General features: G+C 73.0%; 53 protein-coding genes and 1 tRNA gene (1 of these 54 running past the window's edge). 33 read left to right on the forward strand and 21 right to left on the reverse strand.

Annotation, left to right across the window (positions count from 1 at the left end; genetic code table 11):
• Positions 1-225: 225 nt before the first annotated feature.
• Positions 226-480 (reverse strand): GntR family transcriptional regulator, encoded by a 255-nt coding sequence (locus FZ103_RS01690; protein WP_155998206.1) that lies wholly within the window; start codon positions 478-480, stop codon positions 226-228.
• Positions 481-908: 428 nt separating this feature from the next.
• Here FZ103_RS01690 and FZ103_RS01695 point away from each other — a divergent pair, with 428 nt between their 5' ends.
• Positions 909-1,151 (forward strand): hypothetical protein, encoded by a 243-nt coding sequence (locus tag FZ103_RS01695; protein WP_155998207.1) that lies wholly within the window; start codon positions 909-911, stop codon positions 1,149-1,151.
• A 34-nt stretch (positions 1,152-1,185) separates the two neighbouring features.
• Here the strand turns inward: FZ103_RS01695 and FZ103_RS01700 are convergent, their stop codons facing one another.
• From FZ103_RS01700 to FZ103_RS01720, 5 genes are all read right to left on the reverse strand, one after another.
• The gene (locus tag FZ103_RS01700) at positions 1,186-1,542 is read right to left on the reverse strand and encodes a GatB/YqeY domain-containing protein (protein ID WP_155998208.1); all 357 of its coding nucleotides are present in this window, start codon (positions 1,540-1,542) and stop codon (positions 1,186-1,188) included.
• A 56-nt stretch (positions 1,543-1,598) separates the two neighbouring features.
• On the reverse strand, positions 1,599-2,096 hold the full coding sequence (locus tag FZ103_RS01705) for a GNAT family N-acetyltransferase (protein WP_186355655.1): 498 nt from the start codon (positions 2,094-2,096) through the stop codon (positions 1,599-1,601).
• Positions 2,097-2,157: 61 nt separating this feature from the next.
• The gene (locus FZ103_RS01710; protein WP_155998627.1) at positions 2,158-2,910 is read right to left on the reverse strand and encodes an amino acid ABC transporter ATP-binding protein; all 753 of its coding nucleotides are present in this window, start codon (positions 2,908-2,910) and stop codon (positions 2,158-2,160) included.
• Positions 2,911-2,973: 63 nt separating this feature from the next.
• Positions 2,974-3,960 carry an amino acid ABC transporter permease gene (locus FZ103_RS01715; protein WP_343233328.1) on the reverse strand — a complete coding sequence of 329 codons (987 nt, stop codon included), beginning with the start codon at positions 3,958-3,960 and terminating at the stop codon, positions 2,974-2,976.
• Between the two features lie 17 nt (positions 3,961-3,977).
• A complete protein-coding gene (locus FZ103_RS01720; protein ID WP_343233329.1) occupies positions 3,978-4,937 on the reverse strand; it encodes an ABC transporter substrate-binding protein in 960 nt (319 codons plus the stop codon).
• Between the two features lie 394 nt (positions 4,938-5,331).
• Between FZ103_RS01720 and FZ103_RS01725 the strand changes: the two genes are divergently transcribed.
• On the forward strand, positions 5,332-6,513 hold the full coding sequence (locus FZ103_RS01725) for an NADP-dependent malic enzyme (protein WP_155998210.1): 1,182 nt from the start codon (positions 5,332-5,334) through the stop codon (positions 6,511-6,513).
• Positions 6,514-6,584: 71 nt separating this feature from the next.
• On the opposite strand, the gene FZ103_RS01730 is transcribed toward FZ103_RS01725, so the two are convergent.
• Together FZ103_RS01730 and FZ103_RS01735 are read right to left on the reverse strand one after the other, a co-directional pair.
• A complete protein-coding gene (locus FZ103_RS01730; protein ID WP_155998211.1) occupies positions 6,585-6,785 on the reverse strand; it encodes a DUF397 domain-containing protein in 201 nt (66 codons plus the stop codon).
• A gap of 12 nt (positions 6,786-6,797) precedes the next feature.
• Positions 6,798-7,976, reverse strand: coding sequence for a helix-turn-helix transcriptional regulator (locus FZ103_RS01735; RefSeq protein WP_343233330.1), 1,179 nt, complete (start codon positions 7,974-7,976; stop codon positions 6,798-6,800).
• Between the two features lie 105 nt (positions 7,977-8,081).
• Between FZ103_RS01735 and FZ103_RS01740 the strand changes: the two genes are divergently transcribed.
• Positions 8,082-9,050 (forward strand): zinc-binding dehydrogenase, encoded by a 969-nt coding sequence (locus FZ103_RS01740; protein WP_155998213.1) that lies wholly within the window; start codon positions 8,082-8,084, stop codon positions 9,048-9,050.
• A gap of 606 nt (positions 9,051-9,656) precedes the next feature.
• Here the strand turns inward: FZ103_RS01740 and FZ103_RS01745 are convergent.
• The 4 genes from FZ103_RS01745 to FZ103_RS01760 all read right to left on the reverse strand — a co-directional run bounded on the left by FZ103_RS01745 (position 9,657) and on the right by FZ103_RS01760 (position 15,717).
• The gene (locus FZ103_RS01745; protein WP_155998214.1) at positions 9,657-10,739 is read right to left on the reverse strand and encodes a PadR family transcriptional regulator; all 1,083 of its coding nucleotides are present in this window, start codon (positions 10,737-10,739) and stop codon (positions 9,657-9,659) included.
• Entirely contained in the window at positions 10,736-11,593 is an 858-nt protein-coding gene (locus tag FZ103_RS01750) for a DUF4097 family beta strand repeat-containing protein (protein ID WP_155998215.1), read from the reverse strand. Before FZ103_RS01750 ends, FZ103_RS01745 begins: the two co-directional genes overlap by 4 nt.
• A gap of 232 nt (positions 11,594-11,825) precedes the next feature.
• Positions 11,826-12,002 carry a DUF6104 family protein gene (locus tag FZ103_RS01755; RefSeq protein ID WP_155998216.1) on the reverse strand — a complete coding sequence of 59 codons (177 nt, stop codon included), beginning with the start codon at positions 12,000-12,002 and terminating at the stop codon, positions 11,826-11,828.
• 19 nt (positions 12,003-12,021) lie between these two features.
• Positions 12,022-15,717, reverse strand: a complete 3,696-nt coding sequence (locus FZ103_RS01760; RefSeq protein ID WP_186355656.1) for a multifunctional oxoglutarate decarboxylase/oxoglutarate dehydrogenase thiamine pyrophosphate-binding subunit/dihydrolipoyllysine-residue succinyltransferase subunit — start codon at positions 15,715-15,717, stop codon at positions 12,022-12,024.
• Between the two features lie 1,203 nt (positions 15,718-16,920).
• On the opposite strand from FZ103_RS01760, the gene FZ103_RS01765 reads away from it, so the two are divergent.
• The 9 genes from FZ103_RS01765 (at position 16,921) to FZ103_RS01805 (ending at position 26,986) form a co-directional block, all read left to right on the forward strand.
• Entirely contained in the window at positions 16,921-17,826 is a 906-nt protein-coding gene (locus FZ103_RS01765; RefSeq protein WP_155998218.1) for an SDR family NAD(P)-dependent oxidoreductase, read from the forward strand.
• A gap of 180 nt (positions 17,827-18,006) precedes the next feature.
• Positions 18,007-18,381, forward strand: a complete 375-nt coding sequence (locus tag FZ103_RS01770) for a BlaI/MecI/CopY family transcriptional regulator (protein WP_155998219.1) — start codon at positions 18,007-18,009, stop codon at positions 18,379-18,381.
• 69 nt (positions 18,382-18,450) lie between these two features.
• Positions 18,451-19,629 carry a pyridoxal phosphate-dependent aminotransferase gene (locus FZ103_RS01775; protein WP_343233331.1) on the forward strand — a complete coding sequence of 393 codons (1,179 nt, stop codon included), beginning with the start codon at positions 18,451-18,453 and terminating at the stop codon, positions 19,627-19,629.
• An 89-nt stretch (positions 19,630-19,718) separates the two neighbouring features.
• Positions 19,719-20,339, forward strand: a complete 621-nt coding sequence (locus FZ103_RS01780; protein ID WP_155998631.1) for a class I SAM-dependent methyltransferase — start codon at positions 19,719-19,721, stop codon at positions 20,337-20,339.
• 188 nt (positions 20,340-20,527) lie between these two features.
• A complete protein-coding gene (locus FZ103_RS01785) occupies positions 20,528-21,856 on the forward strand; it encodes a pitrilysin family protein (protein ID WP_186355657.1) in 1,329 nt (442 codons plus the stop codon).
• A gap of 106 nt (positions 21,857-21,962) precedes the next feature.
• Positions 21,963-23,309: a pitrilysin family protein gene (locus FZ103_RS01790; protein ID WP_155998221.1), complete on the forward strand. Its 1,347-nt coding sequence runs from the start codon at positions 21,963-21,965 to the stop codon at positions 23,307-23,309.
• Between the two features lie 275 nt (positions 23,310-23,584).
• Positions 23,585-25,036 carry a serine/threonine-protein kinase gene (locus FZ103_RS25250; RefSeq protein ID WP_394350066.1) on the forward strand — a complete coding sequence of 484 codons (1,452 nt, stop codon included), beginning with the start codon at positions 23,585-23,587 and terminating at the stop codon, positions 25,034-25,036.
• A gap of 171 nt (positions 25,037-25,207) precedes the next feature.
• On the forward strand, positions 25,208-26,647 hold the full coding sequence (locus tag FZ103_RS01800; protein WP_155998222.1) for an MFS transporter: 1,440 nt from the start codon (positions 25,208-25,210) through the stop codon (positions 26,645-26,647).
• A 171-nt stretch (positions 26,648-26,818) separates the two neighbouring features.
• A complete protein-coding gene (locus FZ103_RS01805) occupies positions 26,819-26,986 on the forward strand; it encodes a hypothetical protein (RefSeq protein ID WP_155998223.1) in 168 nt (55 codons plus the stop codon).
• Between the two features lie 47 nt (positions 26,987-27,033).
• Here the strand turns inward: FZ103_RS01805 and FZ103_RS01810 are convergent.
• Positions 27,034-27,110, reverse strand: a tRNA-Leu gene (locus tag FZ103_RS01810).
• Positions 27,111-27,271: 161 nt separating this feature from the next.
• The gene (bcp, locus tag FZ103_RS01815; protein ID WP_186355658.1) at positions 27,272-27,769 is read right to left on the reverse strand and encodes a thioredoxin-dependent thiol peroxidase; all 498 of its coding nucleotides are present in this window, start codon (positions 27,767-27,769) and stop codon (positions 27,272-27,274) included.
• Between the two features lie 313 nt (positions 27,770-28,082).
• Between bcp and FZ103_RS01820 the strand changes: the two genes are divergently transcribed.
• Together FZ103_RS01820 and FZ103_RS01825 are read left to right on the forward strand one after the other, a co-directional pair.
• The gene (locus FZ103_RS01820; protein ID WP_155998224.1) at positions 28,083-29,195 is read left to right on the forward strand and encodes a CDP-alcohol phosphatidyltransferase family protein; all 1,113 of its coding nucleotides are present in this window, start codon (positions 28,083-28,085) and stop codon (positions 29,193-29,195) included.
• Positions 29,196-29,211: 16 nt separating this feature from the next.
• Positions 29,212-29,613, forward strand: coding sequence for a DUF3618 domain-containing protein (locus tag FZ103_RS01825; RefSeq protein ID WP_155998225.1), 402 nt, complete (start codon positions 29,212-29,214; stop codon positions 29,611-29,613).
• 96 nt (positions 29,614-29,709) lie between these two features.
• Here the strand turns inward: FZ103_RS01825 and FZ103_RS01830 are convergent, their stop codons facing one another.
• Positions 29,710-30,915, reverse strand: a complete 1,206-nt coding sequence (locus FZ103_RS01830; RefSeq protein WP_155998226.1) for an alanine racemase — start codon at positions 30,913-30,915, stop codon at positions 29,710-29,712.
• Positions 30,916-31,130: 215 nt separating this feature from the next.
• Between FZ103_RS01830 and purU the strand changes: the two genes are divergently transcribed.
• From purU to FZ103_RS01860, 7 genes are all read left to right on the forward strand, one after another.
• Positions 31,131-32,009: a formyltetrahydrofolate deformylase gene (purU, locus tag FZ103_RS01835; protein WP_155998227.1), complete on the forward strand. Its 879-nt coding sequence runs from the start codon at positions 31,131-31,133 to the stop codon at positions 32,007-32,009.
• A 410-nt stretch (positions 32,010-32,419) separates the two neighbouring features.
• Complete coding sequence (locus FZ103_RS01840) at positions 32,420-32,905, forward strand: Asp23/Gls24 family envelope stress response protein (protein ID WP_186355659.1); 486 nt, start codon at positions 32,420-32,422, stop codon at positions 32,903-32,905.
• A gap of 3 nt (positions 32,906-32,908) precedes the next feature.
• Positions 32,909-33,307 (forward strand): hypothetical protein, encoded by a 399-nt coding sequence (locus FZ103_RS01845; RefSeq protein ID WP_155998228.1) that lies wholly within the window; start codon positions 32,909-32,911, stop codon positions 33,305-33,307.
• 261 nt (positions 33,308-33,568) lie between these two features.
• The gene (locus FZ103_RS24790) at positions 33,569-33,739 is read left to right on the forward strand and encodes a hypothetical protein (protein ID WP_186355660.1); all 171 of its coding nucleotides are present in this window, start codon (positions 33,569-33,571) and stop codon (positions 33,737-33,739) included.
• A gap of 37 nt (positions 33,740-33,776) precedes the next feature.
• A complete protein-coding gene (locus FZ103_RS01850; protein ID WP_155998229.1) occupies positions 33,777-34,166 on the forward strand; it encodes an Asp23/Gls24 family envelope stress response protein in 390 nt (129 codons plus the stop codon).
• Between the two features lie 52 nt (positions 34,167-34,218).
• The gene (locus FZ103_RS01855) at positions 34,219-34,824 is read left to right on the forward strand and encodes a DUF6286 domain-containing protein (protein WP_155998230.1); all 606 of its coding nucleotides are present in this window, start codon (positions 34,219-34,221) and stop codon (positions 34,822-34,824) included.
• Positions 34,825-34,832: 8 nt separating this feature from the next.
• The gene (locus FZ103_RS01860) at positions 34,833-35,426 is read left to right on the forward strand and encodes an alkaline shock response membrane anchor protein AmaP (protein WP_155998231.1); all 594 of its coding nucleotides are present in this window, start codon (positions 34,833-34,835) and stop codon (positions 35,424-35,426) included.
• A 69-nt stretch (positions 35,427-35,495) separates the two neighbouring features.
• On the opposite strand, the gene FZ103_RS01865 is transcribed toward FZ103_RS01860, so the two are convergent.
• Positions 35,496-36,188, reverse strand: a complete 693-nt coding sequence (locus FZ103_RS01865; RefSeq protein WP_155998232.1) for an HAD family hydrolase — start codon at positions 36,186-36,188, stop codon at positions 35,496-35,498.
• A 221-nt stretch (positions 36,189-36,409) separates the two neighbouring features.
• Between FZ103_RS01865 and FZ103_RS01870 the strand changes: the two genes are divergently transcribed.
• Positions 36,410-37,270 carry a hypothetical protein gene (locus FZ103_RS01870; protein ID WP_155998233.1) on the forward strand — a complete coding sequence of 287 codons (861 nt, stop codon included), beginning with the start codon at positions 36,410-36,412 and terminating at the stop codon, positions 37,268-37,270.
• Positions 37,271-37,522: 252 nt separating this feature from the next.
• Here FZ103_RS01870 and FZ103_RS01875 read toward each other — a convergent pair whose 3' ends face one another.
• From FZ103_RS01875 to cofD, 3 genes are all read right to left on the reverse strand, one after another.
• Complete coding sequence (locus FZ103_RS01875) at positions 37,523-38,188, reverse strand: lytic polysaccharide monooxygenase (RefSeq protein ID WP_155998234.1); 666 nt, start codon at positions 38,186-38,188, stop codon at positions 37,523-37,525.
• 197 nt (positions 38,189-38,385) lie between these two features.
• A complete protein-coding gene (locus tag FZ103_RS01880) occupies positions 38,386-39,681 on the reverse strand; it encodes a coenzyme F420-0:L-glutamate ligase (protein ID WP_155998235.1) in 1,296 nt (431 codons plus the stop codon).
• On the reverse strand, positions 39,678-40,652 hold the full coding sequence (gene cofD, locus FZ103_RS01885) for a 2-phospho-L-lactate transferase (RefSeq protein ID WP_155998236.1): 975 nt from the start codon (positions 40,650-40,652) through the stop codon (positions 39,678-39,680). The genes FZ103_RS01880 and cofD overlap by 4 nt, the downstream gene beginning before the upstream one ends.
• 533 nt (positions 40,653-41,185) lie before the next feature.
• Here cofD and FZ103_RS01890 point away from each other — a divergent pair.
• From FZ103_RS01890 to FZ103_RS01910, 5 genes are all read left to right on the forward strand, one after another.
• A complete protein-coding gene (locus tag FZ103_RS01890; RefSeq protein ID WP_155998237.1) occupies positions 41,186-42,709 on the forward strand; it encodes a hypothetical protein in 1,524 nt (507 codons plus the stop codon).
• A gap of 230 nt (positions 42,710-42,939) precedes the next feature.
• Positions 42,940-43,227, forward strand: coding sequence for a WhiB family transcriptional regulator (locus FZ103_RS01895; RefSeq protein WP_040272150.1), 288 nt, complete (start codon positions 42,940-42,942; stop codon positions 43,225-43,227).
• 622 nt (positions 43,228-43,849) lie between these two features.
• Positions 43,850-47,113 carry a glycosyltransferase family 2 protein gene (locus FZ103_RS01900; protein WP_343233332.1) on the forward strand — a complete coding sequence of 1,088 codons (3,264 nt, stop codon included), beginning with the start codon at positions 43,850-43,852 and terminating at the stop codon, positions 47,111-47,113.
• The gene (locus tag FZ103_RS01905) at positions 47,110-48,543 is read left to right on the forward strand and encodes a DUF5719 family protein (RefSeq protein WP_186355661.1); all 1,434 of its coding nucleotides are present in this window, start codon (positions 47,110-47,112) and stop codon (positions 48,541-48,543) included. The genes FZ103_RS01900 and FZ103_RS01905 overlap by 4 nt, the downstream gene beginning before the upstream one ends.
• 196 nt (positions 48,544-48,739) lie before the next feature.
• Positions 48,740-49,000, forward strand: a complete 261-nt coding sequence (locus tag FZ103_RS01910; RefSeq protein WP_155998239.1) for a hypothetical protein — start codon at positions 48,740-48,742, stop codon at positions 48,998-49,000.
• A 22-nt stretch (positions 49,001-49,022) separates the two neighbouring features.
• Here FZ103_RS01910 and FZ103_RS01915 read toward each other — a convergent pair whose 3' ends face one another.
• Positions 49,023-49,448 (reverse strand): metallopeptidase family protein, encoded by a 426-nt coding sequence (locus FZ103_RS01915; RefSeq protein WP_186355726.1) that lies wholly within the window; start codon positions 49,446-49,448, stop codon positions 49,023-49,025.
• Between the two features lie 161 nt (positions 49,449-49,609).
• On the opposite strand from FZ103_RS01915, the gene FZ103_RS01920 reads away from it, so the two are divergent.
• From FZ103_RS01920 to FZ103_RS01940, 5 genes are all read left to right on the forward strand, one after another.
• The gene (locus tag FZ103_RS01920; RefSeq protein WP_186355662.1) at positions 49,610-50,017 is read left to right on the forward strand and encodes a DUF3499 domain-containing protein; all 408 of its coding nucleotides are present in this window, start codon (positions 49,610-49,612) and stop codon (positions 50,015-50,017) included.
• A 154-nt stretch (positions 50,018-50,171) separates the two neighbouring features.
• Entirely contained in the window at positions 50,172-51,530 is a 1,359-nt protein-coding gene (locus tag FZ103_RS01925) for a phosphomannomutase/phosphoglucomutase (RefSeq protein WP_186355663.1), read from the forward strand.
• Between the two features lie 45 nt (positions 51,531-51,575).
• Positions 51,576-51,752, forward strand: a complete 177-nt coding sequence (locus FZ103_RS01930) for a Trm112 family protein (RefSeq protein ID WP_155998242.1) — start codon at positions 51,576-51,578, stop codon at positions 51,750-51,752.
• 63 nt (positions 51,753-51,815) lie between these two features.
• Complete coding sequence (locus FZ103_RS01935) at positions 51,816-52,919, forward strand: SIS domain-containing protein (RefSeq protein ID WP_155998243.1); 1,104 nt, start codon at positions 51,816-51,818, stop codon at positions 52,917-52,919.
• Between the two features lie 31 nt (positions 52,920-52,950).
• Positions 52,951-54,279 carry a serine/threonine-protein kinase gene (locus FZ103_RS01940; protein ID WP_155998244.1) on the forward strand — a complete coding sequence of 443 codons (1,329 nt, stop codon included), beginning with the start codon at positions 52,951-52,953 and terminating at the stop codon, positions 54,277-54,279.
• A 31-nt stretch (positions 54,280-54,310) separates the two neighbouring features.
• Here the strand turns inward: FZ103_RS01940 and FZ103_RS01945 are convergent, their stop codons facing one another.
• Positions 54,311-55,717, reverse strand: coding sequence for a hypothetical protein (locus FZ103_RS01945; RefSeq protein WP_155998245.1), 1,407 nt, complete (start codon positions 55,715-55,717; stop codon positions 54,311-54,313).
• Between the two features lie 462 nt (positions 55,718-56,179).
• Between FZ103_RS01945 and FZ103_RS01950 the strand changes: the two genes are divergently transcribed.
• Positions 56,180-56,558 carry the start of an SGNH hydrolase domain-containing protein gene (locus tag FZ103_RS01950; protein WP_186355664.1) on the forward strand. The gene runs 1,724 nt beyond the window's last position, so the window shows 379 of its 2,103 coding nt (coding positions 1-379); its start codon is at positions 56,180-56,182; the stop codon falls past the right edge of the window.

Genomic DNA, 56,558 nt, shown 5'->3' on the forward strand with positions numbered 1-56,558 from the left:
ACAGACCGCCGCCCGTGTCCCGTACCGGCCCCACGCCCCCTTGTCTCGGACACGTCCGAAAGTGCGCACACCGGCGGGATGCAGCGCATGCCACTCCGATGCGCGGCCGGATTCGATCCGGTATCCACGGATTCGGCGGGGGAGGGGTGTGTTGCGCCCCCGCGTCGCGGTGAAGGTGCCCTCAGTCGCACTCTGGGCGTCGAGAGTGGCGCCGGGCTTGGCGGATCATGAACCGCCTGTCCGGCCGGGACGATCGGCGACGAAGGTGCCCCGCTGCGGCAGCGTGACCACCCAGCCCTCCTCGCGCAGCAGCGCGACGGCGCGACGCGCCGTCTCCCGGGCCACACCGTGGTCGGCCACCAGTTCCGATTCCGAGGGGATGGGGTCGCGCGGCTTCAGAGAGCCGGACTGGATCTGTTCACGAATAGCACGCGCCACCTGCTGATACAGGGGTGTGGGGTCGAAGCGGTCAACCTGCATATTCGGACGTTAGCCACGACCCGTCGGTCCCTCATATGGCAGACGTCCTAGACAAGGCAGACGTGGCATATGTATGGTCGAGTCTTGGTCCGTGAAAATGCGGAACCCCCGCGACGCGTGACCGCGCGCCCGGGGGCCATGGCCTACCTGAGAAAGCAGGCAGACATGCGAATCCTAGTAGCCGTGCTGGCGGCTCTTGCGAACCTCGTCCGGCCCGGCCGCGGAGTCCGGTCGGCGGTGGGGACGGACGCCCGTCCACGGCCGGTGCGCCCCCTACGCGTCATGCGGGCCGCGCGCGTCCGCCCCTACGTCTTCGACCGATCCTTCCCCGCCCACGACGACGTCCTCTCGCCGGTCCCGCCGTACGTGCTGCTTTGGGAGCGCGGCAGTGGGGCGGAGCGACTCGCGGCGGCTATCGGCGGTGTCCGATGATCTACTTCTCCGACTGCTGGGAGCGGCCCGACGAGGCGCATGCCGACGCGCTCTACGACACCCTCAGCGACGCACTCAAAGAGCGCGGTCACACCCCCGCCCAGCGTGCCCGTGCCCAGGACAACGCCGATGCGGCGTTCGGCGTGCTGGACATGTGGCTGCGGTCAGGGGGAGTGCTGCCGTCACCGTGGCGGCGCTGCCCGCGGTCCGGCGGCGGCGGTGAGGCGCAGGCGGGCTGAGGCCGGCTCCCTGCCCCACGCACGGCCGGGGGCGCTACTCCGCCGAGTCCAGGTAGCGGCCCAGGACCTCGGCTTCGGCGCGGAGGCGGGCGGCGGCATCGTTCCGGCCGAGCTGCTCGTACTCCCGCGCCGAGGCCGTGCGCTCCTCCGTCTCGCGGGCGACGATCGCGCGAACCTCGGCCGCGGACAGCACGCGGCGGTCGGCCTCGGCCGCGCCGACCCCCGCGGCCGCGCCCGCCACGTGCTCACTGCCGGCGGCGGTGTCCACCGCGCCGGCCTCGATCGCCTCGGCGTTCTCGAGGGCGGCCAGCGCGGAGCGGAGTGCGGCGGCGGTCGTCTTGTCGCGGTTCTTCAAGGCGGCCGTCAGGTCCCGGCGCATAGCTCTACGCATGCGCCGGAACCTAGCCCACCCGATTCCTCCGGTCGAACCGTTTTCGGCCGCTCGGCTCAGCCCTGGCCCGCGGCGCCCAGCTCGCGCAGCGCCTCGCCGTCGAGGCGGAAGACGGTCCACTCGTCCATCGGCCGGGCGCCCAGGGACTTGTAGAACTCGATCGACGGCGTGTTCCAGTCCAAAACCCACCACTGCAGGCGGTCGTAGCCGCGCTCCACGCACAGTTCGGCCAGCGTCTTCAGCAGGGCCTTGCCGTAGCCGCGGCCGCGGTGCTCCGGGCGGACGTAGAGGTCCTCCAGGTAGATGCCGGGGTTCCCGGTCCAGGTGGAGAAGTTGCGGAACCACAGGGCGAACCCGGCGACGATGGCCGGGCCGCCGCCCTGGGGCTCGTGTTCGGCGATGTGGGCCCCGGCGACGGCGTCGCCGCCGAACAGGGCCTCGTGGAACTGGGCCTCGGTGGCCACCGCCGCCTCGGGCTCCTTCTCGTACTCGGCGAGCTCGCGGACCAGGCGGAGGATGACGGGAACGTCGTCGGGGCGGGCGGGGCGGATCACGGTTCTCCTCGAAGTTTCTCGGCGAAGGCCGCCGACCGGCCGTCCGCGCGGCCCCGGCGGCTCACAGGACCTTGGACAAAAACGCGCGGGTGCGCTCGTGCCGGGGGTCGGAGAGCACGCCGCGCGGCTCGCCCGACTCCACGACGACACCGCCGTCCATGAAGACCAGCTTGTCGCCGACCTCGCGGGCGAAGCCCATCTCGTGCGTCACCACGATCATGGTCATGCCCTCCTCGGCCAGCCCCTTCATCACGTCGAGCACGTCGCCCACCAGTTCGGGGTCGAGCGCGCTGGTGGGCTCGTCGAACAGCATCAGCTCCGGGTGCATGGCCAGCGCCCGGGCGATGGCCGCGCGCTGCTGCTGGCCGCCGGAGAGCTGGCGCGGGTACTCCGGCGCCTTGTCGGCCAGCCCCACCCGGTCCAGCAGCTCCAGTGCGCGCTCGCGGGCCGCCGAGCGCGGTTCGCCCTTGACCCGGACGGGCGCCTCCATCACGTTGCCCAGCACCGTCATGTGCGGGAACAGGTTGAAGTTCTGGAAGACCATGCCGATGCCGCGCCGCTGGCGTGCGACCTGGCTGTCGTGCAGCTCGTAGAGCTTGCCCGCGCGCTGCCGGTAGCCCATCAGCTGGCCGTCGACCCACAGCTTGCCCGCGCTGATCTTCTCCAGGTGGTTGATGCAGCGCAGGAACGTGGACTTGCCCGAGCCGGAGGGGCCCACGACGCAGGCGACCTCGCCGCGGCGCACCTCCAGGTCGATGCCGCGCAGCACCTCCAGGCGGCCGAAGGACTTGTGCACGTTCTCGGCCACGACCATGCGGTCGTCTCCGGGGCCGGTCACCACACCGGCCTCAGCGGTGTTCTGGGTCAACTCGCCGTCCTACTCGCTCTGAACACTCGGTGCGGCGCCCCGCCCGGCTCCGCCCGCGCCGCGCGCGCTCCGGTCGGAGCGGCTGAACGCCTGCTCCAGGTAGTACTGGCCCGCCATCATCACGCTGGTGATCGCCAGGTACCACAGGCAGGCCGCCACCAGCATGGGGAACAGGTTGAAGGTGCGGGCGCCGATCTGCTGCAGCTGGAAGAACAGCTCGGTGGTCAGCGGGATGGCCGACACCAGGGAGGTGTCCTTCATGATCGCCGTGGCCTCGTTGCCGGTCGGCGGGATGATCACCCGCAGCGCCTGGGGCAGGGTGATGCGCCGCAGCACCAGCCCCTGGTTCATGCCCAGCGCCTGCGCGGCCTCGGTCTGGCCCTTGTCGACCGAGAGCAGGCCGGCCCGCACGATCTCGGCCATGTAGGCGCCCTGGGACAGCGACAGCGCGATGACGGCCGCGACGAACGGGCTGAGCAGGGTCTCCATCGGCACGGAGTAGAAGCGGGCGCCGTCCTCGAAGCCCAGAAGCGGCAGCCAGTAGTTGTCGAAGGGGATCCCGAGCTCAAGCGTCTGGTACAGGATGGCCACGTTGCCGAACAGCACGCACAGCACGATGCGCGGGACGGCGCGGAAGAACCAGGTGTAGAGCCAGGCCACGGAGACCAGCACCGGGTTGTCCGACAGCCGCATGACGGCCACGACGATGCCGATCGCGATGCCCAGCGCCAGCGACACCGCCGCCAGGATGATCGTCGTGCGCACACCGATGAGTACCGGTGCGGAGAACATCTGCTCGAACAGGAACGGCCAGTCGAACGCCGGGTTCGTGACGAGCATGTGCACGAACATCGCGGCGAACAGCAGCAGGAAGCCCGCTGCGACCCAGCGCCCGGGGTGGCGGACGGGGATGGCCTTGACGGGTTCGGGCGGGGACTGCCCGGCCGGCGCCGCGGGTCCGTGCGCCGGCCGGGGGTCGTCGGGAGTCGTACTCACGTGCCTTCTGGTGCCTTCTAGCCCTCGACGGACGGATTGACCTCGGAGGTGTCCAGGGTGCCCTGCTTGTCCAGCTCCCACTTGGCCAGGATCTCGGTGTAGGTCCCGTCGTCCATGATGCTCTGGTACCCGGCGGAGACGGCCTCGGCGAGCTCGGTGTCGTCCTTGGCGGTGATGGCGCCGTAGGGTGCGGCCTCGTACTGCTCGCCGAGCGTCTCCAGCTTGCCCTCGGTCTGCTCGACGGCGTAGACGGCGACCGGCATGTCGGCGAGGCCGGCGTCGTTGCGCCCGGAGATGATCGACTCGGTGGCCTGGTTCTGCCCCTTGTACTTGCTGATGTTGATCTTCTTCTCGCCGTTGTCGACGCACTCCTGGCTGCGGGCCTCGATGTCCTCGACCTGGATCGTGTTGGCCTGGACCGCGATGTTCTTGCCGCATGCGTTGTCGGGGTCGACGCCGGCCGGGTTGCCCTTGGCGGTGAACCACTGGGTGCCCACGGTGTAGTAGCTCACCATGTTCACCTGCTGCATGCGCTCCTCGTTGATGGTGAACGAGGAGACCCCCACGTCGTACTTGCCGGTGTCGACGCCCTCGACGATGGTGCCGAACGTGGAGCTCTGCCAGCGGGTCTCAAGGTCCAGCTTGGCGGCCACGGCGTTGAACAGCTCCACGTCGAAGCCGACCACGGTCTCGCCGTCGGGGGCCAGGAACTCGGCGGGGGGATAGGTGGAGTCGGTCCCGATCTTGACGAAGCCCTGGTCGCGGATGTCCTGGGGGACCATCTCGGCGAGCTGGGGATCGGCCTGGACCGACGGCGTGGACGTGGTGTCGACGCCGCCGTTGGCGGAACCGCCTTCGCCGCCGCCACCACCGCCGCCGCAGGCCGACAGCGCGAGCGCTGCGGCGAGGGCGCCGGCATAGCAGGGGAGGCGGCCGATACGGGCAGCCGGCGCGGTCAGGTGCTTCAGCACGGCCACGTGTCTCTCCTTCTCCGGGGCGAACGGCGTCTGGTGGTCGGCGTTCGCGTCGTCACGCTGTTGGCGGATAGCCCGAACGTGCAGCATAAACGTTCGTGCGAACGTGAATGTTTCATGGTCGGCGGCGGGGCATGTTCTTGGGGTCACCGTTATGAGATGATTGGGTAACGGGTGAACCCCGAACCACTGCGGCGCCGGGCTCGCACCGAGCCGCGGAGACCGATTCCCCATCCCGTCGGCACAGCCGGCGATGTGGCCGAGGGAGTCCGCCTAGCATCCCGAGCACCCCTGCCTCTCCGCGCGCCGCTCCGCCCATCGCAGGCGACAACGAAGCCGCGCCCGGACCCTGCCCACGCGGGCGCGTTCGCATTCAATTGAGGGGTTTTGCACAGACATGTCGACCACTGATTCCCATTCCCGGCTCGACGACGATCCGGCGTTCGAACTTCACCGCGGCGGCAAGCTGAGTGTCGAGGGCACCGTCGAGGTCGCCGACCACGAGGGGCTGGCCCTGGCCTACACACCCGGTGTCGCGCGCGTGTGCACCGCGATCGCCGACTCCCCGGAGCTCGTCGACACCTACACCTGGAAGAGCTCGGTCGTCGCCGTGGTCACCGACGGCTCGGCGGTGCTCGGGCTCGGCGACATCGGCCCGCAGGCGTCGCTGCCGGTCATGGAGGGCAAGGCGCTGCTCTTCCGCAAGTTCGCCGGGGTCGACGCGGTGCCGCTCGCCCTGTCCTGCGACGGCGTCGACGACATCGTCGAGACCGTCGAGCGCCTGGCGCCGTCGTTCGGCGGGGTCAACCTGGAGGACATCTCGGCTCCGCGCTGCTTCGACATCGAGCGCCGGCTGCGCGAGCGGCTGGACATCCCCGTCTTCCACGACGACCAGCACGGAACGGCGATCGTGACCGTCGCGGCCCTGCGCAACGCGGCCCGGCTGACCGGCCGCTCGCTGGGCGATCTGCGGGTGGTGGTCTCCGGCGCCGGCGCGGCCGGGGTCGCGGTGACCAAGATGCTGGTCGAGGGCGGGATCGGCGACATCGCCGTGGCCGACAGCAAGGGCATGATCTACGCCGGCCGCGAGGGGCTGACCCCGATCAAGGCCGAGGTCGCCGAGATCAGCAACCGTGCGGGGATCCAGGGCTCGATCGAGGGCGCGCTCAAGGACGCGGACGTGTTCATCGGGCTGTCGGCGGGTGAGATCCCCGAGTCGGTCGTGGCCTCCATGGCGCCCGAGGCGATCATCTTCGCCATGGCCAACCCCACCCCCGAGGTCCACCCCGACGTGGCCCGCGCCCATGCCGCCGTCGTCGCGACCGGGCGCAGCGACTTCCCCAACCAGATCAACAACGTGCTGGCGTTCCCCGGGGTGTTCCGCGGTGCGCTCGACGCGCGCGCCCGCGACATCACCGAGGGGATGAAGCTGGCCGCCGCGGACGCGATCGCCGACCTGGTCGGCAACGACCTCAGCGCCGACTACATCATCCCCAGCACCTTCGACTCGCGTGTGGTTCCCGCCGTCGCCGAAGCCGTGGCCGCGCAGGCCCGCCGCGACGGCGTCGCCCGAGCGTAGTCGGATCGTCATTCTGCGTAGTCGATCCGGGGCGCAGGTCACCCTCGCCCCGGATCGACCGCCCCCCTGTCTCAGAGGCAGCGCCCCACGGCGGCGACGACGAACGCCGCCCACGCGCCCGCGGGAAACCGCAGGACCGTGCCCTCAGGCACCGTGGAGTCGCGGACCCGTACGGCCCTGGCCCACCGCATCACCTGGACGCACTGGCCTCCCCCTGTTCCGCTGTAGGTGCTCGTGCGCCATCGCACGCCCAGCGGATCCTTCGCGGCCATGCCGCGCTCCCTTCATGACTCATCGGTTTCCCCCTCCTCCTCGCTCCGCAGGCGCTGCTCCGCCTCGCTGAGGACCTCCCGCGTCCTTTCGGGGTGCAGGGCCGCGGTGCGCAGGTGTTCGAAAGCGACCGTGTAGAAGGCCACTTCCTTGGCTTTCTCGATGTACAGGCTGCTGGTCAGATTCTCCACGTGCACGAGGCGGGGCGCGTGGATGTCGGATTCGGGAAACTCGAGGATGTCGAAGGATCCGTTGAGCCCCGAATGGGCGCCGGCCGCGAACGGCAGAACCTGCAAAGTCACATGCGATTTCTCATGTATGTCGAGCAACCGGCGCATTTGGCCGGCCATGACCGCCGGCCCGCCTACCGGGCGGTACAGGATTGATTCGTCCAGCAGTGCCCAGATATGTGGCGGGGAGTCGTTGAATACGACCTCTTGGCGGCGTATGCGCAGTTCGGTGCGGCGCTCGATCTCGTCCTCGGTCACCGGCGAGGGATGCGCCCGCATCAGCGCCCGCGCGTACTCCGCCGTCTGGAACAGCCCCGGCACGATCTCGGCCTGGAAGAAGCGCAGCGTGCTCGCCTCGGGTTCCAGTCCGAGGTAGACGTCGAAGCGCTCGGGCATCACGTCGCCGTAGACGTGCCACCACCCGCGGCGCCGCGACTCGCGGGCGAGCATGATCAGCGACTGGCGCAGGTCGGGGTCGGTGACCTCGTACAGCTCCAGCAGGTCGCGCACGTCGTCGGAGTTGGTGGCGACCTGTCCGCGCTCGATGCGGGAGAGTTTGCTCCCCGACCACGACATGCGGTCGGCGGCCTCCTCACCGGTCATTCCGGCGATTTCCCGCAATCGGCGCAATTCGACACCGAGGCGGCGCCGGCGGGCCGTCGGGTTGTTGGCAGCGGCCACGGGCTGTGCCTCCTGTTCGGGGGAAGGCCGGAGTGCGGCCGGGGGCGCGTGGTTTTCACAGACGGCGAGGCGGGGCCATTCCGCGCGGCACGGGAAGGTTACTCGATGCCGGAGCACCGGAAATACGCCGGTATCGGCACCGGATTCGCGCGCTCCTTTACCCGCGGCGGCGCGGCGCCGGAGCACGCCCATTGCCGGTACCGCGCGTCCGCGTTCACGGCAGTGCTCTCCGTTCTCCCCGGCTTTCCGCGAGAATGTCCCCGCACACAATTCTAGGGCCATCCTGAACCCGTCGGCGGCCCGGCTGATCGAAGACTTCCCGCCGCGCCCCGGCCGCCCGCGGGCCCGCGCCCGCACAGCGGGGCGCCCGGTGGTTAGGGTCGGGACATGTTCGCTATCACCGCAGCGCGTATCGACAAGAAGAACCCCCTTTCCGGGCTGGAGGCGGGCGAGCGGCCCGACCCCGCGCCGCCCGAGGGATGGACGACCGTCCAGGTCAAAGCCGCCGCGCTCAACCACCACGACCTGTGGAGCCTGCGGGGCGTGGGCCTGCCCGAGGAGCGGCTGCCGATGGTGCTCGGCTGCGACGCCGCGGGCCTTGACGAGGAGGGCAACGAGGTCATCGTGCACGCCGTCATCGGCGACCCCGACGCCGGCGGCGGCGACGAGACCCGCGACCCCCGCCGCTCCCTCCTCTCGGAGGTCCACCCCGGAACGCTGGCCGAGAAGGTCGCGGTGCCCCGGCGCAACCTCGTCTCCAAGCCGGCCGAGCTGTCCTTCGAGGAGGCCGCCTGCCTGCCCACCGCGTGGCTGACCGCCTATCGGATGCTCTTCGCCCGCGCCGGGCTGGAGCCGGGCTCGGCCGTTCTCGTCCAGGGCGCCGGCGGCGGGGTGAGCAGCGCGATCATCCGCATGGCCGCGGCCGTGGGCCACCGCGTCTACGCCACCAGCCGCGACGCGGGCAAGCGGGAGCGGGCGATGCGGCTGGGAGCCTACGGCGCCGTCGAACCGGGAGACCGGCTGCCGGAGAAGGTCGACGCCGTCTTCGACTCGGTGGGCGAGGCCACCTGGGGCCACTCGCTGCGCTCCCTGCGCCCCGGCGGCCGGATCATCACCTGCGGGGCGACCAGCGGCGACGCGCCTGCGGCCGAGCTGAACCGGGTGTTCTTCCTGCAGCTGTCGGTCGTGGGTTCCACCATGGGCAGCAGGGACGAGCTGCGGCGCCTGGCCGAGTTCTGCGCCCGCACCGGGGTGCGCCCCGAGATCGACCGCGTCCTGCCCCTGGCCCGCGCCGAGGAGGGCTTCGCGGCCATGGCCGAGGGCGAGCAGTTCGGCAAGATCGTCTTCCAGGTCTGAGCAGCGGGTTTCGGGGCCCGCTTGCGGTTCCTGCGCGTACCGGACGCGCAGGAACCGGCGAGGAACCCTCCGGGAACCGCCCGGGGCGGTCACCGCGGGGTTGCGGCAATGGGTGCGGACCGCGAAGCGCGGTCCGCCCGCCCGTCAGCCCATCACCACCCCAGCGGAGACGCTTCGCGTCACGGTTTTCTTGCCGCCGAGCGCACCGTGTACCTTCCAAGTCGGAGCCCGGCCACGGTGGCGGGCCCCACCGAAGGGGTGCGGCGTGCGCTCGGCGGCAAGCTGGCATCGGCGCTTCGCGCACCACGGCCCCATTGCCGCAGCCTCGGTGGTGGCGGGTTGTTCGTGGTCTCCGGGGGTTCCTCCTGGCACGTCGCCTTCGACGTTGGCGGTCTGGTGGCGGGGCCGCTCCGCTTCTCGTTGGACTCCTCTTCGGTGGTGGCGGGTTGTTCGTGGTCTCCGGGGGTTCCTTCTCGCACGTCGCCTTCGACGTTGGCGGTCTGGTGGCGGGGCCGCTCCGCTTCTCGTTGGACTCCTCTTCGGTGGTGGCGGGTTGTTCGTGGTCTCCGGGGGTTCCTCCTGGCACGTCGCCTTCCGCGCCGGCGGTCAGGTGGCGGGGCCGCCCCTCCTCCCGTCGGACTCCTCGTCGTCGTTGACCGCGGTACTCCACGGGTCGCCGGAGCCGGCGGTGTCCTCCGGCCGGTCAGGCTGGTCCGGTCGGCCGCCGGGGCCGCGGGTCGGGTCGTCGACCGCGTGGCTCCACGAGTCGCCGGACCCTTCGCCCGACCCCTCCGGGCCGCTCGCCTGCGAACCTGCACCGGCCCCGGTCCCCGTGCCGGTGCCGCCCGCGGTGCCGCCAGGGGAGTCCCCGGCGGCGCCCGGACGATCGCCGCGGTCGCCCTCGGCGCCGGCGCCCCGGTCGCGGCGGTCCTCCTCCGGCTCCTCCTCCGTGTCGCGGGGGCCCCACCCGCTCATGTCCCGGCGGATGGTCTCGAAGGTGTCGTCGAGGATCCGGCGCAGGTCGTGCGCCGCCGACTCGCCGACGTGCCCGGCCTCGCGCACCACGCCGCGAACCCGCTCGGTGAAGTCGCGCAGCGCCTGGTCGAACTCCGACTTGTCGCCGCCCGCGTGCTTGCCCCAGGCGCCGAACCCCTGGGTGAACCGTTCCCAGTCGCGCGCCCACCGCGGCCCGCCCCGGGAGGCCCCTTCGCCACGAGGGCGCTCCCGCGCGCCGCCGTCGCGCTCGGCACCGGATGCGTCCCCGCCCTCGCGGGCGCCCGCTCCGGCCTCATCGCCGCGGGTCCTGCGGCCGGCGCCGCCGAACTTCAGCTCCTCGCGCAGCGAGCTGATCGTGTGGCGCACGTCCTCGCGGACCGCCTCGGCGACGTCGCGCACGGACTCGGTGATCTCGCGCTCCAGATCGTCGAGGTCGGAGCTGCGGTTGCGCAGCTCCTCGCGCCCCCGATCGGTGAGGCGGTAGACCTTGCGGCCGTCGACCTCCTCATGGGTGACCAGGCCCTCCTCCTCCAGGCGGGCCAGGCGCGGGTAGATGGTGCCGGGCGAGGGGGAGTACACGCCCAGGAAGCGGTCGCGCAGCAGGCTGATGATCTCGTAGCCGTGGCGCGGGCTCTCGTCCAGCAGCTTCAGCAGGTACAGCCGCAGGCGTCCGTGGCCGAATATGGTGCTCATGCTTGGGTCCCCCTCGGGATCGCGGCGGGGGCGTCGGGCTCGCGGCGCAGCAGCGAGACGGCGCCCGAAACGGTGGTCGCGGTGATTCCGGCCGGGTCGACGCCGCTGCCGATCTTGCCGGTCAGGCTGCCGCGTGCGCGCTGGTCGCGGCGTTCCAGGCCGAAGTCGGAATCGAGTCGGCCGGTCGCCGAGCGCAGCTCGACGGAGGCCGAGGTCTCGGCGGGCACCCGCAGCGCGATCTCGCCGGAGACGGACCCCATGCGGATCCGCCCGGAAGGTGCGACGTCCAGGTCGCCGAGGAACTGGCCCGAGGCGCTCTTGCCGGTGAGGTCGTGGAGCCGGCCCCCGGCGATCGCGACCTGGCCGCTGACGGTGTTGAACCGCAGGCTGCCCTGCAGATCACGGGCCGAGACGTTGCCCGAGACGGTGTTGACGTCGCATTCGCCGGTCAGGCCGTCCAGTGTGATGTCGCCCGAGGCGGTGCGCAGCTGCGTCTTGGCGCTCAGCCCGGCGACGACCACCGGCGCCGAGAGCACCGTGACCTCGACGGGGCAGTCGCGCGGTACCCGCAGGCTGACGGTGGCCGAGCGCCGGCCCATGCTGCGGTAGCCGGACAGCTGCACCGGGCGCAGCCGGTCGAGCAGCCCGCTTCCGGTGAGGTCTTCGTAGGTGATGGTCAGGATGCCGGCCTCCTGGGTGACCAGCACGGGCTCACCGGAGACGTCGGAGACCTCGAAGGTCACCGGGTCGTCGGTGGGCAGGATGTTGACGTGACCGCCGATGATCCGGACGCGCAGTGCCACGATCCCGTCCAGAGTGCGTGTCGTCGGCTGGTCGATGGTCCAACGCGCCATCGCGAAACCCTTCGGCTCGAACTGCTGATGCGATTCACGATATGTCGCGTCGATCGGCACTTCAAGATATGTCGCGAGATACCCGGGAGAAGGCCGGGGACGGCTCGGGGAAGCGTCCGGGACGGCTCCGGACGCGTGTCAGGGCCGTCGCGGCGCGAAACAGCGGGGCACCGGGCCGCTCGGCCCGATGCCCCGCTCGCGCATCGCCGCTACCGGTCGGATCGCCGGCCGCTCACTCGTCCTCGTCGTCGAGCCGAGCCAGCCACGTCGCCAGGCGTTCGACCGGCGTCTCGAACTCCGGGTGGAGGTCGGTGAACGTGCGGAGCTGCTCGGCCACCCACGCCAAGGAGACCTCCTCCTCGCCGCGGCGCTGCTCCAGCTCCTCGATGCCGCGATCGGTGAAGTACACCGCGCTCTCCTCGTAGAACCTAGTCGGCCGGCGGGAACACCGTGTTGATGAGCGCCTGCTGCTCGACCTCGTGCCGCTTGCCCGAGCCCGCCGCGGGGGCGGAGCTCGCCGGGCGCGAGACCCGGGTGAAGGGGCGGTCGAGCTGCTCGGAGAACACCAGTGCCACGAACGGCCACGGCCCCATGTTCGCCGGCTCCTCCTGCACCCACAGCACCTCGCCGGCGTTGGGGTAGCCCGAAAGCAGTTGGCGGATCTCCTCGATCGGCAGCGGGTAGAGCCGCTCGACCCGCACCAGCGCCGTGCTGGTGTCGCCGGTGCGCTGCCGCGCGGCGTCCAGCTCGTAGTAGACCTTGCCCGAGCACAGCACCACGCGCCGCACGTTCTTCGGGTCGAGCCCCGAGGTGTCGGGGATGATCGGCTGGAACGCGCCCGAGGTGAAGTCGGCCGCGGGCGAGGTGGCCGCCTTCATCCGCAGCATCACCTTGGTCGTGAACACCACCAGCGGACGGCGGTACTGCGACTTCACCTGCCAGCGCAGCAGGTGGAAGTAGTTGGCCGGCGTGGTGGGCAGCGCCACGGTCATGTTCTCCTGAGCGCACAGCTGCAGGAACCGCTCGATGCGCGCCGAGGAGTGGTCGGGCCCCTGGCCCTCGTAGCCGTGCGGCAGCAGCAGCACCACGCTGGAGCGCTGGCCCCACTTCTGCTCACTGGCGCTGATGTACTCGTCGATGATCGTCTGGGCGCCGTTGACGAAGTCGCCGAACTGGGCCTCCCAGGCCACCAGCGCCTCGGGGCGCACCACCGAGTAGCCGTACTCGAAGCCCAGCGCCGCGTACTCGCTGAGCAGCGAGTCGTGCACGTAGAACTTCGAGGTGCCCTTGTCGAACTTCTTCAGCGGCGTGTGCACCTGGCCGGTGTAGCGGTCGACCAGGGCCGAGTGCCGCTGGCCGAAGGTGCCGCGCCGGGTGTCCTGGCCGACGAGGCGCACCGGGTGCTCCTCCATCAGCAGCGAGCCGAACGCCAGCATCTCGCCGGTGGCCCAGTCCAGCGCGTCGTCCTCGACCATCTGGGCGCGGCGCTGCAGCTGCGGCTTGAGCCGCGGGTGCGGCGTGAAACCCTCCGGCAGGTTCACCTGGGTGTCGACGACCTCCTTGACGACCTCCCCGGTGATCGCGGTGTTCACCGAGGCGTGGTCGATGCGGCCCTCGTCGAAGACCTCGGGCTTGATCACCGCCCCCGGCTCGATCGGCTTGCGACCGGCCTCGCGGGTCTCGGTGAAGGCCCGTTCCAGCTGCTCCTGGTAATCGCGCAGCGCCTGCTCGGCCTCTTCGATCGTGATGTCGCCGCGCCCGATCAGCGCCTCGGTGTAGAGCTTGCGCGTGGAACGCTTGGCGTCGATCACGTCGTACATCAGCGGCTGGGTGAAGGCCGGGTTGTCGGTCTCGTTGTGGCCGCGGCGCCGGTAGCAGACGAGGTCGATGACGACGTCCTTGTTGAACTGCTGGCGGTACTCGAAGGCCAGCTGCGCCACGCGCACGACCGCCTCGGGGTCGTCGCCGTTGACGTGGAAGATCGGCGCCTGCACCATGCGCGCCACATCGGTGGCGTAGACGCTGGAGCGGCTGTCGGCGGGCGAAGTGGTGAACCCGACCTGGTTGTTGACGATGACGTGCACGGTGCCGCCGGTGCGGTAGCCGCGCAGCTGCGACAGGTTCAGGGTCTCGGCCACCACGCCCTGCCCGGCGAAGGCGGCGTCGCCGTGCACCAGCAGCGGCAGCACGGTGAACCCGTGGGGGCCCTTGTCCAGCTTGTCCTGCTTGGCGCGGACGATGCCCTCGGCGACCGGGTTCACGGTCTCCAGGTGGCTCGGGTTGGCCGCCAGCGAGATCGCGATCTTGTCGCCCTCAGGCGTCTCGAAGGTGCCCTCGGTGCCCAGGTGGTACTTGACATCACCGGAGCCGTGGGCGCTGCGCGGGTCGAGATTGCCCTCGAACTCGCCGAAGATCTGGCCGTAGGACTTGCCGCAGATGTTGGCCAGCACGTTGAGCCGGCCGCGGTGGGCCATGCCGATGACGACCTCGTCCAGCTCGGCCTTGGCCGCGCGCGAGATCACCCCGTCCATCAGCGGGATCAGCGACTCGCCGCCCTCCAGCGAGAACCGCTTCTGGCCGACGTACTTGGTCTGCAGGAAGGTCTCGAAGGCCTCGGCGTTGTTCAGCCGGCGCAGGATGTGCAACTGCTCGTCGCGGCTGACCTTCTCGTGCTCGCGCTCGACGTGCGCCTGGATCCACTCGCGTTCCTCGGGATCCTGGATGTGCATGTACTCGATGCCGACCGTGCGGCAGTAGGTGTCGCGCAGCACACCCAGCACGTCGCGCAGCTTCATGACCTGCTTGCCGCCGAACCCGCCGGTGGGGAACTCGCGCTCCAGGTCCCACAGCGTCAGCCCGTGCTGCAGGATGTCCAGGTCGGGGTGGCGGCGCTGGTGGTACTCCAGCGGGTCGGTGTCGGCCATCAGGTGGCCGCGGACCCGGTAGGCGTGGATCAGCTCCTGCACTCGGCTGGTCTTGTCGAGCTGGTTCTCGCCGGCCGAGATGTCCTGGGTCCAGCGCACCGGCTCATAGGGCAGCCGCAGCGAGCGGAAGATCTCGTCGTAGAAGCCGTCCTCGCCCAGCAGCAGCTGGTGGATGCGGCGCAGGAACTCGCCGGACTGGGCGCCCTGGATGATGCGGTGGTCGTAGGTCGACGTCAGCGTCATGACCTTGCTGACCGCCAGGTTGTTCAGCGTCTCGGGCGCCGCCCCCTGGAACTCCGCGGGGTACTCCATGGCCCCCACGCCCAGGATGGTGCCCTGGCCGGGCATGAGGCGGGGCACCGAGTGCACGGTGCCGATGCCGCCGGGGTTGGTGAGGCTGATCGTGGTGCCCTGGAAGTCGGGCACGCCCAGCTTGTTGTTGCGGGCCTTGCGGATCAGGTCCTCGTAGGCGTTCCAGAACTCCTTGAAGTCCATGGTCTCGGCGGCCTTGATGCTGGGCACCACCAGCTGCCGCGTGCCGTCGGACTTCTGCAGGTCGATGGCGAGCCCGAAGTTGACGTGCTCGGGCTTGACCACGCCGGGCTTGCCGTCGACCTCGGTGTAGGAGTGGTTCATCTCCGGCATGGACTCCAGGGCCTTCACCATGGCGTAGCCGATGATGTGGGTGAAGGACACCTTGCCGCCGCGTCCGCGCCGCAGGTGGTTGTTGATCACGATGCGGTTGTCGAACAGCAGCTTGACCGGAACCGCCCGCACGCTCGTGGCCGTGGGCAGCGTCAGGCTGGACTCCATGTTGGCGGCCGTGCGCGCGGCTCCGCCGCGCAGCCGCTCCTCGTTGACCTTGAGTGACTCGTCGACGGGCTTCTCGCCCTCGGCGTCCGGCTTGGACTCGGCCTTGCTCTTCCCGTTGCCACCGGGGGCGGACGCGGCGCGCTCGGGCTCGGCGGACGTGCCGCTCTTCGTGGTTTCCGCGGCTTCGGCGGCGGGCTTGGAGCCCGTGGCCGCGGCACCCTTGCCCGCGCCGTTGGCCTGGGGGACGCCGGACTTGTAGTCGGCGAAGAAGTTCCACCATGCCTTGTCAACCGAGTTCGGGTCGTTGAGGTACTTCTGGTAGAGCTCCTCGACCAGCCACTCGTTCGGGCCGAAATCTGTCAGGGGTTGAGACGCCTCAGACGACACGGCGGAGATCGCCCTCTTCCGCAGCTCGCTTGTGAATGAATGTTTGGCGAGATGGCCGCTCCTCGGGGCGGGCTCGAAGCGAGGCGGCCCGGGGGCCGCCAGGGCGCACGCCCGGTCAGCAATCTCGGGTAACAGGCTACTTGGCCAGGCACGCCGATGGGGACCCGAGTCCGGTAACGGACTGGGAGATTGCTAACAAGTATTCACAACGCCGTGGGATCCGCTTGACCCGACCTGGGGTTTCGCGCTCTTGCCGCGCCGCGTAAGCGCCGGGGCGACGGCGGGGGAGCGGCGGGTGTGCGCAGCGAACGGGCCGAGCGGACTGCGGACCGGGGTGGTGGTCCGCGCGCTGCTCACCATGCCCGCCGGCGGGCGGCCCCAATCCCGGCGCGCCCGTGGAATTGCCCGGAACCGGAATCCAGGGCCCGGCGTCTCACGTAGTGTGCGCGGTCCGGACAGGACGGCTGGTTCCGAACCCGGCGAAACACGGGGGTTTCGCCGGGCGAGGGAGCAGGTCCGGGCCGCGCACGGTACTGTGCGCCCGGCCGTGCCGCGGGGTCCGGCCCTGTTTAAGAAGTCGGTCACCACAGGAGGTTGCGGCAATGGGGCTGGGTTGCGCGAATCCCACCCGTCACCCGCCACCGCCCCTAACGGAGGCGCTGCGCGCCACGAGCCCATCGTGCCCGTCACCCGCCACCGCCCCTAACGGAGGCGCTTCGCGCCACGTACTTGTTCTGGGCCGGCTTGCCGCCGAGCGCACGGCGCACTTTTGCGCCGGAGGTCCGCCACCGGTGGCGCGGCTCCATCTGGGAAGAACCGCGTGCGCTCGGCGGCAAGCTGTGACCGCGCTTCGCGAGGCGCACCCATTGCCGCAGCCCCGGTGGCGGCCGCCCCGGGTGGTGCCCGGTGGGTTCCTGGAAAGCCGCGCCCCGCCGTTCTTCAGCACGGCCTAACCAGGCGAGGAGGGAAGGCGGTGCCTCAAAGCGCCCCTCTTTCCCGTGGGAAGCACACCTGCCCGGCGGGTAGGAATCGGTGGGCGGCCGCGATGGGACCAGCGCCGCCGACCGGACCGACGAGCCCGCGGAGCGAGGCCCTGAGCGGGTGTGCGGGGCGCGGCGCCGTCTGGACTGACGAGCGACCGAGCCAGGAGGGAAGACGGCGCGTCGAAGCGCCCCGTGCACCCGCGGGAAGAGTGGAGGAGACATGGCCGAGTTGCGGTTCGACGGGCGCGTCGCGATCGTCACCGGTGCCGGGCACGGCCTGGGCCGGGCCCACGCCCTCGAACTCGCGGCACGCGGCGCCAAGGTCGTCGTCAGTGAGCACGTCCAGGGCACCGGCCAGGACGGCGCCGACCCGCTGAACGCCGCCGAGGAGGTGGCCGAGCGCATCCGCGAGGCGGGCGGCGTCGCGGCCGTCAGCGTCGACGACATCTCCGCCGAGGAGGGCGCCCGCTCCCTGGTCGAGGCGGCGGTCGAGGCCTACGGGCGTGTCGACGTCGTGGTCAACAGCGCGGGGATACTGCGCGACAGGGCGTTCCGCAACATCGGCACCGCCGAGTGGGACGCCGTGGTCGGCGTGCACCTGCGCGGCACCTTCCTGGTCACCCGCGCCGCCTTCGGCTACATGCGCGGCAACGGCTACGGCCGCATCGTCAACACGGCGTCGCCGCCCGGGCTGTTCGGCAACTTCGGGCAGAGCAACTTCGCGGCGGCCAAAATGGGCGTCCTCGGCCTCACCCGGACCCTGGCCATCGAGGGAGCCAAGTACGACATCACCGCCAACGCCGTGGCCCCGCTGGTGCGCACTCCCGAGACCGAGCGGATGTTTCCCGGCGACTCGGAGGTGCTGGTGCCGCCCGAGCGGGTCAGCCAGGCCGTGGTGTGGCTGGCCCACGAGGACTGCGAGACCACCGGCGAGGTCTATTCCGTCGTCGGCGGGCGCGTGGCGCGGATCTTCCTCGCCGAGGGGCCCGGCGCGGAGCTGGGCGGGGGCTCGGCCGAGGACCTCCGCGACATCTGGCCCGACGTCAACGCCGAACAGCCCTACGTGATCCCGCGCGACTTCGCCGAGCAGGCGCGCACCCACCGGCGCCGCACCGGCCGCGGCTGACCCGCCCTCGCGGCCAAGCGGCGCCCGGCCCGGCGAAACAGCGGCGGGCGGGCGGCTGCGGCCGCCGATCGCCGCGTCAACGCAGGCGGCGGCCCCGTATCAGCGCGCTCCCGGCCGTTTCGCCCCCCAGCCACCCTCGGCGCTCCTACGATGACCGAACGAAGCCGGGGAGGGTGACGAATGAGGGAGTTCGGCGAACTGGAGGCCGCCATCATGGACGCGCTGTGGCGGTCCGACCGACCGCTGGCGGTCCGCGAGGTCCGCGAGTCCATGGACTACGACCGCGACGTCGCCTACACGACCGTGATGACGGTCGCCAACATCCTTTTCCACAAGGGCCTGCTGGAGCGGAAGAAGGCCGGTCGGGCGTGGCTGTACTGGCCGCGGGAGTCGCGTGAGGAGCACACCGCGCGGGTGATGAGCGAGGTCTTCAGCGCCTGCGGCGACCCGGGGACCACCATGCTGCGCTTCGTCGAGAGCTTCAGCGACGAGGACATGGCACGAATGTGCGACGTGCTGAGCGAGGTCCGCGCCCAGCGCGCGCAGGTGTCGTAGGCCGCATCGCCCGCGCACCGCGCCCCCGGGGCTCGGGCGCGCGGCGGCCGGGCGTTTATGCTGCCCGGTGTGGATGAGCCCCTTGTCACGCGCATGCGCCCCTTCGGCGAGACCATCTTCGCCGAGATGAGCCGCCTGGCCACCGAGACCGGATCCGTCAACCTCGGGCAGGGATTCCCCGACACCGACGGCCCCGCTTCGCTGCTGGAGGCCGCCGCGCAACACATCCGCGACGGCGTCAACCAGTACCCGCCCGGCCCCGGGCGCCCGGAGCTGCGCCGGGCCGTGGCCGAGGACCGCAAGCGCCGCTACGGGATCGAACTCGACCCCGACAGCGAGGTCTACATCACCGTCGGCGCCACGGCCGGCATCGCATCGGGCGTGCTGGGCCTGGTCGAACCCGGCGACGAGGTCGTCGTCTTCGAGCCCATGTACGACTCCTACGCCGCGGTGATCGCGCTGGCCGGCGGCGTGCGCCGCCCCGTCACCCTGCGGCCCGACCCCGCGGCCGGCGGGCGCTTCACGTTCGACCCCGACGAGCTGCGCGCGGCCGTGGGCCCGCGCACCCGGATGATCGTCGTCAACAGCCCGCACAACCCCACCGGCACCGTGTTGACCCGCGGCGAGCTGGCCGAGATCGCGCGGGTATGCCGCGACAACGACCTGATCGCCCTCACCGACGAGGTCTACGAGCACCTGGTGTTCGACGATGCCGAGCACCACCCGCTGTCGGCGCTGCCCGGCATGGCCGAGCGCACCCTGGCCGTGTCCTCGGTCGGCAAGACGTTCTCGGTCACCGCGTGGAAGACCGGCTGGGTGATGGGCCCCGAACCGCTGGTGCGCGCGGCCCGCACCGTCAACCAGTTCCTCACCTTCACCGCCAACGGCGCCCTCCAGCTGGCCGTGGCCGACGCGCTGCGCGACGAGGGCGCCTGGGTGCGGCGCCAGCGCGAGGCGCTGCAGGGCAAGCGCGACCGGCTCTGCGCCGGGTTGCGCGCCGCCGGGCTGGAGGTGCTGCGGCCCCAGGGGACCTACTTCGTCATCACCGACATCCGCCCGCTGGGCTATGCCGACGGCATCGAGCTGGCGCGGTCGCTGCCGCACACGGCCGGGGTCGCCGCCGTGCCCGCGCAGGTCCTCTACGACAACACCGACGAGGGGCGCCACCTGGTGCGGTTCGCGTTCTGCAAGCGCGACGAGGTGCTCGACACGGCCGTGGAGCGCCTGGTCGCCGCGTTCGGCCGCTGAGCCGGCCCGGCACGCGACCCGCGCCCGCAGCACACCTCCGCCCGAATCCGCCCGACACCCACGACCCGGGGACGCACGTGACCACGACCATGCCCGCCGACCTGCTCCGTGCCGCCGAGGCCGCGAAGGGGTTCATGCCCACCGACGAGGGTCTGGCCCTGCACGATGCCGCACTGGCCCATGCGCGCCTGGGCCCGGTGCTGGAGATCGGCACCTACTGCGGAAAGTCGACCGTGTTCCTCGGCGCCGCGGCGCGCCGGGCGGGCGGCACGGTGGTCACCGTCGACCATCACCACGGCTCCGAGGAGCACCAGCCGGGGTGGGAGTACCACGACCCCGGCCTGGTCGACCCCGCCACCGGGAGGATCGACACGCTGGCCGAGTTCCGGCGCACCATGGCGGCGGCCGGGCTGGAGGACCACGTCGTCGCCGTGGTGGGGCGCTCGGCCGACGTCGCCCGGCTGTGGTCGGCGCCGCTGGGCATGCTGTTCATCGACGGCGGCCACACCGAAGAGGCGGCACGGGCCGACTACGAGTGCTGGACGCCGCACCTGGCGCCGGGCGGGGCGCTGGCCATCCACGACGTCTTCCCCGACCCCGCCGACGGCGGCCGCCCGCCCTACGAGATCTACCGCCGGGCCCTGGACAGCGGCGCCTTCACCGAGACGGGCGTGCAGGGGTCGCTGCGCCTGCTCAAGCGCACCGGCTGACGGCGGGGCGCGCCGCCCGATCCGCCGCCGCGGGCGGTCCCCGGCGCGGCCGCCCGAGGGGCCGCGGCGGCCCGGGCAACACCGGCGGAAGCGCTGATGCGTGTATCTACGAACGTGCCCGAGGACATAGGCTCTGGCACAGTGAGACGGCAGTTCAACCGACGTGCGGGCAAGGGGTGCAGGAACACGTGACCACCAACGGTGCGGCGCGACGGGTCGACCAATTCACGCTGGACAACGGACTACGCCTGGTGACCGCGCCTGCCTCGACTCCGCAGGTCGCCGCCGTGAACCTGTGGTACGGAGTCGGCTCCCGCTTCGAGGTGCCCGGGCGCACCGGCTTCGCCCACCTCTTCGAGCACCTGATGTTCCAGGGCAGCGGCAACGTGGCCAAGGGCGAGCACTTCGACGCCGTCGAGCGCCTGGGCGGCGAGATCAACGCCTCCACCTCCACCGACCGCACCAACTACTACGAGACCGTGCCCGAGCACGCTCTGGACCTGGTGCTGTGGCTGGAGGCCGACCGGCTGGCCACCCTGCGCGAGGGGATGAGCCAGGAGGTGCTGGACAACCAGCGCGACGTCGTCAAGAACGAGCGCCGCCAGCGCTACGACAACCAGCCCTACGGGACCGCTCTGGAGCGCATCCTGCGCCTGGCCTACCCCGAGGGCCACCCCTACCACCACGCCACCATCGGCTCCATGGCCGATCTGGACGCCGCCGACCTGGACTACGTGCTCGACTTCCACCGGCGCCACTACGGCCCCGACAACGCCGTGCTCACGGTGGTCAGCAACCTGGACCCGCAGGATGTGCGCGACCGGGTGGAGCGCTACTTCGGCGCCATCCCGGCGCGCCCGCGGACGGCCGAGGCCCCCGACGCCGGCCTCACCGGCCTGCTCGGCGGCCCCGTCGCCGACCGCGTCGTCGAGACCGTCCCGGCGCCCGGCGTGTTCCTCGGCTACCGGGTCGCCCCCTACGGCGAGGGCGACTTCGACGTCATGCACCTGGCCTCGGCCGTCCTCGGGCAGGGCCAGGGCAGCCGCCTCTACCGCCGCCTGGTGCTGGAGCGCGGCCTGGCCGCCGACGACGGCGGGGCCGCCGCCGACCTGCTGCCGTTCCGCTACACGCCCAGCCTGATGCTGGTCAACATGATCGCCCGCGAGGGCGTTAGCGGCGACACGCTGGAAGAGGCCATGATCGAGGAGATCGGCACGCTGGCCGAGGGCGTCTCGGACGAGGAGCTGGAACGCGCCCGCGCCATCCTGGAGCGCGACCACCTGCAGACCCTGTCCCACCCCGCCGGCCTGGCCGACAGCATTGGCTCCTGCACCCAGCTGTTCGGCGACCCCGAGCTCGCGTTCACCTGGCCGCAGCGCTGGAGCTCGGTCACCACCGAGGACGTCGTGGACCTGGCCAAGCGCCTGCTGGTGGCAGAGAACCGGCTGTCGGTGCGCTTCGACCCGGAGTCCGCGGGCGAGCCCGCCGCTGCCCCCGCGGGCGGCTCCGCCGGCTGACCGGCCGCGGGACCCGCGGCGCGGAGCGCGGGCAGCCCGCCTTCGGCCGCCCGCGGCCCGCTCCGCCCGGTGCCTTCGTCCGCCACACAAGAGAGTCGTCACTCCCATGCTGCAGACCCGACCGGATCTCGGTGCCCCCGAGCCCTACACCTTCCCCAAGCCGCGGCGGCTGGCCGTGGGCGGCGGCACCGTCGTCGCCATCGACGTCCCCGGCCAGACCTTCGCCGCGGTCCGCCTCGTCCACCAGGCCGGCGGCGCCTCAGAGCCGCCGGAGAACATGGGCGTCGCCGCGCTCGCCAACGAGGCGCTGGAGGACGGCGTCCACGGCAACAGCTCGCTGGCCCCCGCGCTGGAGCGGCACGGCGCCGAGTGGGTGTCGCGCGTCACCTGGGACAGTTTCGTGACCGGCGTCGACGCGCCCGTCACCCGCCTGCGGGACGCCACCGCGCTGCTGGCCGAGGCCGTACGCGCCCCGGCGCTGCGCGACGAGGACGTGCTGCGCCGCCGCGACCAGATCCTGGAGCGGTTCTGGCTGGACGCCTCGGTGCCCTCCACCCTGGCCACGCGCGCCATCGGCGGACAGCTGTTCACCGGCCGCTACGCCACTCCGCTCGGCGGCGCGCCCGAGCGCCTCAAGGGCGTCACTCCGCAGGACGTGCGGGACTTCCACACCTCCTCCATCGCGGCGGTGGCGGGCACGCTGGTGATCGTGGGCGACCTGGCCGGCGTGGACCTCGAAGAGCTGGGCGCGACGGTGTTCGGCGGCGCCCGTGCCGCGCAGGCGCCCGCATCGACACCGCCCGGTCCCGCCCCGGGCGACCTGCCGCGCGTGCTGATCCTGGACCGCCCCGACTCGGTCCAGTCGGCCCTGCTGATGGCCCAGCGCGCGCCGGCGCGCACGCAGGTCGACCTGCCCCGGGCCGACGGCGTCAGCGACGTGCTGGGCGGCATGTTCACCTCGCGCCTGAACATGGAGCTGCGCGAGCGCCTGGGCTACACCTACGGTGTGGGCTGCCGGTTCGACCTGCGCCGCGACAGCGGGGTCTTCCTGATCAGCACCCAGGTCGACACCGAGACCACGGCGCACTCGCTGACCGCCTCGCTGGCCGAGATCGACCGGCTGCAGCGCGAGGGGGTGACCGACGGGGAGCTCTCGGCGGTGCGCGAGTCCAACACGGTGGGGCTGCCGGTGACCTACTCCACGCCGCGCAGCCTGGCCGGTGCGCTGGTCGAGATGGTCGTCCACGACCTGCCCGAGGACCACATCGACCGGCTGCGGGCCGGCTTCGAGCGGCTCACCGCCGCGGACCTGGCCGAGGCCGCCGGCGAGTACCTGCGCCCGCGCGAGATGGTCACCGTCATCGCCGGCGACGCCAAGCGCCTGGAAGGCCCGCTGAGCGAGGCCGGCGCGGGGCCGGTCACGGTGCGCGACCCCGAGACGCTGTGGAGCTGAGCCGCAATCGGCCCGTCCTTCCCGGGGGACCCGTGTGTACCGTCGGTGACGATAGGTAAAGACCGGTAGGAAAGGTGCATGGAGTCCCTTGGGAAGGACATAACAAAACCGAACCTAAACGACGGTGATCCGGCAACCACCTGCTTGGACGTCGGCAATGCCTGGTATAAACGAGGATCCGTGCACGTTCAGCATGGGGACCGCCGTGCCGTTCGATGCGACTGTAAGAGCCCGCAGGAGGCCACCGTGGCCGTGATGAGACTCGCTGACTGACCGTGTCCTCCATCGAGAACCCTGAAGCGGAGCGGCCCGACGCCCACCGGCCCGAGCGTGCTGACCAGCCCTCGGTTCCTGCGGCCGTGGACGACGGCAGGTCGCGCCGCGTGCTCAAGGGGCGCTACGAACTCCTCGACGAGATCGCCCGCGGGGGCGTGGGCACCGTCTGGCGCGCGACCGACCTGGTGCTGGCCCGCCAGGTCGCGGTCAAGGAGCTGCGGCTGCCCGACGACCTCAGCGCCGCCGAGCGCGAGAGCCTGCTGCAGCGGACCACGCGCGAGGCTCGCGTGGCGGCCCGGCTGGCCCACCCCGGCGTGGTCACGGTGCTCGACGTGGTCGACGAGGACGAGCGGCCGTGGATCGTCATGGAGTACATCGACGCCCGCACCCTCGCCGACATCGTGGATGTCGCCGGGCCGCTGCCCTACCAGCGCGTGGCCGAAATCGGTCTGCAGCTGATCGACGCGCTCAAGGTCGCCCACGACGACGGCATCGTGCACCGCGACGTCAAGCCCGACAACGTGATGATCAGCGAGGGCGGCCGGGTCGTGCTGACCGACTTCGGGCTGGCCGCCTGGACCGGCGAATCCGCGCTGACCAGCTCCGGGCGCATCATCGGCTCGCCCTCCTACATCCCGCCCGAGCGGGCCAAGGCCGGGCCGGTGGGGCCCGAGTCCGACCTGTGGTCGCTGGGCGCCACGCTCTACGCCGCCGTCGAGGGCCACCCGCCCTACGACCGCAAGGGCTACATCCGCATCCTCAAGGGCGTCGACCTGGAGGACCCGCCCGTGGCCCAGAACGCCGGCCCGCTCGCCCCGGTGCTGGCCGGGCTGCTGCACGTCCAGCCGGGCGACCGCCTCACCGCTGACAACGCGACCAAGATGCTGCGCATCGCCGCGCTCGCGCCGTGGGCACCCGAGACCGGCCCCGAGTCCGCGGCCAAGGCGACGGCGAGCGGCGCGCAGCCGACCGTGCCGCGCCCGGCCCGCGAGGACGGCCACGGGGCCGCCGGCACCGGCCGCGGCGATCGGAGCGGCGGCGCGCACCCGGCGGGCGGCGACGGCGAAGGGGCCGAGGAAGCCGACGAGGAGGGCGAACCGGCCGAGCCCGGTGGCGATGCGGCAAGCGGCGACGACTCCGGCTCCGAGACCGAGCGCGACTGGTTCCGGCCGAGCGCCCAGCCGCTGCGCAGCTCCCTGCAGGAGTCGGTGTCCGAACTGCAGGAGCAGGTCTCCGACTCGGTGAGCCACCTGCACGAGCGGCTCCAGCGCCACCGCCCGGAGGCGGTCGGCCACCTGCTGACCTCCATCCGCGACTCCACCGACACCCTCGGGCTGACCAGCTCGGGCAAGCACCGCGAGGGCAGCTCGCTGCCGGTCGTGCTGGGGGTGGCCGCAGGAGTGCTGCTGCTGCTCGGCGTGGTGCTGTGGGCGCTGCTCTTCCGCACCTGAGCCCGGCCGCGGCCCTGCCCGGCCGACCCGGCACGCCGCCGGAGCCGTCCTCGGCGGCGCTCCGGGCGCCGGCAGCGGCCAAGACGACACCGCGGCGACTCGCGCCGCACCGCAGGACGCCCCGCTGAACCGGTGCGGTTACACTCCAGCGGGCACGGTCAGCGGAGCGGTATGAGCGTCACGACAGACATCCCCGCCCGCCTCGACCGCCTCCCATGGCAGCGCTGGCACTGGCTGATCCTTCTCGGCCTGGGCAGCGTGTGGATCCTCGACGGTCTCGAGGTGACCATCGTCGGCGCCATCGGCTCGCGCATCACCGAGCCGGGCAGCGGGCTGAACATCACCGAGGGCCAGGTGGGCCTGGCCGCCTCGATCTACATCGTGGGCGCCTGCCTGGGCGCCCTCTACTTCGGCCACCTCACCGAGAAGTACGGGCGGCGCAAGATCTTCCTGGTGACGCTCGGGGTCTACCTGGTCGCGACCGTGCTGACGGCCTTCTCCGGCACGGCGCTGTGGTTCTACGCCTGCCGCTTCTTCACCGGGTTCGGCATCGGCGGCGAGTACGCGGCCATCAACTCCGCGATCGACGAGATGGTGCCCGCCCGGCTGCGCGGGCGCATCGCGCTGATGGTCAACGGGTCCTACTGGCTGGGTGCGGCAGCGGGCGCGGCGATGGCCTACCCGCTGCTCCAGCCCGACATCGTCTCGGAGTTCCTCGGCTGGCGGCTGCTCTTCGCCGTCGGCGGCGTGCTCGGCCTGATCATCATCGTCGTGCGGCGCATCGTGCCGGAGAGCCCGCGCTGGCTGATCATCCACGGCCGCGACCAGGAGGCCGAGAAGATCGTGCGCGGAATCGAGGAGGAGGTGGAGCGCGAAGCCGGCCGCGACGACCTGCCCGAGCCGCAGGACACGCTGGAGCTGGAGCAGCGCACCAGGACCACCTTCCGCGAGATCGCGCGGACGATCGCGGCCACCTATCCGCGGCGCACCGTCGTGGGCCTGGCCCTGTTCGGGGGGCAGGCGTTCCTGTACAACGCCGTCTTCTTCACCCAGGCCCTGGTGCTGACGACCTTCTTCGGCGTCTCCTCGGGGGTCGCGCCGCTGTACATCATCCCGCTGGCGCTGGGCAACTTCCTGGGGCCGGTGCTGCTGGGGCACCTGTTCGACCGGCTCGGCCGCAAACCGATGATCGCCGGCACCTACATCGGCTCGGGTCTGCTGCTGGTGGGCACCGGTCTGCTGCTCCAGGCCGGGGTGCTCAGCGCGCTGACGGTGACGCTGTGCTGGTGCGTGGTGTTCTTCTTCGCCTCCGCCGGGGCCAGCTCGGCCTACCTGACCGTCAGCGAGGTCTTCCCGATGGAGATCCGGCCCCAGGCCATCGCCCTGTTCTACTCCGTGGGCACCGCCCTGGGCGGCATCGTCGGGCCCGCGCTGTTCGGCCGACTGGTGGGAAGCGGCGAGGTCTCCCAGGTGGCCTTGGGCTACTTCCTGGGTGCGGGGCTGATGATCGGGGCCGGCGTCGTGCACTGGATCATCGGCCTGGAGGTGGCCCGGCAGTCCCTGGAGAACATCGCCTCGCCGCTGAGCAAGAAGGCCATCACCTCGTCCTAGTCCGGACGGGAAGGCCGGCGGGGCGCGGAGGCCCCCCGCCCGCCACCCGACCCGGCCGAGCAACGGAAGGCGCACCGCCACCGAGGGGCCAACGGTGGGAGTCCCAAATTTGGGAGTTCCATTTTTGGGACTCCCAAATCTGGTACCTTCCACGATCACCGGCCGACTGTCGTGGTCATCGACGAGCTTCCCTACCTGATCGAGCAGGTCGCGGCCTTCGAGGGAATCCTGCAGAAGGCGTGGCACCGCGAACTCAGCCGCAAACCGCGCAAGCCGCGGGCCGGATGCCGGAGTCGTCCCTCACACGCGCGCTCGAACTGCTGCGCGAAAAGGGCGTGATCAAGGCCGGGATCGGCGGCCTGCCGCGGGGTGCGGCGGTGCCGGTGTGGTGGGGCCGGCGGGATTCGAACCCGCACTGTACAGGTCCTAAACCTGCTGCCTCCTGCCGTTGGGCTACGGCCCCGTAAGCGGCGACTGCGCGGGTGCGGCGCCCGGTGGGCGGCGGTCGGAGTCGTCCGTCTGAGTGAGGGTGGCACCGGCGGGGCGCAAGCGCAAGTGGCGACCCGGCCGCCCCGCGCACCGGCGGGCGGCACGCGGGGGGAGGGGCGCGGCGGTCGCGCGTCCTCAGGCCAGGCCCAGCTCGCGCTTGATGCGGTCGACGTGGCCGGTGGCCTTCACGTTGTAGAAGGCCTTGGCCACGGTGCCGTCGGGGTCGATGACGAAGGTCGAGCGGATCACGCCCTGCACCACCCGGCCGTAGTTCTTCTTCTCGCCGAACGCGCCGTAGGCCTGCAGAACCTCCTTCTCGGGGTCGCTGAGCAGGGGGAAGGTCAGCCCCTCCTTGGCGCGGAACTCGGCGAGCTTCTCGGGGGAGTCGGGCGAGACCCCCAGCACCGTGGCGCCGGCGTCCTCGAACTCGCGCAGGTTGTCGCGGAAGTCGCAGGCCTCGGTGGTGCAGCCGGGCGTCATGGCGGCCGGGTAGAAGTACAGCACCACCCGCTTGCCGCCGGAGGCGAGCACCTCGCCGAGGCTGACGGCCGAGCCGTCGTCGGCGGTGAGGGTGAACTCGGGCGCGGGATCGCCGGCGCGCAGCCGGGCGGCCGACTCGCTGGACTCGCTCACGGGTCTCCTTGCCTGGTGGGAAATCCTGGTGGGAAGCCGCCGCAGGGCCGGCAGGCCGCTGCGCAGCACCTCCAGCCTATGAGCTCGCGGCGCGGACCGGCGCCGCGGTGCACACGGTCCCCGGGACCCCGACGGGGCCGAGGCACCCGGACCATCCCCTATGGTGGTCGGCACCTGCGCAATCGGTGACTTCCCCCGAGGACTGCCTCCGCTGCGTAGACTCGTGCGGCACACGCCGGGCCACCGCTAGCGCTCGGCCGGCGTCCGCTGGGTAGGAGCACATCCGCTTCGCGTGTGGGAGTTCGAACCGACGATGACTGGATTCACGCTGGAGGAGGTCAGGGAGCGTACGCTGCGGGCGCGCGACTCCTGGTGGACGGTTTGGCTGGTCGACCCCATCGCGGTCCGGGCGGTGCGCGCCATCGCCAACCGCACCGCGATCACGCCCAACCAGCTCACCGTCACCGCCCTGTTCCTCGGCCTGGGCGCGGCGGCGGCGTTCTCCGTGGGGCAGTGGCAGTTCCTCCTCCTGGGCGCGGTGCTGTACTACCTGTGCTTCCTGGTCGACTGCATGGACGGCAAGCTCGCCCGCCTCGCCGACCGCGAGAGCCTGTTCGGCTCGTGGATGGACTACGTCTTCGACCGCTTCCGGGTGCTGGTGTGCGCCATCGCGCTGATGGGCGGGCAGTACGTGGTGACCGGTTGGGTCGGCTTCATCTGGCTGGCGCTGGCCGTGGTCTTCGTCGACATGCTGCGCTATCTCAACGCGCTGCAGGTCTACAAGGTGCGCCGGGAGATGCGCTCCCGCCTGGCCGCCGCGCTGGAGCGCGCACGGGCGACCCTGTCGATGCTGGAGCCCGAGGAGGACTCGGTCGAGCCGGCCGCCGGCGCCGGCGGCACCGAGGCCGGGCCGGGCGCGCGGCCGATGAGCGACCAGGGCGAGCAGGCGGTGCTGCGGCACGGGATCTCGGTGCTGGAGCACATCCTGCAGACCCAGACCGAAAAGGAGAGCCGCTACGACCGCGACGCCGGCAAGCACCCCGACATGCGGCTGCCGCGGGTCGACCTGCACCAGGAGTTCCGCACCCGGTTCCCCTGGTACCAGCGGTTCTGGGACTTCCTGCGGGAGCGGCGCATCCGCACCCACCTGGTGAGCGGTATCGAGTTCCAGGTGGCGGTGTTCGTCGCGGCCCCCGTGATCGCGGTGTCCTCGCCGGCCGGAATGGCCGGATTCGTCGTCTCCGCCGGTGTTTTGCTGCTCGCCTTCGAGGCGGCCCTGGTCTATAAACTGTGGTTGTCCACGCGGGACTTCTTCCGCGTAGTGGACGGTATCGAAGGCGCCTTGGGCTTCCCGCCCTCCCAAGGCGATCCGGGCGGCGCCCAGCGGGAACCCGCCGCCGGCCCGTCCCAGGCGACGCTGCGATAGCGGAAGGAAGCGCGATATGGAGGAACGCGACCCTGCGGCCGTGCCGAGGGATCCCGCGAGCGTGCAGGCCGAGATCGAGCGGACGCAGCGGCGCGTGGCGATGGCCCTCGACGGGATCGTCGAGCGCACCAAGCCGGCCAACGTGGCCCGCCGCGGCTGGGGCCGCGTCCGCGAGCGGGGTTCGCACCTGGCCGAGGAGGCCCGCGCGCTCGTGGCCGGCGGCAAGGCCGTGCGGCTGGACAGCCACGTGGTCGAGCCCCCCGAAGGCAGCGTCCGGCTGCGCGGGGACGACGAGGTCGTCTCCACCTACCGGTCGGGCGGCCGCGTCGCGCCCGAGCTGCTGCTCCTGGGCGCCGGAGTGGGCGTGGTCGTGGCGGTGGGCGTGGTCGCGATGGCACGCCGGCGCCGCCGCGGATAGGCCGCCCCGCCGGCGCCGATCCTGTACCCGCCGTCATCGTGTGCGATTGCGAGCACACGTGGCCGCGGGTACAGGATCTTTTTTCGCGACGGGGCCTCAGAGGAACGCCTTGCCCTCTCCCCGGTAGGTCGGCACCGCGGTGACGCCGCCGGCTTCTGCTTCCTCGACGAGGTGGAGCACGCCGAACCGCTCGCACAGCTCGCCCGCCTTGGCGTGGCGCATCCACACCAGATCGCCGACGGCCAGCCGGTCGGCGGCCGCGCCCAGGAGCGGGGTCTGCACCTCTCCGGCGCCCTCGGTCGGGCTGAACGACAGCCCCTCCGGCAGGTAGGGCTGAGGCAGCCGTCCGGCGTCGGGCGGGCCGGAGGCGAGGTAGCCGCCGCCCAGCACGGTGGCCGCGCCCGGCCCGGGCCGGCGCACCACGGGCAGCGCGAACAGCGCCGCCGGCCGCCCGGAGAATCCGGTGTAGTGGTCGAACAGGCGCGGCTGGTAGAACCCCGAACCCGCGGCGACCTCGGTCACGGCGCGTTCGCGCCGGGTCGTGTGCACGCTGCCGGTGCCGCCGCCGTTGACGAAGCGTACGTCGGCGACGGCGCGCACGGCCCGCACGATGGCGGCGCGGCGGCGCGCCAGCTCCAGCCGCGAGCGGTCCTGCACCCAGCGCAGGGTGCGCCCGTAGAGCGGGCGGTCGGGCGGGGCGTCGCCCACGCCCGCGATCTGCGCCTCATAGGCCATGATGCCGTCGAGCCGCAGCCCGGGGCGGGCCGTGATGGCGCGGGCGAGCGCCGCGGCCTGGGCGGGTGTGCGCACGGGGGAGCGGTAGGCGCCGATCCGCAGCCGGGGCCCGAGCGGCTGCCAGCTGGTGTCGACGTCGATGCAGACCTTGATCGGATGCCGGGGATCGGCCGCGGCGGCGATCAGGTCCAGGTGGGCGGTGCTGTCCACCATCAGCGTGATCCGCTCCCGCCCGCGGGGATCGGCGGCCAACTCGCCGAGGGCGCGCGTGTCGGCGGTGGGGTAGGCGACCAGGATGTCGTCGCTGACCGGCCCGGCGGGATCGCCGGCGAGCCAGAGCGCCTCGGGCAGGGTGAAGGCCATGACGCCGGCGAACCCGGGCAGCGACAGCGCCTCCCGCAGCAGGTGCCGGCAGCGGAGGGACTTGCTGACGACGCGGACGGGCGTGCCCGCGGCCCGGCGCGCGATGTCCGCGGCATTGGCGCGGAACGCGGCCATGTCGACGATCGCGAAGGGGGCGCTCAGCTCGCGCGTCGCCGATTCGTAGTGCTCGCGAAGGCTCGTCATGGGCGGAGCATGCCACAGGAAGGTGAAGAACATTCATGTCCGGTCGGACGAAAGGCCGTCCGGTTCCGGCCGCTCCGGCCGGGGCCGCCCGCCGGAACAGGTTCTTCCCGCGGCTCCGGGCGTGCGGCCGAGGCGCGCCCGCCTGCCGCGCGGCGCCGCTACTCTGGAAGCCCCGGCTCGACAGCCGCGCCCCAACCCCGGGAGACCCTGAGCCCATGAGCGCCGGTTCCAGCGAACGCGAGTACGTCCTGACCCTGTCCTGCCCCGACGCCCGGGGCATCGTGGCGGGCGTGGCCAACCTCCTGGCCGGCCACGGGTGCAACATCACCGAGAGCCAGCAGTACGGCGACTCCTACTCCGGACGCTTCTTCCTGCGCACCCAGTTCACCGCCCCCGCAGCCGAACCGGGCGCGGGCGGCGAGGACGCCCTGCGCGGATCCTTCGCCACGCTGGCCGCCGGATTCGACATGGAGTGGGACCTGCGGCCGCGCGACGTGCGGCCGCGGATCCTGGTGATGGTCTCCAAATTCGGGCACTGCCTCAACGATCTGCTCTACCGGCAGCGCAGCGGCCTGCTGGAGGCCGACATCGCCGCGGTGGTCTCCAACCACCCCGACCTGGAGTTCCTCGCGCGCTCCTACGGGCTGGACTTCCACCACCTGCCGGTCAGCGCCGAGACCAAGGCCGAGCAGGAGGCCCGGCTGCTGGAGCTCGTCGACGCCTACGACGTCGACCTGGTGGTGCTGGCGCGCTACATGCAGATCCTCTCCGAAGGGCTGTGCGCGAAGATGTCCGGGCGGATCATCAACATCCACCACTCGTTCCTGCCCAGCTTCAAGGGGGCGCGGCCCTACCACCAGGCGCACGCGCGCGGCGTGAAGCTGATCGGCGCCACCGCCCACTACGTCACCGCCGACCTCGACGAAGGGCCGATCATCGAGCAGGAGGTCTCGCGGGTCGACCACACCCACAGCCCCGACCAGCTCGCCGCGATCGGGCGCGACCTGGAGTCGCTCGCGCTGGCGCGCGCCGTCAACTGGCACGCCCAGCGCCGGGTGCTGCTGAACGGCGAGCGCACCGTCGTCTTCCGCTGATCCCGGTACATCCCTTTCCGCGGGTGTGGGGGCGCTTCGACGCGCCCCGCACACCCGCTCAATGCCTCGCTCCCTCGTTCGTCGGTCCGGACTGTGTCGCGCCCCTCCGTCCGTCCTCGCCTCGCTGGGGGCCGGTTGCTCCCTCGTCGACCCCCTCACCTCGGATTTCTCTGCGCGTCGTCACGTTTCGTCCATTGTTGACGACTGTGTGTAGCGCTACAGTGAAAGTCGTTCAGTCGTCGCGGGGGACGGCTCCGCCCGCATTCGCATGTGCGCCGGCGGCGCACCGCATCCAGGCCGGCGATGGCCGGCGAGCGCGCCGGTGCGCCGGAGGAGGAGCCGATGGCGGAGTGCGGCGGCCGGAACGGGCGCGCAACGCGGCCGGTCGATCCGAGCAGGGGGAATGCACAGTGTCGGAAACCACCTCAGAGCCCAAGGTGCCGGGCGCCCGAGATGCGGGCAGAGCGGAGTCCGCACGCGGCACCCGCGACCTGGTCACCAGCAGCGGTCGCACCTCCATCGCCGATAACGTCGTCGCCAAGATCGCGGGCATGGCCGCACGCGAGGTCGGCGGCGTATACCGCATGGGCAGCGGAAGCGCTCGTGCCCTGGGCGCCGTCCGCGACCGCGTCACCGGCGGGTCGAGCACGAGCGGCGCCGCGCGCGGTGTCACCGTCGAGGTCGGTGAGCGCCAGGCGGCCGTCGACATCGACCTGGTCGTCGAGTACGGCGTGGCCATTCCGGATCTGGCGGGCGCGGTGCGGCGCAACGTGATCACCGGCGTGGAGCGCATGACGGGCCTGGAGGTCACCGAGGTCAACATCACCATCGACGACATCCACCTGCCCGACGACGAAAGCGATCAGGACGAGGACTCCGAACCGCGGGTGCGCTAGGCGATGCCCGACCACGAGCCGAACACGCCGCCCGGCCCCGGCGGCGCCGCAGCGCAGGCCGGTGCGCGCCCGAGCCCGACCGCGCAGGCCCGCGAGATCGCCGCGCGGGTGCGGGCGGTGCCGGGCGTCGTCGGGCTCTCGGCCGGGTCTTTCGGCGCCACGGCCACGCCCGTTCCGGGCGGGCGCATCGCCGGGGTCGCGGTGCGCGGCGGCGAGGTCGAGGTCGGCGTGGTCGTACTGCTGGACCGGCCGATCCCCGATACCGCCGCCGACATCCGCGAGGCCGCACTCGCGGCCGCCGGCGCGTCCGGCGACCGCAGTGTGCACGTCCGCATCGAAGACGTGGCGGGCGACGACGGCGAGGGCACCCCGTCGGGGGAGGACGGCGATGGCGCACCGTAGCGGCGCGACCGTCGACCGGCGCGCCTCGGGCTCCGGGGCCGGCGAGGACCCTCCGGCCGCGGTGGCGATCCCGGAGCCGTCGCCGAATGCATCCGGCTGCGGCGCGGCGCCTGCGACCCCGCCCGGGCGGCGCCGCCGCCCGGGTCCACCGCACACCGCACCCGGCCGCACGACCGCAGCATCGGCCGGATTCGGCGCCGCGTGCGCGGCCGCGTACGGAGGCGGAGGACGCGGTGACGGCTGAACAGGAAAGGAAGGCACATGTGGCCCGTCGTGGGATTGGCCTTCGGGGTGGTGCTGGGACTCGCCGGCGCCTTCGGCGGCTTCGGGGCGTTCGCCCTGGTGTTCGTCCTGGGCGCGATCGGCTTCCTCGCCGGGAGGGCGTTCGAGGGGGAGATCGACCTCGCCGAGCTCTTCACGCGCCGCGAGTGAGCCGACCGGCCGCAGCCGAGGCAGGGGAGGTGCGGCGATGAGCGCGCCGACCGCTGCTCCGGCGCGCATCCCGCCGCAGCGCGGCGAACCCGAGCCCGCCGAGAGCCGGGGCCGGACCGTCGTCGGCGAGGACGTCGTCGCCCGGATCGCGACCCGGGCGGCCGCGGAGGTCTCCGGCGTCGTCCGTCCCACCGGGAGGACGGGGCTGGGCCGCGGACGGGTGCGGGCGCGCGCCCGGGTCACCGGCAACGGCGACACCGCGACTCTGCGGTTGCGCATCGCCGTCGCCTACCCGCGATCGGTGCGCGAGGTGTCGCGCCGCGTCCGCGAGCACACCGCGCGGCGCGTGGCGGACATGACGGGGATGGCCGTGCGCCGAGTCGACATCGAGATAGCCGAACTGGTACGGGGCAGCCGCGCGGAATGACCCCGGGCGGCCGGGACGCACAAGCACGCCGACGGCAAGGGAGGAGGACTGTATGACAACCGTGGAGGACGCACTCAGCGGGCCGGACCGGTCCGCGGCCCGGCGCGCGAGCCGCGTGGCCGTGCACACCTTCCGTCCGCGGCGCTCCTGGCCCGCGCTGATCGTCGGCGCGCTGGTCCTGGGGATCGCCGCCCTGGCCGCGGTCGAGGTCGCCGCGGCGCTGGCGGGCGCGCCGATGAGCCCCGCTGTCACCTCCGCCGCCGGCGCGTACACGGCCGAGGCGCGCTGGAGCGACCCCGTCGTCCGCATCGCCTCGGCGGTGGCGGCCGGGATCGGCCTGGTGCTCATCGCGCTGGCGCTGGTGCCCGGCCGCGGCCGGTTCACAGCGCTGCGCACCGGAGATCCCGAACTGGTCGTGGGGCTGTCGCGGTCGGGACTGAAGCGGACCCTCGCCGCCGCGGCGCACGACGTCGGGGGAGTGCGCGGCGCCCACGTCTCGGTGGGGCGGCGCCGGATCCGCGTGCGCGTCCGCACCGACCTGCGCGAGGCGCCGGAACTGCGCGGCGAGGTCGCGGCCGCGGTTCGGCAGCGGCTGACCGAGCTGGAGCCCGTCTACGGGTTCACGGTGACCACCCGCGTTCGGTATACGAAGGCGTGAGAGGACGCATGACTCCGGCTATCACGGCGCGCAGGACGGCGCGCGGCAACAGGTGGGGACTCGCCCTGGTCGGCGGGGTGCTGGTGGCGGCCGGAGCCGTCGCACTGGCCGTCGGCGCCGGCCTGCTCGGGCCCGAGCCCGCGGCGACCGAGCTGGGCGCCTGGCCCTCCGGCACCGAGGTCGTCCGGATCTGGCTGGGCTACGCGGTCGTCGCCGCCGCCGTGCTGGTCGGGCTGCCCGCGCTGCGCTGGATGCTCGTCCAGGGCCGCACCGACAGCGTGCGGCGGGTGGTCGTCGATCCCGACGGCAGCGGCCTGACCGAGATGCCCTCCGGCGCGGCGCGCGGCGCCTTCGAGGGCGCGGTCGGGGAGTATGCCGGGGTGCGCCGGGCGCGGGCGCGGCTGACCGACTCCGTGCACACCCCCCACGTCCGGCTGGACCTCACCGTCGACGAGGACGCCGACGTGCCCGCGCTGTGGCGGCGGGTGCACGCCGAGGCGCTGGAGGACCTGCGCACCGCGCTGGAGCTGGAGCGCCTGCCGGCGGTGATCCGCCTGTCGATGTCGGCGCCGCCGAAGAACCCCCGGCGCAATCCCGCCTGAGCCCGCGCCCCCGGCAGGGAGCCGGCCGCCGGAGCGCACACCTGCCGCCGCCGTCCCCGCGGGAGGCGGTCAGGACATCAGGGCCTCCAGCACGGCGTCGGTGTCGGAGAGGTCGTCGAGCACCACCTCCGCGCCCGCCGCGCGCAGATCGGCCGCCGAAGCCCAGCCGGTGGCCACGGCGACGATGCGGGCGCCTCCGTGCAGCGCGGCCAGCACGTCGTTGGGGGTGTCGCCGACCAGCACCGTGGTGTCGGCGGTGAATTCGGTGCCGGTGGCGCGGCGCACCCGCTCGCGGGCGACGCGTACGAGCTCGGGGCGGTCCATGTGGTCGTCGCCGTAGCCGCCGAGCGAGCAGTCGACGAACCCGTCCAGGCCCAGGGCGGCGAGTTTGCGCTCGGCGTTGCGCCGGGAGTTGCCGGTCAGCAGCGACGAGACGACGCCGGGCTCGTCCGCGCAGCGCCGCAGGATCTCGGGCGCCCCCGGCAGCACGCGGCCGCGCCGGGCGACCTCCGCGCCGCGTTCGGCGAACATCTCCTCGTGGATGGCCAGGAATCGGGGATAGCACTGCTCGGTGGGCACCAGGCCGTTGGCCAGCTGAGTCTCGTGGAAGCACTGCCAGTCGGTGCGTCCAGGGCCGTGGGTGCGGGTGTGCGCCTCCAGCCCGCTGAACCGCGCGAACGCGGCCGCGAAGATCTCCGCGCCGAGACTGTCGAGATCGACCAGCGTCTTGTCGACGTCCCACAGCACCAGCCGCTTGCCCATGCGCGTCCTCCTCGTTCGTCCGCCTGCGCGCCGCCCGCGGGCGGTCCGTCCCGGCCGGGCGCCGGTGCGGCCCCCGGGCCACGCTAGCCGACGCGGTTCGGCGCCCCCCGCGCTCGCGGGCCCACTGGACAGCGTAGGCGACCCTGAGGATAGGCTTACCTATCAGCGCCGTCCTTGCCGCTGCGATCGGCGGCGGCGCTTCTCGCCGCGAAGGGGGTCTGATGCCGGACAGTCATCCGCTCGCCGGGGTCGTCGACTGGGTCAACGAACGCGACCTCTACTTCAAGACCGACCTGCTGTCCGCGCGCGACCCCGAACCCCGCGAGCCGGAGTGGCTGCGGCTGGACCGCGTCCCCGCGCGCGTCCCCGAACTGCTGGAGCGGATGACCGAGGGATCCTGCCAGGGCCACCGCATCGCCGCCTCCGCCTTCCTGGCCGCCGACCTGGGCCGCCACGTGCTGACGCTGGCCGCCATGTCGGCCTACCTCACCGGCCGGGCGCCGCGCCTGGACGCCGGCCTGCTGTGGGTGCGGCGCACCGAGTCCGGCCGACTGGACCGGCTCGCGCTGCGCCAGGCCGAGACCGCGGTGCTGGCCGGCGACCCCATGGCCGAGCGCGCCGACGTGGTGGAACTGGACTCCGACCGCGAGCTGGACCGGTGGTTCGTCGGCGCCGCCGCGGCGGCGCTGCAGCCCGCAGTCGAGGCGGTGCGCGCCACCACCCGCTTCGGGCTGCGCCCGCAGTGGAGCATGGCCGCCGACGCTTTGCACTCGGCGCTGCTGATGGCCTCGCACGAGGTCGGCGCCGACCAGGAGGCCGCCTGGCGGCGGGCCCGCCAGATGGTGGAGTGCCTCAACCTCGACCGCCCGCGGGTGGCGCCGCGCCAGCGCCCGTTCCCCCTCGCGCTGGCGGGTCGCCCGGCGCATCGGCCCGAGCGGATGTTCATGGTCGCCGGCGGCTGCTGCTTCTATTTCCGCTTCTCCGGCCAGAAGTGCGCCACCTGCCCGCTGACCGGCGACGAGGAGCGCGAGCGCCTGCTCCGCGGCCACTACGAGGCCCCGGCGGGCAGCGTCGGCGGCTAGGTCGCGCTGAAGAACGGCGGGCGCCGCTTTCGAGTAACCCACCGGGTGGTGCCACCTGAGGCGGCCGCCATCGGGGTTGCGGCAACGGGTGCGCCTCGCACAGCGCTTCGCGCCATCCAGCCCATCGCCGCAGCCGCTGCGGTGTCCGGCTTCTTGATCAGGGCGTAGCCAGGCGCAGCACCCCGCAGGACGCGCGGACCCCGCCGGGCGCGGGCCCGGCGGGGTCGCGGTGTCACGCGGCGCGTACTCCGATCAGCTGAAGTTCACGTCGCTGCAGAAGTAGTAGTTCTGGTCCATGTGCGAGGCCTTCCAGATCGTGAAGACCACGTGGCGGCCGTCGTAGCCCGACGTGCTGACCGGGATGCTGATGTTCTGGGTCGGCGCGTAGCTACCGGTCGTCTTGACCAGGTTCAGGTCGTCCCAGCCCAGCCGCTGGGTGGTGGGGTCGTAGCTGTCCTTGCTGACGTAGATGCGGAAGTAGTCGGCGCCGTGCGAAGCCTGGTCGTAGAACTGGAGAGTGAAGTTGTCGCTGATGTTGGTCATCTTCCACTCGCCAGGCGTGTCCATGGAGGAGTAGCGCCCGTTCTGGGTGTTGCCGCCGCTGCACAGCGTGCCGCTGGGCACGTGGGCCTGGTGGTCGCCGTAGACGTTGTTCTTGTACAGGCCGTTCCAGTTCCACATGGCGTTGGGGTTGTCCTGCCACGCCTGCCAGCACATGGGGTCCTGCTGCTGCATGTCCGGGTTCATGTGGTCATCGCCCCAGCGCTCGTAGCAGCCGTAGTTGCGGGTGGCCGGGTCGAGGATCGAACCGTGGGCCGCGGCGCTGTTGGCCAGCGGCAGCATGCACGCCAGGGCTCCGGCGAGAGCGGCGAGGATGGTGAGGACACGCCGCGGAGCGGCGAGAGGGGATGCTTGCATTGCGCGATCTCCGTAGTTCCGGTAGGGGGACGTCCGGGTGTTCGGGAGCGCTCCCATGTAACAGTCAAGCTACCCGGTGGAACCAGAGTGAAACACAGTGTTTCCGAATCTGTCGAGACATTGCCGGAAAGTTGCGGCGGTTCCGGACACGGGGCGGCAGTCGCGCCCGGAACCGCCGCCGAACGAGGCGTCCCCGGTCAGCGCACCGTCACGAACGCGTCGGGATCGCGCGGCGGCCGGTCCTTCGGGGGCTCAGCGGCGTGCCCGACGGCCACCGCGCCCATCGGCTGCCAGTCCGCGGGCAGCTCCAGCACCGAGCGCACGACATCGGGGCAGAACATCGTCGAGGAGACCCACGCCGAACCCAGGCCCTCCATGGCCAGCCCCACCAGCAGGTTCTGCACGCCGGCCCCCATGGCGACCAGGAACATCGACCGCTCCGCCGAGGCCCGCCGCTCGTCGGGGTAGGGGTGGGCGCCGTCGGCGACCAGGCAGGGCACCACCAGGTAGGGAGCGCGGCGCAGCACGTCGCCGCGGCGGGTGCGGCGCATGATCTGCTGCTCGCTGAAGCCGTCGCGCACCAGGTCGGCTACCCAGGCGGCGAGCATGTCGTCCAGCAGCCGGGTGCGCACCGCCTCCGACTCCACCAGCACGAACCGCCACGGCGTCGTGTGGTGCGGCGCAGGCGCCGTGGCCGCGGCGGCCACCGCCCGGCGCACCGCCTCGGGATCGACGGGGTCGCCGGTGAACTCGCGGATCGTGCGGCGCGCCGGAACCACGTCGCGCGAACCGTAGCGGAACAGGTCCTCGTCGGCAGGCCGGACCAGCTCGGCCGCGCCGGGGCCGTCCGCGTCGGCGACCAGGTGTCCCAGCCCGCGCACCACCGCCACGGGTACCCCATCGGCCTTGCCCTTGACCAGCTCGCCCGCACCGGCGATCTCGTCGGCGACCGCGATCAGGGTCGACTCCAGCACGTTGCCGTAGGAGTCGGTGCCGCCGCGCAGGTCCCGCAGCGCGCCGATACCCGCGGCGCCGATGGCGACGTCGGTCTGGCCCACCCGCCACGGGCGCCCGAAGGTGTCGCTGACCAGCACCGCGGTGCGCACCCCGAGCCGCTCGCGCAGCCCCGCCCGCAGCGCGCGCGCCGAGGCGTCGGGGTCCTCGGGCAGCAGCAGCACGCGCCCCGGCTCGACGTTGGAGGCGTCCACTCCGGCGGCCGCCATCACCAGGCCCCCGCGGGTCTGCACGATCCGGGTGGCGCCGCGCCGCGCCACCACCCGCTCGGTCTCGGCGTCGATGGCGGACTCGCGGTCCGTCTCGGCGATGCGCCCCTCGGCCTTGCTGACGATCTTGGAGGTCACCACCAGCACGTCGCCGTCGCGCAGGTCGGGCGCCGCGGCGGCGACCAGCCCGGCGAGGTCATCACCGGGGCGGACCTGCGGCAGGCCCTTCACCGCAAGGACCGCAAGCCCCTCTACCGGCGCATCCGTCATCGCGTCCGCCCCTTCAACTCCATCGCGAGATCCAGCGCCGCCCGGGCGATCGCGGCGGTCGACTCGGGATCGCTCATGTACAGCGGCATCGAACGGACCTCCACCCCCTCGACGGCGGCGCCCTCGTCGGCCTTGTCGACCAGCCACCCGTCCAGCAGACGGGGACCGTAGTGCTCGGCGACGGCCTGCGCACCGGTCTCGACCCCGATCGCCTTCAGGCAGGCGTCGGCCATGCCGCGCACCGGAGCGTCGCCGATGATCGGTGACACCCCTACCACGGTGGACCGCTCCAGGGCCTCGCGGATGCCGGGCACGCCCAGCACCGACCCGATGCTCACGACCGGGTTGGACGGGGGCAGCAGCACCACATCGGCCTCGGCGATCGCCTCCAGCACGCCGGGCGCCGGGCTCGACCGGTCCGCGCCCACGCCGATGATCTCGCGGGCCGGCAGCGCGGCGCGGTGCCGGATCCACCACTCCTGGAAGTGGATGGCGCGGCGGCCGCCGTCGCCGTCGTCGACGACCACGTGGGTCTCCACCCTGTCGTCGGTCATGGGCAGCAGGCGCACCCCCGGACGCCAGCGGTCGCACAGCGCTTCGGTGACCGCGGAGAGGGGGTAGCCCGCGGCCATCATCTGCGCTCGGACGATGTGGGTGGCCGCGTCGCGGTCGCCCAGCCCGAACCAGGTGGGCTGCATGCCGTAGGCGGCGAGCTCCTCTTTGAGGGTGAAGGACTCGTCGGCGCGCCCCCAGCCCTGCTCCTCGTTGATTCCACCGCCGAGCGTGTACATCACAGTGTCCAGATCCGGACAAATACGCAGTCCGAAAAGTGTGATGTCATCGCCCGTGTTGCCGATGACCGTGATGGCGGGCTCTTCGCCTGCGGGATCGGCTCCCGCTTCCAGTACTGCCTTCAAACCGCGCAGGAACCGCGCGCCCCCGATACCGCCGGCCGGTACGACTATCCGCATGAGCTCAAGTCTGGCAGGCTGTGGTGGTGTATGTGCCATCCTCTCCGCCCCCGCGGGGAGCACGAAGCACTCCGGCGCCCAGCGCCTCCTCCCAGAGTGGCCGCACGCCCGGAACGATCTCCGCGCGACCGGGATACGGACATGCGGGGACCTGCGACGGGCCGGTACGGCACGATCGGCGTGGCCGCCGCCGCCGACACGGCGGCGTCTTTCACCCGGGATCCCCCTCGGTCGTCCGGCGACCTCCTGATCGCCGCCGGGCGGCATAGGGGAGACCGCGGCTCCTGCCCGACCGCGGCAAGCCGGCCCGGCGCGCGGTGCCACTCCGATGCGGTGGTGGGCGACGGGCACAGTGAATGCGTGTCGCGCAGCGGCTCCGTTAGGGGCGGTGGTGGGCGACGGGCACAGTGAATGCGTGTCGCGCAGCGGCTCCGTTAGGGGCGGTGGTGGGCGACGGGCAGGGAATCCGTTGATATGGAAAGCTGCAACCGGCGCGACGGACGCGACGGTGAAGCACCGGAGGGGAACCTCTCTTGAACAACGAAGCACTCAACCGCCTGCGGGTGCCCGCTGCCTGGGCCCTGCTCGGTGCTGTGGCTGCACACATGCTCGGCGGTTTGATCTACATCTTCGGCCACGGGGTCACCTACGACTCCTCGATCGCGGCGAACTTCACCAGCGTGGGGTCCGACCACTTCTACGGGCCGGTGCTGATCGGACTGCTGGTGGCGGCCGTCGCCCTGGTGGCCACCGCTCCGTCGAAGACGTCGGTGAACTTCCCCGTGGTGCTCGTCGCGCTCATCCTGACCGGGTTGGCCGCCCTGATGGGCGTCATCGGCGTGATCATGGGCTTCATCGACGCCAACGAGACGAATGAGCTCGCCGACGGGTTCACCGCCTTCCTGCGGATCGGCGGCCAGTTGGCGGTGGCCGTCTTCGCCGGGCTGTTCATGCTCAGAGTGTTCGGCGACCACGCGCTCGTGCCGCGCTCGGCGCCCCAGCAGCAGATGCCGATGGGCGGTCAGCCCGGATTCCCGCCGCCCACCGGCGCCCAGCAGTCGTTCGCGCCCCAGACCGGCGGCCAGCAGCCGTTCGCCCAGCAGGGCTACCCGACCGGCGGGCAGCCCTCCTACCAGCAGCCCCAGCAGCAGGACTGGACCGGCCAGCCGGCCTACGGCGCGGCCACGGCTCAGCCGGGCGCCTACGACCCCGGCCAGCAGCAGCCCTACGGGGGCGGGCAGGGCTACACGCAGGCCCCGGCGGCCCAGCCGGCCTACGGCGCCGACGTACCGGCGGGGCAGGGCTACACGCAGGACCCGACGGTCCAGCCGGCCTACGGCGCCGACCCCGCCCAGCAGCAGCCCTACGGCACCGACCCGCTGGCCGGCCACGGCTACGGCGCGCAGGACCCCATGGCCCAGCCCGCCTACGGCACGGGCAGCGGCGGCCAGGCGTCCTACACCCAGAGCTGGGGCGCTCAGCCGGGCGAGGCCTACCCGCAGGCCGGTTCCGGCCAGGACGTCTATCAGACCGGGGCCCACAGCGGGGGCCAGGCGTCCTACGGCCAGGACTGGCAGCAGCAGGGGTACGGGCACGGCTACCAGTCCGGCTACGACGCCTACGGTACGGGCAGCGGCGCGCAGAGTACGTATGGAACCGGCACCGGCGGGCAGCAGCCCTACGGCGCGGGCACGGGCGGTCAGCCGGCCTACGGCACCGGGACCGGCGGCCAGCAGGCCTACGGTGCAGGCACCGGCGGCCAGTCGGCGTACGGCTCGCCCTACGACCCCGCCCAGTACGCACCCCAGCCCGGCAGTGAGGGGGAGAAGGCCGCACAGGACGCGATCCAATACGGGTGGTATCAGCAGCCGGCCGAGCAGCCCGATGCTGCGGCCGAGCCGCGGCGCGACACGCCGCTGGAGCCGTTCTTCTCGGACGACTCCGCACCCACCGACCAGACCCAGGCGATCGACCCCGTCTACGACCCGCCCTACGGCCAGCAGCCCGGTGAGGGCACCGACAACCCGCAGAGCTGGTACCGCGACGACCGGCGCTGAGCCGGCGCCCCTCGCCAGGATTGCCGCACGCCGCACAATTGCGTGGTAATCCGCTGAAGCAGACGTAGACGGGTAGACGCCCGGCGGTCGTTTGTTACATGATATTCAGGGGATTACCACGTAGCGCGCTTGACGTATCCCGAGTCGCACGCGTGTAATTTCCAGGTGTGATTCCACCCTCCCGGGGGTCGAATGGGAGGGTACATCTAGGGGGGCAATAGGAGGTGCGCATGAGCGAGGTCATCCCGCTGGCGCACGGCGCAGATGAAGATCTGGGCTGGCAGGAGCGCGCCCTGTGCGCGCAGACCGACCCCGAGGCGTTCTTCCCCGAGAAGGGCGGCTCGACGCGGGAGGCGAAGAAGGTCTGCCTGTCATGCGAGGTGCGGGCGGAGTGTCTGGAATATGCGCTGGAGCACGATGAGCGCTTCGGCATCTGGGGGGGACTCTCCGAACGCGAGCGGCGGCGGCTCAAGAAAGCAGCCGGCCAGGATTTCGATTTCCTCGCCGACATGCTGTGACCGCTCCCGGCACCGCTGAACGCGTGCCCTGGGTTTCCGCCCGGGGCGCGCGTTTTTTATACGCGCTTTACGCTTGTCCTGCTAACCGCGGCAATACGGGCGAGGTCCGCCCGGAGACACGGAGCGCTGCTCCGCCGAACCCGAGCAAGAAGCCGATAGCCCGTTCCCGCGGGTGATGCGGTTTCCGAGCGAGAACCGCCCGGACCGGGGGACTCGTCCGCTCCGGCGCTCCCGCCGCGCCGCCGTCGCCGCGCCGCCATCCCGGCCCCGCAGGGCCGAGTGGCCCCGGCCGTCGCCGGTAAGTACATTGAAGTCGTGGTGACGGCCACGAGGGAGCGGAACGCGGGCCCTGCCGCCTGACCCCGCCCGCCGGTCGCTCGGCGCCGCCCTGCCGGTGGGCGCAAGGCCGCCGGCGCCCCGGGAGACCGCCCGAGCGGTGCCGGTTCTCCGGTTGCGCGAAGCACCTGAACAACCCGTCGACCTGCCGTCTGTCCGTCCCCAGACGCCCTCGGCACGGGGGCATGATCGCTCCCGCATGTGCCATAGGGTGTTCTGCCGTCAGCGCCCGAGCCCCGACCGGGCGCGCCGTCCCGACCTCGAACCCCGAGAGCGAACACCAGCCGTGCTACCCCTGGATCCGGCTCGCCACATCGTCACAGCCGTCATCGTCACCCACGACGGCGCGCGCTGGCTGCCGGAGACGCTGGAGGCCGTCCGCGAGCAGTCCCGGCCGGTCCAGCGCGTCATCGGCGTCGACACCGGCAGCCGCGACCGCAGCGGCCGCATCCTCGCCGACTTCATCGCTCCCGACGCCATCGCCACGCTGGACCGCTCCACCGGCTTCGGCGACGCCGTGCGCGCCGCGCTGGACATGCCGCGCGCCCGCGCCGCCTTTCCCGGAGCCGCCCCCGACGCCACCGAGTGGATCTGGCTGATCCACGACGACTGCACCCCCGAGCCCGACGCCCTCCAGCACCTACTGCTGGCCGCCAACGACGACCCCCGCGCCGCCGTGCTCGGCCCCAAGCTGCGCGACTGGTTCGACCGCCGCCTGCTCGTGGAGGCCGGCGTCACCATCGACGGCGCCGGGCGCCGCGAGACCGGCCTGGAGCAGCGCGAGTTCGACCACGGCCAGCACGACGGCACACGGCCGGTGCTGGCGGTCTCCAGCGCCGGCATGCTGGTCCGCCGCGACGTGTGGGACCAGCTCGACGGCTTCGACCGCGGGCTGCCCGTCTTCCGCGACGACATCGACTTCTGCTGGCGCGCCGGGGGCGCCGGCCACCGCGTCCTCGTCGTGACCGACGCCGTGGCCTACCACGCCGAGGCCGCCGCCCGCCGCCGCCGGCGCATCAGCGCCGCGAGCGACCACCCGCGCCGCCTGGACCGCCGCAACGCCGTGTTCGTGCTGCTGGCCAACCTGCCCATGGGCGGCATGCTCGCGGCGTTCGTGCGCAACACCTTCGCCTCGCTGCTGCGGGTGCTGATGTACATCGTCGCCAAGCAGCCGGCCAACGCCTTCGACGAGGCCGTGGCCATCGCCGCGGTCTACCTCATGCCCGGACGGCTGATCCGCGCCCGCCTGCGGCGCCGCCGCAACCGCCGGCGCACCTACAGCGCCATCCGGCCGTTCCTGGCGCGCGGCGTGGCGCTGCGGCAGTTCACCGACGCCGTCGCCAACCTGGTGGCGGGCACCCCCGGCCTGGACACCCCCGGCCGCCACCAGGCCGTCACCGCGCCCCCGCCCGACGACGAGGACCCGCTCGCCGACGACCACAGCCTGCTGCGCCGCGCCCTGACCAGTCCCGGAGTGCTGCTCGTCAGCGCACTGACCGTCATCACGCTGGTCGCCGAGCGCTCGCTGCTGTTCGGCGCCGAACTGGCCGGCGGCGCGCTCCCGCCCGTCCAAGGCGGAGCCGCGGACCTGTGGCAGCTCTACCTCACCGGCCACCCCGAGGTCGGAGCGGGCGCGGGCGCTCCCGCCCCGCCCTACGTCGGTCTGCTGGCGCTGCTGTCGACCCTGATGCTGGGCAAGCCGTGGCTGGCGGTGACGGTCATCCTGCTGGGCTGCGTCCCGCTGGCCGGCTTCACCGCCTACCTGCTGGCGCGGCGCGTGCTCAACTTCCGCCCCGCCCAGGTGTGGATGGCCGGCTCCTACGCTCTGCTGCCCATGGCCACCGGTGCGGTGGCCCAGGGGCGGCTGGGTACCGCGCTGGTCCACGCGCTCCTTCCCGTGCTGGGCATCCTGCTCACCCGGCTGCTCACCCTGCCGCCGCGCCAATCGCGCCGCACCGCCTGGGCCCTGGCCCTGTTCATCGCCGCCGGCACCGCTTTCGTTCCGCTGCTGTGGCTGCTGGCACTGGTCACCGGCGTGCTGGTGGCGGTCGCCTACGGCCACCTGGGCCGCCGCCTCTACACCAGCGTCTCCATCGCGCTGGGCGTGCCGCTGGTGCTGCTGCTGCCCTGGTCGCTGGAGCTCTTCCTGCACCCCTCCCTGTGGCTGCTGGAGGCCGGGCTGCACCGGCCCGAGCTCTCGGCGCCCCCGCCCAGCGCCGAGCAGCTGTTGATGCTCTCGCCCGGCGGCCCCGGCAGCCCGCCGGTCTGGATCACGGCCGGGTTCCTGGCCGCCGCCCTGTTCGCGCTGCTGCTCCTGCGCCACCGCATGCTCGTGGCCGTGGGCTGGAGCGTCGCCCTCTTCGGCATCCTGGTCGCCATCGTCGTCAGCCGCATACCCGTCGAGCCCTGGTACGGCGGCCCCGCCGCACCGGCCTGGCCCGGCGTCGCCCTGGCGTTCGCGGCGACCGCCATGCTGCTGTCGGGGGCCACCACCGCCCAGTCCTTCGGCCTGATGTGGGACCTGGGCGGGCCGCGCCGCGCGTTCGTCGCCGGTGCGGCGGTCCTCGCCCTGACCACGCCCGTCTGCGCGGCCGGGGTGTGGATGTGGCAGGGCGCGCAGGGGCCGCTGACCGGCCACGGCGGCCCGGCCATCCCCGGCATGCTCAGCACCATCAGTAACGACGACCGCCAGGCCCGCGCACTCGTCGTCTCGCCGCAGCCCGAGGGCCCCGTGCGCTATGCGGTGCTGCGCGGCCGTGAACCCCGCATCGGCGAGGGGCAGCTCCCCACCTCCGCGCCCACGCGCGAGGCCCTGGACGAGGTGGTCGCCGGGCTGGTCTCCGGACAGGGCGGCGACCAGGCCCGGGACCTGGCCGACCTGGGCATCGGCTACGTGCTCATGCCCCGCCCGCCCGCCTCCGACGGCACCGCAGCCACCCCCGTCGACACCCTCGACGGGGTGCCCGGCGTATCCCGCGTGCTGCTGACCGACAGGTTCGGGCTGTGGCGGCTGGACGAGCCCACCGGGCGGCTGCGCGTCACCGGCGACGGCGGAGCCACAGTGCTCCGGCGCCACGGCGACGCCGCCCCGGCCGCCTACCGGCTGTCGCCCGGATCCGCCGGGCGGACGCTGGTCCTGGCCGAACCCGCCGGAACGGGATGGAGCGCCACGCTCGACGGCCGGAGGTTGGCCGCCGGCGCCACCGCGACCGGTCTCACCGCCTTCGAGCTGCCCGCCGGCGGCGGGCAGCTGCGCCTGGAGAAGGCCGAACCGCTGCGCGGCACCTGGCTGGCCGTCCAGGGCGGTCTGCTGGTGCTCGTGGTCGTCTTCGCGCTGCCCGGTGCCCGCACCGAGGAGGACCTGCGCGAGGAGGAGGCCCAGCCCACTCCCCGGCCGCGCCGTCCGGCGCTGTCGGGCCTGCGCGGCCCCACCGGTGCCCGCGGGGCCACCCGCGGCCACCGCGGCCGCGGCGCGCGCCGCATCGGCGGCCGCGGATCCCGGGCGGCGCGGGGAACCCGCGGCGCCGACAGCGGAGGGAGCGACCGGTGAGGCTGATCGTCGAGAACCGCTTCGCGCTGCTGGGGCTGGTGCTGATCGCGCTGACGGCGCTGTTCGGCGTCGCCTTCGCCACCCGCGGCGTCGGCGCTGGACCCGGCGGTGCGGAGTCCCCGGACACGGCGCCCATCCAGTCGGCGCTGCGGATGTGCCCGCCGCCGCAGGGCGACGACCGCGCATCCCAGGCCGCGGCGTTCGCGACCGGTCCCGGCGGCGGCAGCGGCGGCGAGCTGTCGGCCGCCGAGAACTCCGGCGAGGCCGCGGCCGTGGGCGAACCCGCTGAGGCCGGGACGCCCTGGAGCGCCGACACCGGCGGAGCCGAGCGGCACACCGCGGTCACCGCCCGCGGCGCCGCCGCGGCCGGCCTGGAGGTCGCCCAGACCACCATCGGCGAGGACGGCGCCTACGCCGCCGCCGTACGCTGCCCCGAGCCCGCGATCAGCACCTGGTTCGCCGCCCCCGGCGGCACCGACCTGGAGGAGCTGCGGCTGCTGCTGGCCAACCCCGACGAGGAGGCGGCGACCGCGAACGTCGACGTCTACGTCGAGGGAGGCCCCGTCTACTCCGAGGAGACCCGGGGCGTCTCCGTGGCGGGCCACGACCACGCCGAGGTGGACCTGACGGAGCTGATCCAGGGCAGCCGCGCCGCCGTGGTGCACGTGCGCACCAACTCCGGCCGGGTCGCCGCCTCCCTGTTCGCCGACCGCGGCGGCAGCGGCCAGGACTGGGTGCCGCCCGCGGTCGCGCCAGCCGGAACCCAGGTCGTTCCCGCCCTCCCGCCCGGCGGGGGAGACCGGCGGCTCCTCATCGCCGCCCCCGGCGACACCCCGGTCACGGCCGACGTGCGCCTCTACACCGACGAGGGGCGTGTCGAGCACGAGAGCTTCGCCGATGTGAGCGTGCCCCCGGCGGCGAGCACGTCGCTCGGGCTGGACCCGCTGGGCCAGAGCCCCGGAACAGTGGTGGTGGAGGCCGACGGCCCGGTCGTGGTCGGCGTGGCCAGTGCGCGCTCCGGCGGCGACGACACCGCCTATGCGGCCGCCGCGCCGCCCCTGCAGGGGCCGCTGCACGCCACGGCCGTGGTGCCGGCCGGCCCCGAGGGCACCGCCTCGCAGCTGCTCTTCGCCGCGCTGGGGCGGCCCGCGACGGCGGTCGTGACGCCGCTGGGCGAGGACGGCCAGGCCGGCGAACCCGTCCGGGCGGACATCGCGGCCGACCGCACCACCGCGGTCGACGCCCCCGCCCCCGAGGACGCGCAGGCGTACACCGTCCGGATCCGGGGCGGGGAGCCTGTCTACGCCGGGAGGGTGCTGACCCACGAGAGCGGCGGCGACAGCGCCCTCTCCGTCCAGCCGCTGCTGCCCGCCCCCACCGAGGTCGCCCTTCCGGCGGTCGAGGACTCCCTCACCGCGATCGTGCCGTAGGCGCACCGCGGTCCGGCCGGCCGGCGGCCGCGTGGGCCCCCGGCGCGCGGGGACGGGGACCGTCCGGCGCCCGCCGGCGCAGAGGCCGCGGCGACGGGTCGGCGATGCGCGAAGGCCGCGGGCGTGGCATTCTTTCCCCGCGGGCGGGGCGCGCCGGCGCCATGGGGGCCGAGCCCGCTGTGTGCGAGGGAGCCCCATGGACTTCAACGGCTACGAGCAGGTCGGCCAGGCGCGGGAACGCTACTCCGGCACCTACGGCAGCGCCTTCGAGGCCGCCCGCTGGCTGCGCGAGCGCTACGCCGAATATCAGCGCGGCATCGCCAGCCAGTCGGTCCCGGTGGTGCGGGAGTGGTTCGCCGAGCAGAGGCTGCACAAGGGCGAGCCGGTGACCTGGGAGTGCCGCACCGCCGACGGGCACTGGGTGGTGCTGTCGGTGGTACCCGACGGACGGCTGTGATCCCGGGGGCCGGCGGGGGCGGTCAGGTCTCGGGATCGACCGTCTCCGGCTCCAGCCCCAGCAGGTTGGCGACCTCCTCCACCACGGTGTCGTAGACGAGCAGGGCCATCTCCTCGGGATCGCGGGTGCGGATCTCGACCGGTCGGCGGTAGACGATGATGCGCGCCTGGCCGGACCTGGTGCTCTCCAGCCGTGAGAAGGGGATGCCGTCCTCGGCGGTGACCCCGCGGGGGACCCGCGGGACGTCCTCGACCAGGAACTCGACATTGGCGAGCTCCCGTGCCCAGTGGCGCTCCAGCCGCTCCACGGCATCGAGCACCAGGTCGTCGAAGACGTGCGCCCGGCTGCGGCTCATGGGGAGCTCAGGCGGCGCCAAGGGTCCGCGGACCCCGCGCCCGCGCCGGTCTCGGCGTCGTACTCGGTCGGCTTGAGCCCTATCAAGGTGCACTCGTCGCACGGTTCGAGACTATGCCATCCGCCGCCAGGATGCAGCCCCCGCACCCGCGGCGGGGACACTTCGCGGGCCGCGCGCGCCGGGTCGGGGCCGGGCGCCGGACACAGCGGGGCGATGCTGGCGTGCGGCGTTGGAAGGGCATAAAGTCGATGCCCGTGAGCGTCGTCCGACGCTGCTCGCGCACAGCGTGCCGGCAGCCCGCAGTCTTCACGCTCACTTATGTCTACGCCGACTCCACGGCCGTGCTCGGTCCGCTCGCCGCCTACGCCGAGCCCCACTGCTACGACCTGTGCGCCATGCACGCCGAGCGGCTGACCGCGCCCCGCGGCTGGGAGGTCGTGCGGCTGCCCGCCGACTCCTCCGGCGCCGGGCCCGGCAGCGACGACCTGGAGGCCCTCGCCGACGCCGTGCGCGAGGCCGCCCGCCCGCCGGCCGCCGACAGGCCCGTCGGCCAGGGCGTCGAAACCAACCGGCGCGGGCACCTGCGGGTCGTCAGATCCGACACCCGGCCGCAGGAGCCGCCCTCCTCCCCCCACTCCGCCCGGCCCGGCCGCGACGCCTGAGCGCGGCCCCGCGCCGCCGCCCGGGCGCCGCAACCCCGCCGCGCGCCCTTGATAGCTTGGAGGCGATGTGGAGGCCGCCCGCCCGCGGCCGCTCCGGCGGACGGGCGCGGACCGGCCGCGACAGCCCCGAATACCGACGGATCCGGAGCAGCGTGTGGGTGACCTCGGCGACATCTTCAAGGCCTACGACGTGCGGGGGATCGTCCCCGACACCCTCGACGCCGCCAGGGCGCGCTCGATCGGCGCGGCCTTCGCGCGCACGGTCGGCGGGCCCAGCGCGGTGGTGGCCTACGACATGCGGCCCTCATCGCCGGAGCTGGCACGGGCCTTCGCCGAGGGGGTGACCGGCCAGGGCGTCGACGTGGTGATGGCGGGCCTGGGATCCACCGACATGCTCTACTTCGCGGCCGGCCACCTGGACATGCCCGGCGCGATGTTCACGGCCAGCCACAATCCGGCCCAGTACAACGGGATCAAGATGTGCCAGGCCGGCGCCGCTCCGATCGGGGTCGAGAGCGGGCTGCAGGAGATCCGCCGCCTGGCCGAGCGGGGCGTGCCCGACACCGAGGGCGCCCGCGGCTCGATCACCGAGCGCGACCTGCTCACCGAGTACGCCCGGTACCTGCGCTCCCTGGTGGACCTGTCGGGCAGCCGGCCGCTGCGCGTGGCCGTCGACGCCGGCAACGGCATGGGCGGCTACACCGTGCCCGCGGTGCTGGGCGGCGAGCGGCTGGGGGAGCTGCCGCTGACGATCGATCCGCTGTACTTCGAGCTCGACGGCACCTTCCCCAACCACCCCGCCAACCCACTGGACTACGCCAACCTGGTCGACCTGCAGGCCCGGGTCCGCGAGACCGGCGCCGACATCGGGCTGGCCTTCGACGGCGACGCCGACCGCTGCTTCGTCGTCGACGAGCGCGGCGAGCCCGTGCCGCCCTCGGCCATCACCGCGCTGGTGGCGGTGCAGGAGTTGGCCAAGGAACCCGGGTCGACGATCATCCACAACCTGATCACCTCCACCTCCGTGCCCGAGATCGTGCGCGAGCACGGCGGCGAACCGGTGCGCACCCGCGTGGGCCACTCCTTCATCAAGGCGACCATGGCCGAGACCGGGGCGATCTTCGGCGGCGAGCACTCCGCCCACTACTACTTCCGCGACTTCTGGCGGGCCGACACCGGTATGCTCGCGGCGATGCACGTGCTCCGCGTGCTCGGCTCCGACACCCGCCCGCTGTCGGAGATCACAGCGGAGTACACCCGCTACGCGGCCTCGGGCGAGATCAACTCCGAGGTCGCGGACCAGGAGGGGCGCATGCGCGCCGTGGAGCGGGCCTACTCCGACCAGGCCCGGATCGACCACCTCGACGGACTCACCGCGACCCTGGCCGACGGCTCCTGGTTCAACCTGCGCGCATCCAACACCGAGCCGCTGCTGCGGCTCAACGTCGAGGCCCCCGACGCCGCGGCGATGGCGAAGCTGCGCGACGACGTGCTCGCCGTCGTCCGCGCCTGACCGGGCGCCCGGCAACCCCACGACCACCGGACGGGAAAGACGGCGATGACCGCGAAGATCGACGACTGGCTGCTGGAGATCCTGGCCTGCCCCAAGAGCAAGGCGCCGCTGCGGCTCGACGAGGAGGCGGGCGAGCTCGTCTGCGACGAGAGCGGACTGGCCTACCCCATCCGCGACGGCATCCCGGTGCTGCTGGTCGACGAGGCCCGCGCCATCGGCTGAGCCGGGCGCGGCGCCGCGGAGGCCGGCCAGACCGCAGCCCCTGATCTGGCGGGAGAGGATCCCATGCCGCGGGAATTCGACGAGTCCCGGTTGGACGACCCCCGGGCCGGCGCCGAGGCCCTGCGCGGTGCCGCTTCGGCGGCGGCGCGCCTGCGTGCGGCCCGCACCGCCGCGGCCGAGGCGCCGCTGGACGTGCTGGCCGAGGACGGGCGGCCGCGCTCCATCGTCGTGGTGGGTGCCGGTGCCGCGGGCTGGGCGGGGGACATCCTGGCGGCGGTGCTGGGCCCGGGCTGCCCCATTCCCGTCGTCACGGTGCGCGACTACCGGCTGCCGGGCTGGGTTGGCGGCCACGACCTCGTGGCGGCGGCCGCGTCCACAATCGGCCAGACTCCGGAGTGGGTGCGCGAGTGCGCCGCGGAGGCGGCGCGGCGCGGCTGCCGCTTCCTGGCGCTGGGCCCGCACGGCAACCCGCTCGCGCCGGTGGCCGAGCAGAACAGGTCGCCCGCGGTCACGCTTCCCCGGGTCGGGGACGTTTTCGAGACCCCGTGGGAGCCGGCGGCGGCGCTGCTGACGGCGGCGGAGCGCGTCGGCCTGGCCGCGCTCTCAGCGGGCGCCTACGAGGCCGCCGCGGCGCGCCTGGAGCAGGCCGCCGCCGACTACGGGCCCTCCGCCCAGAGCTGGGAGAACGAGGCGAAGACGCTGGTGCTGGGCCTGGCGGGCAGCGTCCCGCTGGTGTGCGGGGCCACTCCGGCGGCCGATGCCGCCGCCCGGTACTTCGCCGCCCGGTGCGCCGAGGTCGCCGGTTATCCTGCGGTCTGCGTCCGGGCGCCCGACCTGCTCGACGGCCAGATCGCCGTCGTCGACGGGCCGTTCGGACCTGCCGGCCCGCAGTCGATCTTCGACGACCCGGTCGAGGACGGCACCGTGTCGCTGCGGCTGATCCTGTTGCGCGACCCGGAGGACGAGGGGCCGCAGGCCGCGGCCGACCTGGCCGCGATCGCGGACACGGCCCGCGACAGGGGAGTGGGCCTCAGCGAGTTCTCCGCGCCCAATGCGGGGGCATTGGAACGTATGGCCGGTTTGATCGCTCTAATCGATTACGCCACTGTGTATGTAGCCATCGCCTATGGCGCGGACCCGCTAGCCCATACGCTGGTCGTGCGTTAGCGCCGGCCACGACCGCATCTGGAGGAGATCGATGCCCGGTCCCGAGTCGCTGTCTGCGAACGACCCCGTTTCGTTCGGCGGCTACAGCGTGGTCGGACGCCTCGGGAAGGGCGGCCAGGGTGTGGTCTACCTCGGCCGGAACGAGGAGGGCGAGGAGTTCGCCATCAAGGTCCTCAACGACCAGTGGTCCCAGGACGACGACCTCCGCAGGCGGTTCGCCAAGGAGGTGCGCGCGGCGCAGAAGGTCGCCTCGTTCTGCACCGCCGCCATCCACGACGCCCAGCTCGACGAGGACCCTCCCTACGTCGTCTCCGAGTACGTGCCCGGCAAGTCCCTGCAGGAGTCTGTGGCGACCAAGGGGCCGCACAAGGGCGCCGCGCTGCAGCGGCTCGCGGTCTCGACGGCGACCGCCCTGGTGGCCATCCATCAGGCGGGCATCGTCCACCGCGACTTCAAGCCCGGAAACGTGCTGCTGGGCCCCGACGGCCCGCGCGTCATCGACTTCGGGATCGCGCGGGTGTCCGACGGCACCGCCACCATGACCAACTCGATCGTGGGGACGCCCTCCTACATGGCTCCCGAGCAGATCGAGGGCCGCGGAATCACCGACAAGGTCGACATCTTCGCGTGGGGCTGCGTCATCGCCTTCGCCTCCACGGGCAACGCCCCCTTCGGCACCGACAGCGTCCCCGCCGTCGTGCACCGGGTGGTCAGCGCACCGCCCGACCTGACCGGGCTGCCGGAGTCGCTGCTGGGCATCGTGCAGGCGTGCCTGGACAAGGACCCCGCCCGCAGACCCACGGCTCAGGAGCTGCTGATGCGGCTGCTCGGCCACGAGAGCGCGGTCTCCACCGACGACGCCCTCAAGGAGGGCGAGCGCATCGCCGAGGCCGGGCCGCTCAGCGGGCCGCAGACGCCCATGCCCGGTCCCGGCACCCCGCCGCCGGCGCAGGGCGGCCCGGCCACGCCCGCCCCCACACCCAGCGGACCGCAGACCCCCTACCCCGCCGGCTACGGCGGCCAGGGCGCTCCCATGGCACCGCCGCCGGGCGCCCCCCATCCCACAGGGCCCCAGCAGGGCGGCTTCCCGCCGCACCAGCCGGGACCGATGCCCGGGCCCAACCCGAACATGACCGGGGTGCCCGGGCGACCCGCCGCCCCTCCGCCGGCCGCCGGCCCCAATACCATGTACGGCAGCCGCGGCATGCCCACTCAGCCGCCGCCGGGGATGCAGCAGCGCCAGGCACCCCAGCAGCAGGTCGAGGACCCCATCCTGTCGCAGGGGTGGGTGGTTCCGGCCGTGCTGATCGCGATCATCATCCTGCTGCTGGTGCTCGTGCTGGTCGCGCTGAGCGGCTGACGGCGGTCCGTCCCGGCGGTGCGCGGCCGCCTCAGTAGCGGGCGGCGCGGGTCAGCTGGCTTATGGAGCGGGACAGGACGTCGTCGACGAAGGCCTCGACCTCGGGCCAGCGGTCGTCGGCGCCGTCGGTGGGGAGCAGCGTCACGCAGTCGGCGCAGCCGGGGTCGAGCACGTCGACGGCGCCCTCATCGGTGGTCATCCAGCCGTCGGCGGTCACCGCGAGCACGCCGGTCGCGGTGGAGCCCACCTCCTGGACGAACACGAGCAGCCGCAGTACGCCGTCGGCCAGGTCGACGTCGAGCGAGGCGTGCCACTCGTTGGCTCCCGGAGTGAACAGCGCGCGCCGGGCGGCCTGCCCGCTGCGCTCGGCGGTGGAGGGGGCGACGGCCGTCCGCGTCGTGGTGGCCGTCGCGGAGTCGCCCGGAGCGCCCTCGGGGGGCGATCCGGCCGCGCCGACCCCCGCCGGATCGCCGGGGCTCGTGAACGCCGGGCCGGCCGTCGAGCTGCTGACGACCGTCCGGCAGGCGGGGTCGAGCTCGCGCAGCACCAGGCGCATCGGGGCACTGCGCACCCGCAGGTGCTCCAGCACCCTGCGGTGCACCGCCGAGGCGAGGCGGCCGCTCTCGCTGCGTCCGATGGCCCGGACGTGGGCCAGGCGGCTCAGCTCGGAGCGCAGGGCGGCGGTCTCCAGGTCGGCCAGCAGCAGCACCAGCCGCGTCAGCCGGTCGTGCCCGGACCGCGGGGAGGGCACGGCCGCGCCCGGCTCGGCGGTGGGCAGCGGTGCCGCCAGGGGAGGCGGGGACCGGCGGTCGATCGCGGGCGGCGGGAAGTCCGAGCGCATCAGCGCCAGCGACGCCAGCCACCACGGCAGCGGGCGCAGGGACGCGGGCGGGGCGGCGCGGCCCGGCGCCGGCCCCGGAGGCCGCGTGTCCGCTGCGGACGGATCCTGCTCGGCCGCGGGACGCGGTCCGGGTACGGGCTCCGACCCCGAGTCCAGCGCGTCCGCGCACGTCAGGAACAGGTGCGCCGCGCGGATCACCGGGTGGGTCTCGACGGCGGCGGCCTCGGCCAGCAGCGCGCCCGCCCCGGCCGGGGCGGGCAGCGTCGGGGCGAAGTCGGGGACGCTGCGTGCCAGCGCGTCGAAGTAGTCAGGGCTCAGCCGCACGCCGGAGCGGCAGTCCTCGGCCATGGCCAGGAAGGCGTCCTCTTGGGCGGCGATCCCGTCGGCGGGCGGTTCGTCCTGGCCCGCCAGCAGCCGCAGCGCCTCGACGCGCTTGCGGGCGCTGCGGCGGTTGACGGCCGGGTCCTCGGCCCGGTCGCCGTAGCGCCGCCGCTCCGTCCACACCTCGCGCAGCCGGTCGAGGTTCCACAGCCGCCGGCGTACGGCGTCGGAGAAGCTCTCGGGAGCAAGGGCGCGACCGCGTCGTCGGGTGTCCACGCTGTCACCGTAGCCAGCCGCGCGGCGGATAAAACCCGGCTTGTGATGATCCTCGGGAGAAAGCGCGCAAAGCAGGCGGCCGACGGAGGCGCGGCGCGGTGACCGGCGGGCGGGCGCCCGCGCCGGCCCGCCTTGGTGCGCAGGGCGGGCCCGGAGCCGCGCGCGGGCGCGGAGCGCGGACGCCGTTCCTATGAGCGCTGAACGCCCGGGGTCGCCTGCGGGACTGATCGCTGAACACACCGCGAACGCGCCGCGGGGCAGGCCCGAGGCGCCGATAACATGCCAGGGCACCGCCCCGGCCCTCCGCCGCCGCGGCAGCGGGAACGCGATCCGGGCAACCGGCGGCGCGCGCGGCGCGTCCTGGATGCACCACGCACGCGCGCCCGGCGGTGCCCCACGCCGCCGCCGGCGCTGCCGGACGCGCCTGCCCCGGCACGGACAGTGAATGAGGTAGCCGTACACGTGCACCCGTCGTCATCGCGCGCTTCCGCCGCCGCATCGCCGCCCCACCCGCCGGGCACCGCCGAGCGCCGCACCGGCGGCGGCCCGGGGCCGGGGTCCGGGTCGGGGTTCCGCCCCGAGATCCAGGGGCTGCGCGCCGTCGCCGTTCTCCTCGTGGCCGTCTACCACATCTGGCTGGGCCGCGTCTCCGGCGGTGTCGACGTGTTCCTGCTGCTCACGGGCTTTCTCATCACCGCTTCGCTGGTGCGTGCGGTGGAGCGGCGCGGCCGGATCGGCTTCGCCGCGTTCTGGACGCGGCTGGTCAAGCGGCTCTTCCCCGCAGCGGCCGCGGCGCTGGCCGGCATCCTGGTGGCGACCTGGCTGTTCCTGCCGGAAACCC

The sequence above is a fragment of the Streptomonospora sp. PA3 genome (assembly GCF_009728995.1).
Lineage (GTDB): Bacteria > Actinomycetota > Actinomycetes > Streptosporangiales > Streptosporangiaceae > Streptomonospora.

Bases quoted from the DNA above. Each gene is read 5' to 3' on its own strand.
- FZ103_RS01690 (WP_155998206.1), bottom strand. From the start codon at position 480: ATGCAGGTTGACCGCTTCGACCCCACACCCCTGTATCAGCAGGTGGCG.
- FZ103_RS01695 (WP_155998207.1), top strand. From the start codon at position 909: ATGATCTACTTCTCCGACTGCTGGGAGCGGCCCGACGAGGCGCATGCC.
- FZ103_RS01700 (WP_155998208.1), bottom strand. From the start codon at position 1,542: ATGCGTAGAGCTATGCGCCGGGACCTGACGGCCGCCTTGAAGAACCGC.
- FZ103_RS01710 (WP_155998627.1), bottom strand. From the start codon at position 2,910: ATGGTCGTGGCCGAGAACGTGCACAAGTCCTTCGGCCGCCTGGAGGTG.
- FZ103_RS01725 (WP_155998210.1), top strand. From the start codon at position 5,332: ATGTCGACCACTGATTCCCATTCCCGGCTCGACGACGATCCGGCGTTC.
- FZ103_RS01730 (WP_155998211.1), bottom strand. From the start codon at position 6,785: ATGGCCGCGAAGGATCCGCTGGGCGTGCGATGGCGCACGAGCACCTAC.
- FZ103_RS01735 (WP_343233330.1), bottom strand. From the start codon at position 7,976: ATGGCCCTAGAATTGTGTGCGGGGACATTCTCGCGGAAAGCCGGGGAG.
- FZ103_RS01740 (WP_155998213.1), top strand. From the start codon at position 8,082: ATGTTCGCTATCACCGCAGCGCGTATCGACAAGAAGAACCCCCTTTCC.
- FZ103_RS01745 (WP_155998214.1), bottom strand. From the start codon at position 10,739: ATGAGCACCATATTCGGCCACGGACGCCTGCGGCTGTACCTGCTGAAG.
- FZ103_RS01750 (WP_155998215.1), bottom strand. From the start codon at position 11,593: ATGGCGCGTTGGACCATCGACCAGCCGACGACACGCACTCTGGACGGG.
- FZ103_RS01765 (WP_155998218.1), top strand. From the start codon at position 16,921: ATGGCCGAGTTGCGGTTCGACGGGCGCGTCGCGATCGTCACCGGTGCC.
- FZ103_RS01770 (WP_155998219.1), top strand. From the start codon at position 18,007: ATGAGGGAGTTCGGCGAACTGGAGGCCGCCATCATGGACGCGCTGTGG.
- FZ103_RS01780 (WP_155998631.1), top strand. From the start codon at position 19,719: ATGCCCGCCGACCTGCTCCGTGCCGCCGAGGCCGCGAAGGGGTTCATG.
- FZ103_RS01790 (WP_155998221.1), top strand. From the start codon at position 21,963: ATGCTGCAGACCCGACCGGATCTCGGTGCCCCCGAGCCCTACACCTTC.
- FZ103_RS01800 (WP_155998222.1), top strand. From the start codon at position 25,208: ATGAGCGTCACGACAGACATCCCCGCCCGCCTCGACCGCCTCCCATGG.
- FZ103_RS01820 (WP_155998224.1), top strand. From the start codon at position 28,083: ATGACTGGATTCACGCTGGAGGAGGTCAGGGAGCGTACGCTGCGGGCG.
- FZ103_RS01825 (WP_155998225.1), top strand. From the start codon at position 29,212: ATGGAGGAACGCGACCCTGCGGCCGTGCCGAGGGATCCCGCGAGCGTG.
- FZ103_RS01830 (WP_155998226.1), bottom strand. From the start codon at position 30,915: ATGACGAGCCTTCGCGAGCACTACGAATCGGCGACGCGCGAGCTGAGC.
- purU (WP_155998227.1), top strand. From the start codon at position 31,131: ATGAGCGCCGGTTCCAGCGAACGCGAGTACGTCCTGACCCTGTCCTGC.
- FZ103_RS01845 (WP_155998228.1), top strand. From the start codon at position 32,909: ATGCCCGACCACGAGCCGAACACGCCGCCCGGCCCCGGCGGCGCCGCA.
- FZ103_RS24790 (WP_186355660.1), top strand. From the start codon at position 33,569: ATGTGGCCCGTCGTGGGATTGGCCTTCGGGGTGGTGCTGGGACTCGCC.
- FZ103_RS01850 (WP_155998229.1), top strand. From the start codon at position 33,777: ATGAGCGCGCCGACCGCTGCTCCGGCGCGCATCCCGCCGCAGCGCGGC.
- FZ103_RS01855 (WP_155998230.1), top strand. From the start codon at position 34,219: ATGACAACCGTGGAGGACGCACTCAGCGGGCCGGACCGGTCCGCGGCC.
- FZ103_RS01860 (WP_155998231.1), top strand. From the start codon at position 34,833: ATGACTCCGGCTATCACGGCGCGCAGGACGGCGCGCGGCAACAGGTGG.
- FZ103_RS01865 (WP_155998232.1), bottom strand. From the start codon at position 36,188: ATGGGCAAGCGGCTGGTGCTGTGGGACGTCGACAAGACGCTGGTCGAT.
- FZ103_RS01870 (WP_155998233.1), top strand. From the start codon at position 36,410: ATGCCGGACAGTCATCCGCTCGCCGGGGTCGTCGACTGGGTCAACGAA.
- FZ103_RS01875 (WP_155998234.1), bottom strand. From the start codon at position 38,188: ATGCAAGCATCCCCTCTCGCCGCTCCGCGGCGTGTCCTCACCATCCTC.
- FZ103_RS01880 (WP_155998235.1), bottom strand. From the start codon at position 39,681: ATGACGGATGCGCCGGTAGAGGGGCTTGCGGTCCTTGCGGTGAAGGGC.
- cofD (WP_155998236.1), bottom strand. From the start codon at position 40,652: ATGCGGATAGTCGTACCGGCCGGCGGTATCGGGGGCGCGCGGTTCCTG.
- FZ103_RS01895 (WP_040272150.1), top strand. From the start codon at position 42,940: ATGAGCGAGGTCATCCCGCTGGCGCACGGCGCAGATGAAGATCTGGGC.
- FZ103_RS01910 (WP_155998239.1), top strand. From the start codon at position 48,740: ATGGACTTCAACGGCTACGAGCAGGTCGGCCAGGCGCGGGAACGCTAC.
- FZ103_RS01930 (WP_155998242.1), top strand. From the start codon at position 51,576: ATGACCGCGAAGATCGACGACTGGCTGCTGGAGATCCTGGCCTGCCCC.
- FZ103_RS01935 (WP_155998243.1), top strand. From the start codon at position 51,816: ATGCCGCGGGAATTCGACGAGTCCCGGTTGGACGACCCCCGGGCCGGC.
- FZ103_RS01940 (WP_155998244.1), top strand. From the start codon at position 52,951: ATGCCCGGTCCCGAGTCGCTGTCTGCGAACGACCCCGTTTCGTTCGGC.